General features: G+C 72.2%; 58 protein-coding genes, 1 tRNA gene and 1 pseudogene (2 of these 60 running past the window's edge). 28 read left to right on the forward strand and 32 right to left on the reverse strand.

Annotated elements, in window-relative coordinates; genetic code table 11:
* Positions 1–1,428, forward strand: the 3' portion of a protein-coding gene (locus LX83_RS07075) for a Xaa-Pro dipeptidyl-peptidase (RefSeq protein ID WP_253768335.1). It extends 456 nt beyond the left edge of the window; only the last 1,428 of its 1,884 coding nucleotides appear in the window; its start codon lies beyond the left edge, outside the window; its stop codon occupies positions 1,426–1,428.
* A gap of 72 nt (positions 1,429–1,500) precedes the next feature.
* On the opposite strand, the gene LX83_RS07080 is transcribed toward LX83_RS07075, so the two are convergent.
* From LX83_RS07080 to LX83_RS07090, 3 genes are read right to left on the reverse strand one after another with little or no spacing between them, the layout of a single operon-like run.
* Positions 1,501–1,971 (reverse strand): Imm1 family immunity protein, encoded by a 471-nt coding sequence (locus tag LX83_RS07080; RefSeq protein ID WP_253768337.1) that lies wholly within the window; start codon positions 1,969–1,971, stop codon positions 1,501–1,503.
* 43 nt (positions 1,972–2,014) lie between these two features.
* Positions 2,015–2,266, reverse strand: a complete 252-nt coding sequence (locus tag LX83_RS07085) for a DUF397 domain-containing protein (protein WP_308203927.1) — start codon at positions 2,264–2,266, stop codon at positions 2,015–2,017.
* Positions 2,244–3,089 carry a helix-turn-helix domain-containing protein gene (locus tag LX83_RS07090; protein ID WP_253768341.1) on the reverse strand — a complete coding sequence of 282 codons (846 nt, stop codon included), beginning with the start codon at positions 3,087–3,089 and terminating at the stop codon, positions 2,244–2,246. Before LX83_RS07090 ends, LX83_RS07085 begins: the two co-directional genes overlap by 23 nt.
* 532 nt (positions 3,090–3,621) lie before the next feature.
* On the opposite strand from LX83_RS07090, the gene LX83_RS07095 reads away from it, so the two are divergent.
* The 3 genes from LX83_RS07095 (at position 3,622) to LX83_RS07105 (ending at position 4,651) form a co-directional block, all read left to right on the forward strand.
* Entirely contained in the window at positions 3,622–3,927 is a 306-nt protein-coding gene (locus tag LX83_RS07095) for a hypothetical protein (RefSeq protein ID WP_253768343.1), read from the forward strand.
* A gap of 184 nt (positions 3,928–4,111) precedes the next feature.
* Complete coding sequence (locus tag LX83_RS07100; protein ID WP_253768345.1) at positions 4,112–4,345, forward strand: zinc finger protein; 234 nt, start codon at positions 4,112–4,114, stop codon at positions 4,343–4,345.
* A gap of 33 nt (positions 4,346–4,378) precedes the next feature.
* Complete coding sequence (locus LX83_RS07105; RefSeq protein WP_253768347.1) at positions 4,379–4,651, forward strand: hypothetical protein; 273 nt, start codon at positions 4,379–4,381, stop codon at positions 4,649–4,651.
* A 1-nt stretch (position 4,652) separates the two neighbouring features.
* Here LX83_RS07105 and LX83_RS07110 read toward each other — a convergent pair whose 3' ends face one another.
* The gene (locus LX83_RS07110; protein WP_253768349.1) at positions 4,653–5,510 is read right to left on the reverse strand and encodes an alpha/beta fold hydrolase; all 858 of its coding nucleotides are present in this window, start codon (positions 5,508–5,510) and stop codon (positions 4,653–4,655) included.
* A complete protein-coding gene (locus LX83_RS07115; RefSeq protein WP_253768351.1) occupies positions 5,507–6,712 on the reverse strand; it encodes an MFS transporter in 1,206 nt (401 codons plus the stop codon). The genes LX83_RS07110 and LX83_RS07115 overlap by 4 nt, the downstream gene beginning before the upstream one ends.
* 109 nt (positions 6,713–6,821) lie before the next feature.
* Here LX83_RS07115 and LX83_RS07120 point away from each other — a divergent pair, with 109 nt between their 5' ends.
* Positions 6,822–7,304, forward strand: coding sequence for a Fur family transcriptional regulator (locus tag LX83_RS07120; RefSeq protein ID WP_253768353.1), 483 nt, complete (start codon positions 6,822–6,824; stop codon positions 7,302–7,304).
* The gene (locus LX83_RS07125) at positions 7,301–8,749 is read left to right on the forward strand and encodes a catalase (protein WP_253768355.1); all 1,449 of its coding nucleotides are present in this window, start codon (positions 7,301–7,303) and stop codon (positions 8,747–8,749) included. The genes LX83_RS07120 and LX83_RS07125 overlap by 4 nt, the downstream gene beginning before the upstream one ends.
* Before the next feature lie 136 nt (positions 8,750–8,885).
* Here the strand turns inward: LX83_RS07125 and LX83_RS07130 are convergent, their stop codons facing one another.
* On the reverse strand, positions 8,886–9,269 hold the full coding sequence (locus LX83_RS07130) for a hypothetical protein (protein ID WP_253768357.1): 384 nt from the start codon (positions 9,267–9,269) through the stop codon (positions 8,886–8,888).
* A 6-nt stretch (positions 9,270–9,275) separates the two neighbouring features.
* A complete protein-coding gene (locus LX83_RS07135; RefSeq protein ID WP_253768359.1) occupies positions 9,276–9,707 on the reverse strand; it encodes a hypothetical protein in 432 nt (143 codons plus the stop codon).
* A 189-nt stretch (positions 9,708–9,896) separates the two neighbouring features.
* Between LX83_RS07135 and LX83_RS07140 the strand changes: the two genes are divergently transcribed.
* Genes LX83_RS07140 through LX83_RS07150 form a run of 3 tightly spaced genes read left to right on the forward strand, consistent with a single transcriptional unit; the run spans position 9,897 to position 13,188 of the window.
* The gene (locus tag LX83_RS07140; RefSeq protein WP_253768361.1) at positions 9,897–10,571 is read left to right on the forward strand and encodes an ATP-binding cassette domain-containing protein; all 675 of its coding nucleotides are present in this window, start codon (positions 9,897–9,899) and stop codon (positions 10,569–10,571) included.
* A complete protein-coding gene (locus LX83_RS07145) occupies positions 10,568–12,547 on the forward strand; it encodes a YhgE/Pip family protein (protein WP_253768363.1) in 1,980 nt (659 codons plus the stop codon). The genes LX83_RS07140 and LX83_RS07145 overlap by 4 nt, the downstream gene beginning before the upstream one ends.
* The gene (locus LX83_RS07150) at positions 12,547–13,188 is read left to right on the forward strand and encodes a TetR/AcrR family transcriptional regulator (protein WP_407649499.1); all 642 of its coding nucleotides are present in this window, start codon (positions 12,547–12,549) and stop codon (positions 13,186–13,188) included. The genes LX83_RS07145 and LX83_RS07150 overlap by 1 nt, the downstream gene beginning before the upstream one ends.
* Here the strand turns inward: LX83_RS07150 and LX83_RS07155 are convergent.
* Positions 13,185–14,555 (reverse strand): FAD-dependent monooxygenase, encoded by a 1,371-nt coding sequence (locus tag LX83_RS07155; RefSeq protein WP_253768368.1) that lies wholly within the window; start codon positions 14,553–14,555, stop codon positions 13,185–13,187. The genes LX83_RS07150 and LX83_RS07155 overlap by 4 nt on opposite strands.
* Positions 14,556–14,640: 85 nt before the next feature.
* Between LX83_RS07155 and LX83_RS07160 the strand changes: the two genes are divergently transcribed.
* Entirely contained in the window at positions 14,641–15,219 is a 579-nt protein-coding gene (locus LX83_RS07160; protein ID WP_253768370.1) for a TetR/AcrR family transcriptional regulator, read from the forward strand.
* Here the strand turns inward: LX83_RS07160 and LX83_RS07165 are convergent.
* Positions 15,213–16,334, reverse strand: a complete 1,122-nt coding sequence (locus LX83_RS07165) for an alpha/beta hydrolase (protein ID WP_253768372.1) — start codon at positions 16,332–16,334, stop codon at positions 15,213–15,215. The genes LX83_RS07160 and LX83_RS07165 overlap by 7 nt on opposite strands.
* A 273-nt stretch (positions 16,335–16,607) precedes the next feature.
* Between LX83_RS07165 and LX83_RS07170 the strand changes: the two genes are divergently transcribed.
* From LX83_RS07170 to dps, 4 genes are all read left to right on the forward strand, one after another.
* Positions 16,608–17,186, forward strand: coding sequence for an NADPH-dependent FMN reductase (locus LX83_RS07170; RefSeq protein WP_253768374.1), 579 nt, complete (start codon positions 16,608–16,610; stop codon positions 17,184–17,186).
* A gap of 21 nt (positions 17,187–17,207) precedes the next feature.
* On the forward strand, positions 17,208–17,738 hold the full coding sequence (locus LX83_RS07175) for a DUF1707 SHOCT-like domain-containing protein (RefSeq protein WP_253768376.1): 531 nt from the start codon (positions 17,208–17,210) through the stop codon (positions 17,736–17,738).
* Between the two features lie 197 nt (positions 17,739–17,935).
* A complete protein-coding gene (locus LX83_RS07180) occupies positions 17,936–18,361 on the forward strand; it encodes an organic hydroperoxide resistance protein (protein WP_253768378.1) in 426 nt (141 codons plus the stop codon).
* Between the two features lie 71 nt (positions 18,362–18,432).
* Positions 18,433–18,909: a DNA starvation/stationary phase protection protein Dps gene (gene dps / locus LX83_RS07185; RefSeq protein WP_253768380.1), complete on the forward strand. Its 477-nt coding sequence runs from the start codon at positions 18,433–18,435 to the stop codon at positions 18,907–18,909.
* Between the two features lie 82 nt (positions 18,910–18,991).
* Here the strand turns inward: dps and LX83_RS07190 are convergent, their stop codons facing one another.
* The 5 genes from LX83_RS07190 to LX83_RS07210 form a co-directional block, all read right to left on the reverse strand.
* On the reverse strand, positions 18,992–20,833 hold the full coding sequence (locus LX83_RS07190) for a S9 family peptidase (protein ID WP_253768383.1): 1,842 nt from the start codon (positions 20,831–20,833) through the stop codon (positions 18,992–18,994).
* On the reverse strand, positions 20,830–21,660 hold the full coding sequence (locus tag LX83_RS07195; RefSeq protein ID WP_253768385.1) for a class I SAM-dependent methyltransferase: 831 nt from the start codon (positions 21,658–21,660) through the stop codon (positions 20,830–20,832). The genes LX83_RS07190 and LX83_RS07195 overlap by 4 nt, the downstream gene beginning before the upstream one ends.
* Before the next feature lie 55 nt (positions 21,661–21,715).
* Positions 21,716–22,534, reverse strand: a complete 819-nt coding sequence (locus LX83_RS07200; protein ID WP_253768388.1) for a hypothetical protein — start codon at positions 22,532–22,534, stop codon at positions 21,716–21,718.
* A 32-nt stretch (positions 22,535–22,566) separates the two neighbouring features.
* Positions 22,567–22,863 (reverse strand): hypothetical protein, encoded by a 297-nt coding sequence (locus tag LX83_RS07205; RefSeq protein ID WP_253768390.1) that lies wholly within the window; start codon positions 22,861–22,863, stop codon positions 22,567–22,569.
* 154 nt (positions 22,864–23,017) lie between these two features.
* Positions 23,018–23,878 carry a hypothetical protein gene (locus LX83_RS07210; RefSeq protein WP_253768392.1) on the reverse strand — a complete coding sequence of 287 codons (861 nt, stop codon included), beginning with the start codon at positions 23,876–23,878 and terminating at the stop codon, positions 23,018–23,020.
* A 409-nt stretch (positions 23,879–24,287) separates the two neighbouring features.
* Here LX83_RS07210 and LX83_RS07215 point away from each other — a divergent pair, with 409 nt between their 5' ends.
* Entirely contained in the window at positions 24,288–24,509 is a 222-nt protein-coding gene (locus tag LX83_RS07215) for a hypothetical protein (protein WP_253768394.1), read from the forward strand.
* Positions 24,510–24,646: 137 nt separating this feature from the next.
* Here the strand turns inward: LX83_RS07215 and LX83_RS07220 are convergent.
* Positions 24,647–24,720 (reverse strand) — tRNA-Pro (locus tag LX83_RS07220).
* Positions 24,721–24,736: 16 nt separating this feature from the next.
* Positions 24,737–25,702: a metallophosphoesterase gene (locus LX83_RS07225; protein WP_253768396.1), complete on the reverse strand. Its 966-nt coding sequence runs from the start codon at positions 25,700–25,702 to the stop codon at positions 24,737–24,739.
* 81 nt (positions 25,703–25,783) lie between these two features.
* Between LX83_RS07225 and LX83_RS07230 the strand changes: the two genes are divergently transcribed.
* A complete protein-coding gene (locus LX83_RS07230) occupies positions 25,784–26,254 on the forward strand; it encodes a GatB/YqeY domain-containing protein (protein ID WP_253768399.1) in 471 nt (156 codons plus the stop codon).
* Positions 26,255–26,299: 45 nt separating this feature from the next.
* Here LX83_RS07230 and LX83_RS07235 read toward each other — a convergent pair whose 3' ends face one another.
* Positions 26,300–27,724, reverse strand: a complete 1,425-nt coding sequence (locus tag LX83_RS07235) for a hypothetical protein (protein ID WP_253768400.1) — start codon at positions 27,722–27,724, stop codon at positions 26,300–26,302.
* A gap of 60 nt (positions 27,725–27,784) precedes the next feature.
* Complete coding sequence (locus LX83_RS07240; protein WP_253768402.1) at positions 27,785–30,238, reverse strand: penicillin-binding protein; 2,454 nt, start codon at positions 30,236–30,238, stop codon at positions 27,785–27,787.
* A 257-nt stretch (positions 30,239–30,495) separates the two neighbouring features.
* On the opposite strand from LX83_RS07240, the gene LX83_RS07245 reads away from it, so the two are divergent.
* The gene (locus LX83_RS07245) at positions 30,496–30,792 is read left to right on the forward strand and encodes a WhiB family transcriptional regulator (protein WP_253768405.1); all 297 of its coding nucleotides are present in this window, start codon (positions 30,496–30,498) and stop codon (positions 30,790–30,792) included.
* A 54-nt stretch (positions 30,793–30,846) separates the two neighbouring features.
* Here LX83_RS07245 and LX83_RS07250 read toward each other — a convergent pair whose 3' ends face one another.
* From LX83_RS07250 to LX83_RS07260, 3 genes are all read right to left on the reverse strand, one after another.
* Entirely contained in the window at positions 30,847–31,983 is a 1,137-nt protein-coding gene (locus LX83_RS07250; RefSeq protein ID WP_253768408.1) for an ArsA family ATPase, read from the reverse strand.
* Positions 31,980–32,993 (reverse strand): ArsA-related P-loop ATPase, encoded by a 1,014-nt coding sequence (locus tag LX83_RS07255; RefSeq protein WP_308203928.1) that lies wholly within the window; start codon positions 32,991–32,993, stop codon positions 31,980–31,982. The genes LX83_RS07250 and LX83_RS07255 overlap by 4 nt, the downstream gene beginning before the upstream one ends.
* Positions 32,994–33,406: 413 nt before the next feature.
* Complete coding sequence (locus LX83_RS07260; RefSeq protein WP_253768410.1) at positions 33,407–34,372, reverse strand: NADP-dependent oxidoreductase; 966 nt, start codon at positions 34,370–34,372, stop codon at positions 33,407–33,409.
* A 68-nt stretch (positions 34,373–34,440) separates the two neighbouring features.
* Between LX83_RS07260 and LX83_RS07265 the strand changes: the two genes are divergently transcribed.
* The gene (locus tag LX83_RS07265) at positions 34,441–35,082 is read left to right on the forward strand and encodes a TetR/AcrR family transcriptional regulator (RefSeq protein ID WP_253768411.1); all 642 of its coding nucleotides are present in this window, start codon (positions 34,441–34,443) and stop codon (positions 35,080–35,082) included.
* On the opposite strand, the gene LX83_RS07270 is transcribed toward LX83_RS07265, so the two are convergent.
* Complete coding sequence (locus tag LX83_RS07270) at positions 35,079–35,330, reverse strand: hypothetical protein (RefSeq protein ID WP_253768413.1); 252 nt, start codon at positions 35,328–35,330, stop codon at positions 35,079–35,081. The two genes, LX83_RS07265 and LX83_RS07270, sit on opposite strands and share 4 nt — an antisense overlap.
* Before the next feature lie 148 nt (positions 35,331–35,478).
* On the opposite strand from LX83_RS07270, the gene LX83_RS07275 reads away from it, so the two are divergent.
* From LX83_RS07275 to LX83_RS07290, 4 genes are read left to right on the forward strand one after another with little or no spacing between them, the layout of a single operon-like run.
* Positions 35,479–35,643 carry a DUF4177 domain-containing protein gene (locus LX83_RS07275; protein ID WP_253768415.1) on the forward strand — a complete coding sequence of 55 codons (165 nt, stop codon included), beginning with the start codon at positions 35,479–35,481 and terminating at the stop codon, positions 35,641–35,643.
* A 3-nt stretch (positions 35,644–35,646) separates the two neighbouring features.
* Entirely contained in the window at positions 35,647–36,105 is a 459-nt protein-coding gene (locus LX83_RS07280; protein ID WP_253768417.1) for a RidA family protein, read from the forward strand.
* Between the two features lie 18 nt (positions 36,106–36,123).
* On the forward strand, positions 36,124–36,747 hold the full coding sequence (locus tag LX83_RS07285; protein ID WP_253768419.1) for a hypothetical protein: 624 nt from the start codon (positions 36,124–36,126) through the stop codon (positions 36,745–36,747).
* A 40-nt stretch (positions 36,748–36,787) separates the two neighbouring features.
* Complete coding sequence (locus tag LX83_RS07290) at positions 36,788–38,596, forward strand: hypothetical protein (RefSeq protein WP_253768421.1); 1,809 nt, start codon at positions 36,788–36,790, stop codon at positions 38,594–38,596.
* Between the two features lie 507 nt (positions 38,597–39,103).
* On the opposite strand, the gene LX83_RS07295 is transcribed toward LX83_RS07290, so the two are convergent.
* Entirely contained in the window at positions 39,104–40,000 is an 897-nt protein-coding gene (locus tag LX83_RS07295) for a Gfo/Idh/MocA family protein (protein ID WP_253768424.1), read from the reverse strand.
* Between the two features lie 82 nt (positions 40,001–40,082).
* On the opposite strand from LX83_RS07295, the gene LX83_RS07300 reads away from it, so the two are divergent.
* Positions 40,083–40,931 (forward strand): NUDIX hydrolase, encoded by an 849-nt coding sequence (locus LX83_RS07300; protein ID WP_253768427.1) that lies wholly within the window; start codon positions 40,083–40,085, stop codon positions 40,929–40,931.
* A 17-nt stretch (positions 40,932–40,948) separates the two neighbouring features.
* Positions 40,949–41,881 (forward strand): MBL fold metallo-hydrolase, encoded by a 933-nt coding sequence (locus LX83_RS07305; protein WP_407649500.1) that lies wholly within the window; start codon positions 40,949–40,951, stop codon positions 41,879–41,881.
* Positions 41,882–41,883: 2 nt separating this feature from the next.
* Here LX83_RS07305 and dnaN read toward each other — a convergent pair whose 3' ends face one another.
* The 4 genes from dnaN to LX83_RS07325 all read right to left on the reverse strand — a co-directional run bounded on the left by dnaN (position 41,884) and on the right by LX83_RS07325 (position 46,352).
* A complete protein-coding gene (gene dnaN, locus LX83_RS07310) occupies positions 41,884–42,999 on the reverse strand; it encodes a DNA polymerase III subunit beta (protein ID WP_253768429.1) in 1,116 nt (371 codons plus the stop codon).
* 134 nt (positions 43,000–43,133) lie between these two features.
* Positions 43,134–44,393 carry an MFS transporter gene (locus LX83_RS07315; protein WP_253768431.1) on the reverse strand — a complete coding sequence of 420 codons (1,260 nt, stop codon included), beginning with the start codon at positions 44,391–44,393 and terminating at the stop codon, positions 43,134–43,136.
* A 779-nt stretch (positions 44,394–45,172) separates the two neighbouring features.
* On the reverse strand, positions 45,173–45,847 hold the full coding sequence (locus LX83_RS07320) for a Crp/Fnr family transcriptional regulator (protein WP_253768433.1): 675 nt from the start codon (positions 45,845–45,847) through the stop codon (positions 45,173–45,175).
* Between the two features lie 229 nt (positions 45,848–46,076).
* Positions 46,077–46,352, reverse strand: coding sequence for a hypothetical protein (locus LX83_RS07325; RefSeq protein ID WP_253768435.1), 276 nt, complete (start codon positions 46,350–46,352; stop codon positions 46,077–46,079).
* 214 nt (positions 46,353–46,566) lie between these two features.
* On the opposite strand from LX83_RS07325, the gene nth reads away from it, so the two are divergent.
* From nth to LX83_RS07345, 4 genes are all read left to right on the forward strand, one after another.
* Positions 46,567–47,298, forward strand: a complete 732-nt coding sequence (gene nth / locus LX83_RS07330) for an endonuclease III (protein WP_253768437.1) — start codon at positions 46,567–46,569, stop codon at positions 47,296–47,298.
* Positions 47,295–48,023, forward strand: a complete 729-nt coding sequence (locus LX83_RS07335) for a TlpA family protein disulfide reductase (RefSeq protein ID WP_253768440.1) — start codon at positions 47,295–47,297, stop codon at positions 48,021–48,023. Before nth ends, LX83_RS07335 begins: the two co-directional genes overlap by 4 nt.
* On the forward strand, positions 48,020–48,718 hold the full coding sequence (locus tag LX83_RS07340) for an NUDIX hydrolase (protein WP_253768442.1): 699 nt from the start codon (positions 48,020–48,022) through the stop codon (positions 48,716–48,718). Before LX83_RS07335 ends, LX83_RS07340 begins: the two co-directional genes overlap by 4 nt.
* A 129-nt stretch (positions 48,719–48,847) precedes the next feature.
* A complete protein-coding gene (locus LX83_RS07345; protein ID WP_253768444.1) occupies positions 48,848–50,032 on the forward strand; it encodes a MarP family serine protease in 1,185 nt (394 codons plus the stop codon).
* Between the two features lie 18 nt (positions 50,033–50,050).
* On the opposite strand, the gene LX83_RS07350 is transcribed toward LX83_RS07345, so the two are convergent.
* The 5 genes and pseudogenes from LX83_RS07350 to LX83_RS07370 form a co-directional block, all read right to left on the reverse strand.
* On the reverse strand, positions 50,051–50,983 hold the full coding sequence (locus LX83_RS07350) for an alpha/beta fold hydrolase (protein ID WP_253768446.1): 933 nt from the start codon (positions 50,981–50,983) through the stop codon (positions 50,051–50,053).
* A 31-nt stretch (positions 50,984–51,014) separates the two neighbouring features.
* The gene (locus LX83_RS07355; protein ID WP_253768448.1) at positions 51,015–51,560 is read right to left on the reverse strand and encodes a phage holin family protein; all 546 of its coding nucleotides are present in this window, start codon (positions 51,558–51,560) and stop codon (positions 51,015–51,017) included.
* Positions 51,561–51,671: 111 nt separating this feature from the next.
* Positions 51,672–52,940: a Na+/H+ antiporter NhaA gene (nhaA, locus tag LX83_RS07360; RefSeq protein WP_253768449.1), complete on the reverse strand. Its 1,269-nt coding sequence runs from the start codon at positions 52,938–52,940 to the stop codon at positions 51,672–51,674.
* 245 nt (positions 52,941–53,185) lie between these two features.
* Complete coding sequence (gene acs / locus LX83_RS07365; RefSeq protein WP_253768450.1) at positions 53,186–55,168, reverse strand: acetate--CoA ligase; 1,983 nt, start codon at positions 55,166–55,168, stop codon at positions 53,186–53,188.
* 241 nt (positions 55,169–55,409) lie between these two features.
* Positions 55,410–55,903, reverse strand: a pseudogene (locus LX83_RS07370) (GNAT family N-acetyltransferase); its annotated part runs 82 nt beyond the window's last position; the annotation flags it as partial.

The following is a 55,903-nucleotide window of genomic DNA, read 5'->3' on the forward strand; positions in this document are numbered from 1 at the left end:
GGCTGTCCGGACGGCGGCGGCCGCGCCACCGTGGCCTCCGGGCGGGCCGTGATCGACTGGCTGAACGGCAGGGCGCGGGCCTACCGCACGGTGGACGGCACCGAGCGGGTGTCGGCCACCTGGGCCACCGGAGCGGTCGGCATGATCGGCAAGTCCGCCGACGGCACGATCGCCAACGGGGTGGCCGCGACCGGCGTTGCCGGCCTGCGCACGATCGTCCCGGTGGCCGCGGTCAGCTCCTACTACGACGTGTTCAACGCCGACGGCGCCTGGTTCGGCTACCCGCAGTCCAGTGGGCCGCCCGGGCTGCTCAACCCGAGGCAGGAGGAACTGTGCGCGCCGTTCCTCGACCGGCTGGAGGAACTCGGCGGGAACAACGGCGACTGGAACGCGTTCTGGCGGCAGCGCGACTACACGCTCAGCGCGGACAAGGTGCGCGCCAGCGTGTTCGCGGTGCAGGGATTCGGTGACGTGGCGGTGCGCCCGCTGCAGTTCGGCCGGTGGTGGGACGCGTTGGCCGCCAACAACGTGCCGCGCAAGCTCTGGCTCAGCCAGGCCGGCCATGTCGACCCGTTCGACCTGAGCCGCGCCGACTACGTCGACACGCTGCACCGCTGGTTCGACCGCTGGCTGCTGGACGTGCCCAACGGCATCGACACCGAGGCGCCGGTGCGCATCGAACACAGCCCGGGCCAGTGGGTGGACGAACAGCGGTGGCCACCGGCCGGCACCCGGCGCGAAACCCTGTGGCCGGGCCCGGGCGGCGTCCCCGGCCTGGGCACGCTGGGCCCGGTGGCGCCGGCCGGCCCGGCGACCGAGTCCTTCACCGACGACCCGGCACTGGGCATGTACCAGTGGGCGAGCGAGCCCACCACCGCGTCCACCACGCGCACGCTGTTCACCAGTGCGCCGCTGACCAGCGACGTCCGCATGGCCGGCACGGGCTCGGCCACCGTGACGGTCGCCAGCACCACGCCCCGGGCTCGGATCGGGGTGGCCGTGGTCGACTACGGCCCGGCCACCATCCGCGATCATCGAGGGCCCGGGCAGGGCATCACCACCCTGGAGACCAGGTCGTGCTGGGGCGAGAGCACTCAGGCGGACAGCGCCTGCTACCTCGACACCGACACCGCGACCACCCAGGTGGACTACGAGATCGTGTCCGAGGGGTGGGCGGACATCGGCCACCACGCCTCGCTGGAGCACCAGCTCCCGCTGCGGCCAGGGAAGTTCTACTCGGTCACCGTGCAACTGTCCACACAGGACCACGTGGTGCCGGCCGGACACCGGATCGGCCTGGTGATCGGGGGAACCGACGCGGACTGGTTCGTCGCGCCCAGCCAGCGGCCCACGCTCACCGTGGACCTGACCGGCACTTCGGTGTCCCTGCCCGTGGCCGCGGGAACGCTGACCGGCCAGCGCGGCTGACCGGACCGGGCGACGAGACCGGGGCCGCCCGCCCAGCAGGCCCACCCACGGGTGGCGCGGCCCCGCACCCCGTCACGGTTCGGCCGGCCCGTCCTCGCTGATCCAGTGAATCCACGTCGGCAGTTCCGCGCTGACCAGGAAGTCGGTGAGCAGTCTGGTGAACACTGGAATGGACAGCCCACTGCCGGCCGAGTACTCGCCGTAGGAGCCATGCGTGCCTGGCGAACGCGGGTCGCCCTGTGGGTGGCCGGTGAAGCCAGCTGGCCATCCGGCGGCGTCCCCGGCATAGGTGAAATAGCCCCAGCCATCACGAACCGCCAGGTGGACGACGTGATCTGGCACCTCTTCCTCGCTCACGAGCGGCGTCACCACGCTTGGTCGGGCCAGGTGCGTGACGTAGGCGTCGTCAGCGTCGGGTTGGGCGAGGGCGGCCACCAGGCGCTCGACGTCCTCGGGCGTGCTGACAACCGCCTCTTCGATCGAGCCCGAAGCACGTCCCGGCGGATGCACATGCCACCAGGCATGCAGTCCTTTTTTAGCCATTACGATGAATGTGTCGCGTGCCGGGTCTCCTGACCTTGACGGGTTAGCTGGATAAGCGGTCTGTCTTGAGTGCGCTGATCAGTCTGATTAGTTCGGTCTGGGCGAAGGTCAGCATCGGGCCGGTGGGGTTCTTGCTGTCCCGGACCGCGATCTGGGTGGTGTTGTGCGCCAACTCAACGCACTGTCCAGCTCCTCCGCTGAAGCTCGACTTTCTCCAGTTTCTGAACCTGACTGCGCTCATGTCCATGATTATGTCACCCAACTGGGTTGGTTCATGAAAAGGTGGAGGTGTCATTCGCGATCTGGTGCAGCAGAGCGCGTGCCTCGGCGTCCTCCACGGCGACTGTCCACAGCTGGTCTGTCAGCTTGTTGTACGCCTCGACCTCGCTCGGCTCGGTGCTCTTGATTTCCGCGACTATCGTCTCGGTCAGCACCAGGTCGTCCACGACCCAGTAGCCGTGCATGGGCATGATGGGTAGGCGTCGGTTCAGGGGAATTATGCCGAGGCGGATGGAGCGAATACCGATGATTGAGATGAGTCTGTCAATCTGTGCCAGCATTACACTGGCTGAGGCTACCGGATACCGCAGCGCTGACTCGGCCACCAAGATCTCGATCTGCTTTCCTGGTTCGTAGAGAACCTGTTGTCGAGCCATTCGAACCGAGACTGCTTCGTCCAGATCGCGATCGAGACCCAGTAGGTCCGAGTGGATGGCGAACACCTCGCGAGCGTATTCTGGGATCTGGACGAGTCCAGGTACCACGCCGAATTCGACTGCGCGTATCTTTGTGGCAGTCTTCTCGATATCCGCACTCTGCTGTTGACGCGATCGGAAGCCGCCGTCCCGCAACTGGCTGCGCCAGGTCTCGTAGGAGACCTTCAGGTCCCGCAGGGCGTCCCGGAGTTCTTCCCGGACCGACTCTGGCGCGCCCGTAGCGCGGCACCACTCGATCACGTCAGAGTCGGTGGCGAGTTGTTTGCCTGTTTCCAGCTTGCTGATCTTTGACGGTGCCCAGCCAAGGGCCTCCGCAAGGCGTCGGCCGGACATGCCTGCCTGGTCACGCAGGTGTCGGAGGCGGTCACCGAACTCGACGCGACGCTTGTCAAGGCTGGCCACGGTCTCCTCGTTACGTGTCTGTTCGCGCTGTGCGGAAGCGGTGCCACTTGCTCGCCGTAGCTACTCCGCTGCGCGGGTACCGAGCAACGGTGTCGGCATCGGAGACTATCCCGGCGCTAGCGGGGCGTCCCTCGCGAGATGACGAACCGCGAGAGGCGCGTTGTCGAGCAGGTAGACGTCCTCGCTGGGTGGCCAAGCAGGTTCGATCCCAGCTAGGGCCGAGCATCAGCGTCCTGAGAACCACTGGCCTCGGGTACCAGAGCTGCTGGCGGCGATTCTCAAATTTCTCCGCGCGGTCCTCCCTAGTCCTCCTGGGTATATGTCACCCGATCGACTGATGTTTCTCGTATGTTTCTAGATTTTCTTGCCTTGGTTCGCTGTTGGAGATCAAGCTGGGGTCTGCCTCCGAAGCGTTCAGGTCGGGGCAAGTGGGTTGGCGGGGAGAACCGCCAACTAGCCGGAGTGGCAGGCCGGCATGTGCCGTCATCTGTCCGGCGGTTCCGTCCTGCTGCTTCCCGTCGCCTTCAGGGAGATGAACGTGTCAACCGTGCTGTTCGTGGTCGGCTACACGGTGATGCACTTCGTGTTCGCCGTGCTGCTCTACACCGGGTTCACCGCGTTTCTGGACTGGCTCGGGACACGGGCGCGCGGTGTGAGCGGCCAGCGGAATGTCGAGCGCCCGACCGTGCAGAGGCAGCCGCGACGGCTGATCGCGCCTGGTCAGACCCACTCATCCTGCCCGTGGTGCGGTCGGCACGCGGGGTGGAGTGGGCCGCTGCACCCCGCGCCCGCCCATCCCTTCACCGCGATGCTGCGTTGCCTGGAGCAGGCGGCGTGATGCGGTGGCGACGCGGGTATCGGTGCTACGACGACGCCTACAAGGCGCAGCTCCGCTGGTTGGGTTCGTGGCGCGGCCAGTTGGCGGAGCGCTTCGGTTGGGTTCGGGAACCGCGCTGGTGTTGGTGCGGCCACTGGCACCTGGACCTGCTGCGGCTGCTGGTCCGGCGTGGACGGAGCCGGTGATGACCGTGCCGGCCGAGGTGAGGACGTTCCGGTGGATGCCGCTGGACCACCAGCGGCACGCGATTCCTGGCGACACGCTCGCCCGCGACACCCCCGTCACCACGTTGTGCGGTCACGTCACCGTCATGCCCGACCACGAGCCGACCAAGGGGGAATGGCTGTGGTGGACCTGCGCCGCATGCTACGAGAAGGCCAAGGGCTACCAACACGTCGCGCTGACGTCGCCGAGGTGAGCAGCCGAACCACGCCGGGCAAAGGACTGCCAGATGAACCAACCGTCCACATCGGACGAGGGGCACGTGTGGTTCCTGGACGCACGTGGGGGCAGGGCGCACGCGGTGCCCGCCGCTCAGGCCGGCGGTGACAGCCAGGGCTATCTCGACGCGGTCTGCACCAGGGTGCTCACCACCGCCAACTCGACCAGGCTCGACAGCACCGAGGGTGTTACCCGCTGTCCGCTCTGTCTGTCCAGTGTGGACGAGAAAGTGGGTGAACGGGCCAGCTGGGCGTGGTGGCCGGCCGGCCCGTCCTCCGGGTGACTCAGTTACCGGCGGGGGCCAGGCCGGCCAGGATGGCGGCGGTCTCGGCCGGGTGGAGCTGGAACCGGACGTGGCTGCTGTCCACGGAGTGCACGTCGAACGGGTTGTCCGGGGTCAGCGCGTCGGCCTCCTTGATGAACCGGTCCTGCAGCGCGAGCGGGATGGAGGTGTCGCCGGTGAGCCGGATGTAGCTGCGCGGAATCCGGCCCCAGGTGTCGGCCCGGCCCTGGTGGTCCTCGCCCGCGCTGAGGATCTCGTCGGGCTCCAGCAGGTTCAGGTAGGTGCGGAACTCGGTGTCGGTGCCGTCGGCCAGCATCGCGGTCTTCAACGCGGCGAGCAGTTCCGGGTCGGCGGTGCGCCAGTTCATCCGGAGCGCGCCCAGTTCGGCGGGGTTGCCGACGAGCACGCCGGCGGTGTGGGCCAGCGCGCTGGTCGCGTACTCCGGGGTCTGCATGTACTCGCCGACCGTCAGGTCCACGCAGCACCACGCCGAGATGTAGACCAGCCGGTCGACCAACTCCGGCGCGGTGTTGGCGACCTGGGTGATGACCAGGCCACCCCGGCTGTGCCCGACCAGCACGACCGGGCCGTGCTCGCGGACCCGGCGCAGGGTGTCGATGACGTGCTCGACCCCGGCCTCCAGGGTGAGCCCGGCCAGCGGCGACGGGGTGGTGGCCAGCTCGGCCGGGTCCTGCGGCGCCTGGTAGGCGGCGGGGAAGTGGGCGCCGGCGCCGTGGCCGGGCAGGTCCACGGCCAGGGAGCGGTGGCCGAGCAGAGCCAACTCCCGCTGCAACGGCGCCCAGCCGAACGAGTTGGCGTTGGAGCCGTGCACGAGGACGAAGGTCGGGGTGGTGCTCATGCGGGCATCCTCACATCCGCCGAGGTCCTGGCCTGCCAGCGGGTGAGCAGCAGGGCCACGGCGGCCAGGGCCACCCCGCACGTCCCGGCCACGGCGAAGCCCGCGGCCGGCCCGGTGTGGTCGACGATCGCGCCGATGAGCGGCGAGCCGATGGCCGTGCCCAGGGTCAGCGCCGAGGACTGCAGGCCCATGGCCATGCCGCGCACGGCGACCGGGGCGTACCGGGTCACCGCCTCGGAGGTGGCCGCGATCGCCGGGGCGCACATCAGGTTGGTGGGCATCAGCGCCAGGGCGTAGACCCACCAGTGGCCGCTGACCAGGGCGACCGGCACGAGCAGCAGGCCGAGCAGGCCCACCAGCACGGCGGGCGGCACGGCCCTGGGCTGGGCGCCGTAGAGGAACCCGCCGACCAGCGAGGCCAGGCACATGCAGATGACCACCAGGCCGGTCCAGTCCACGTCGCCGGCCTCACGCAGCGCGGCCACGGTGGCCACCTCGGTGCCGGTCAGCACGAAGGTCGCGCCGACCGCGCTGACCAGGACGGCGATCATGCCGCCGGACAGCCAGCCCAGCCGGCCGGTGGGCGTGTCGGCGGCCGGTGCCGGGTCGCCGAGTTCGTGCTCGCCCCGCAGTGGCGGGTTGACCACGAAGAGCACCAGGCCGACCAGGGCCAGCGACCCGCCGATGCCCAGCAGTGCGGCCGTGCTGGACAGCTGGGTCACCACCAGCACGCCCAGGGCGGGACCGGCCATGTAGGACACCTCAACGCCCATGGAGTCCATGGAGAACGCGGTGCGCCGGTCGGTGGCGGGCACCAGGCCGGCCAGGCCCTGCCGGCCGATGGAGTTGACGGGCAGGGTGACCAGGCCCCCGAAGAAGGCGACGGCCAGCAGGACCGGGTACGGCAGCAGCGGGCCGGCCAGCCAGAACGCGGTCTCGCCGACCAGGGTGATCAGCAGCAGCCGGCGCAGCCCGTGCCGGTCGGCGAGTCGGCCGAGCAGCGGCGCGCCCACGGCGATGCCCAGCGTGGACAGCGCTCCCACCAGGCCGGCCTCGGCGTACCCGCGGTCCAGCGTGAGCACCACGTGCAGGGTGAGGGTGATGCCGGACGCGGCCATGGGTATCCGCGCGAACAGCATGAGCAGGGTGAACGACCGGACACCGGGCAGCGCGAGAACCCGGAGGTAGGGGGCGAGGGTCACGGTCGAATGTCACCTGACCGGGTGGACTGGCGCAAGGAGTTTTCCTGGTTAAAACTTAACTTCTCGTTTTCTTGACTAACTCCAGAAAACACCATAGGTTGGTGGAGCCATGACCCACAGGACAGGCCTCGACTCCGAGGGAGCACGCCAGCGGCTGAAGCGGGCCGGGTTGCGGGTGACCGCACCTCGGTTGGCCGTGCTGGAGTGGCTCTCCGCCCATCCGCACGCCACCGCCGAACAGGTGTCGGCCGGCGTGCGGACGCGGTTGGGCACGGTGTCCACCCAGGCCGTCTATGACGTGCTCAACGCGTGTACCAGGGTCCACTTAGTCCGGCGGATCGAGCCGGCCGGTCATCCGGCCCGGTACGAGACCCGGACCGGGGACAACCACCACCACCTGGTGTGCCGGACGTGCGGCCGGACCGAGGACGTCGACTGCGTGCGCGGTGCCCCACCGTGCCTGGAGCCGTCCCACACCGCGGGGTTCGCCATCGACGAGGCAGAGGTGCTGTTCTGGGGGCTGTGCGCGGACTGCCTGGCCGCCATCGAAGCAGGTGTCGGCACAGACCACGAAGAGGAGAAGCAAGCGTGACCGAACCGCGGCACACCACGAACAACGTGGGCACCCCGGTCGCCAGCGACGACCACTCGCTGACGCTGGGTCCGAATGGTCCGATCCTGCTGCAGGACCACTACCTGATCGAGAAGAACGCTCACTTCAACCGCGAGCGGGTGCCCGAGCGTGTGGTGCACGCCAAGGGCGGTGGCGCGTTCGGTTTCCTGGAGATCACCGAGGACATCAGCCAGTTCACCAAGGCCGCGCTGTTCCAGCCCGGCACGAAGACCGAGGCGCTGGTGCGCTTCTCCACGGTCGCCGGTGAGCTGGGTTCTCCGGACACCTGGCGCGACCCGCGTGGCTTCGCCCTGAAGTTCTACACCACCGAGGGCAACTACGACATCGTCGGCAACAACACGCCGGTGTTCTTCATCCGGGACCCCATCAAGTTCCCGGACTTCATCCACTCGCAGAAGCGCCGCGCCGACAACCACCTGCGCGACCACAACATGCAGTGGGACTTCTGGACCCTGCAGCCGGAGTCCGCGCACCAGGTGACCTGGGTGATGGGTGACCGGGGGCTGCCCCGCACCTGGCGGCACCAGGACGGCTTCGGCTCGCACACCTTCCTGTGGGAGAACGCGGGCGGCGAGAAGTTCTGGATCAAGTACCACTTCAAGACCGACCAGGGCATCGAGTTCCTGACCCAGGCCGACGCCGACGTGCTGGCCGGCCAGGACTCGGACTACCACATCCGCGACCTGTTCAACGCGATCAAGTCCGGTGACGCCCCGAGCTGGACGCTCTACGTCCAGGTCATGCCCTACGAGGACGCGGCCGACTACCGGTTCAACCCGTTCGACCTGACCAAGGTGTGGCCGCACGCCGACTACCCGCGGATCAAGGTCGGCCGGCTGGTGCTGAACCGCAACCCGGAGAACTACTTCGCGCAGATCGAGCAGGCCTCGTTCGAGCCGTCGAACTTCGTGCCGGGCATCGGTCCGTCGCCGGACAAGATGCTGCTCGGCCGGATGTTCTCCTACCCGGACGCGCACCGCTACCGCATCGGCGCCAACTACGCGCAGCTGCCGGTGAACGCGCCCAAGATCCCGGTGAACAGCTACTCCCGGGACGGCCAGATGCGCTTCAACAACCCGGGCGACCCGGTGTACGCGCCCAACTCCTACGGCGGCCCGCACGCCAACCCGGCCCTGGCCGGCGAGACGCACGCCGCCTACGGCGCGACCGACGAGATCGTGCGCTCGGCCTACCGGCTGCACGCCGAGGACGACGACTTCGGTCAGCCGGGCACCCTGGTGCGCAAGGTCATGGACGACGCGGCGCGCGACCGCCTGGTCAGCAACGTCGTCGGCCACCTGCGCAACGGTGTGACCCAGCCGGTGCTGGAGCGCGCCTTCGAGTACTGGCGCAACATCGACAAGCAGGTCGGCGACCGGATCGCGGACGCCTTCAAGAAGTGAGTCCGTGCCCGATCCGGACAGTCCCTAGTGGACAGTCCAGGTAGGACACTACGTCGTCGAGTGCGACAACGCCGAGGCCCGGCGAGGTGAACTCCTCGCCGGGCCTCGGTCTGTTCGACGGTGGGGTGGGGGGGCCTCAGTCCCGCTTCGGCTGGTCACGCTCGACGAGCGTGGTCAGCAGCGCGGTGATCTGTGTCATGCCGGCGCCGAGTGTGGCGAATCCGTTGTCGACCTTGGTTTCCAGGGCGTCCAGCTTGGTCTCCAAGCTGGTGAGCCGCTTGCCGTGTTCAGCCAGTGTCTGGCCGTGCTCGACCTGTGTCTCGCGGAGCGCGTTCAGTGTCTTGGTGTGTGCGATCAGGCGGTCGCGCACGTCCGCGACGTCTTCGTGGGCGCCGGAGGCCAGTGTTCGGGCGGCTGCCACGTCGCTCTTGGTGACCACCGCTTCCCGGAGGTCGTGCCTGACCTGCCGCATCTGCTCCTCGAGGAGGGTGACTCGCCGCGCGAGGTCGTCGTGCTCCATTGAGCCTCAGTCCTGTGCCTGGTCGCGCTCGATGATGGTGGTCAGTAGCGCGGTTATGTGTGCCACGCCGGTCTTGATCTCGCCCAGCACCTTGCCGTGTTCAGTCAGCATCCTGCCGTGCTCGGTCAGCATCCTGCTGTGCTCGGTCAGCATCCTGCTGTGCTCGGCCAGCACCTTGCCGTGTTCGGCCAGTGTCTGGCCGTGCTCGACCTGTGTCTCGCGGAGCGCGTTCAGTGTCTTGGTGTGCGCGATCAGGCGGTCGCGCACGTCCGCGACGTCTTCGTGGGCGCCGGCCGCCAGGACCCGGGCGTTCCAGGCGTCGGCCTTGGCCGTGGCCACGTCGCTCTGGGCGACGACCACTTCCCGGAGGTCGTGTCTGATCTGCTTCACCTGCTCCTCCAGGAGGGTGACTCGCTGCGCGAGGTCCCCGTTCTCCATGGAGTGAAGGCTACCCACGTGCGGTGGGTGCATCACCCCGCACGATCGGGTGGACCTGTCGCCACCCGCCGCACACCCGGGGGCGTCCCCGGTGGCAGGCGTGGGGTGGAGATCACATGCTCTCGGTTTGCGTGCCGTGCACGCGCGACGCAGTATTTGTACTGACTGGTCAGTTCAAAAGGAGGCACGGTGGACATCCACGCCAAAGGCGTCGGCGTGACCGGTTCCCACGGTCCGCTGCTGCAGCCGACCTCGCTGCGCGTGCGTTCCGGGCAGTTGGCCGTGGTCGCGGGGGAGCCGGGCACCGGGCACACCCCACTGGCCCTGGTGCTCGCCGGCCGGTTGCGGCCCAACACCGGGACGGTGTGGCTGGACGGCCGGGTGGACGCGGCGGCGCTGCGGCGTGGGGTGGCCCTGGTGGACGCGCCCGAGGTGAACGCGCCCGAGGAGGGCCTGAGCCTGGCCGACGTGGTGGCCGAGGAGCTGACCGTGGCCGGTGCCAGGGCCGGCCGGCGCGCGGTGCGCCAGTGGCTGGACGAGCACGACGTGGACCAGCCCGGCTCGATCCGGTTCGCCGACGTGCCCGCGCGGACGCGCACCCGGCTGCTGGTGGAACTGGCCGCGGCCCGGCCCGGCGTGGGCGCGCTGCTGATCGACTCGCCCGACCGGCACGGGGACGACCCGCACCAGTGGTGGTCGCTGGCCGAGAGCTGGGCCGAACGCGGGTTCGCCGTGGTGGTGCTGTGCACGACCAGCTCCGCCCGGCTGCTCGGGGTGACCGCGGCCCGCCTCGGCGAGACCGACCAGCCCGACCCGCTGTCGCTGACCCTGCCCACCACCGCAGAGCTTGAGGAGTCCCGGTGAGCATCCTCCGGATCGCCGCCAACGAACTGCGCCGCATCACCGCCGGCCGGCTGCCCAAACTGGCGGTCGCCGCGCTCGTGCTGGTTCCCCTGCTGTACGGGTCGCTGTACGTGTACGCCAACTGGGACCCCTACGGCAGCCTGTCCAGCGTGCCCGCGGCCGTGGTCAACGAGGACGCCGGCGCGCAGGCCGAGGACGGTCAGCGGCTGGACGCGGGCAAGGACGTGGTGGCTGAGCTGCGCTCGTCCGACACGTTCGACTGGCACGAGGTGTCCGCGCAGGAGGCGGAGAGCGGGGTCCGCGACGGCCGGTTCACCTTCGCGATGACCATCCCGTCGGACTTCTCCTCGGCGCTGCTGTCCGCCAACGACTTCCAGCCCCGCCAGGGCACCCTGGTGCTGACCACCAACGACGCCAACAACTACCTCGGCAGCACCATCGCCGACCAGGCCGTCAAACAGGTGCGCAGCGCGCTGGCCAGCAGGGTCGGCGCGCAGGCCGCGGACAAGCTGCTGGTCGGCTTCTCCACCATCCACCAGAAGACCGCGGACGCCGCCCAGGGCGCCACCCAGCTCGCCGACGGCGCGGCCAAGGCCAAGGACGGCACGGTCAGCCTGGCCGAGGGGCAGCAGCGCCTGCTCGACGGGGCGCAGCAGCTGGTCGACGGCACCGCGCAGGCGGCGAGCGGCGCCGGCCAGCTGTCCACCGGCCTGGCCACGCTGCGCGACAAGACCGCGAGCCTGCCCGACCAGGCCAGCCAGCTGGCCAAGGGCGCCAGCCAGGTCGCGGCCGGCAACGCCCAGCTCGCGCAGACCGGTGAGCAGGTCGCCGGCGCCAGCCAGCAGCTGGTGAACAACCTGGACAAGGTCAACGGCGAACTGGCCGGCCGACTCCGGCAGGCCGGGCTGAGCGAGGACGACATCACCAAGGTGCTCCAGTCGCTGGGCCAGCTGCGCCAGCCCATCGACGACGCCAACGGCAAGGTGCAGTCCGTGGCCGGCCAGCTGCGCACCCTGGCCAACGGCGCCGGGCAGGTCTCCGACGGCGCGGCCAAGCTGGCCGCTGCCGCGCCGCAGCTGTCCAGCGCGGTCGACCAGGCCGCCGACGCCGCCGGCAAGCTCGCCTCGGGCACCGGCAAGCTGCACGACGGGGCGGTGACCCTGCGCGACGGGGAACGCACCGCGGTCGGCGGCGCCACCGAGCTGCGCGACGGCGCGGCCAAGCTGGCCGACGGCAGCAGCAAGCTGGCCGAGGGCCTCAACCAGGGCGTGCAGGACATCCCCAACCCGGACGACGCCACCAGGAAGGCCACGGCCGACACGATCGGCGACCCGGTGGCGGTCAAGGAGGTCGGCGAGGCCGACGCCGGACCGTACGGCGCCGGGCTGGCCCCGTTCTTCCTCGGCCTGGCCACCTGGATCGGCGCGTTCGTGCTGTTCCTGCTGGTGCGGCCGCTGTCGCGGCGGGCGCTGACCAACGGCGCGGCCGGCTGGCGGGTGGCCCTGGGCGGCTGGCTGCCCCCGGCACTGCTGGGCGTGGCCCAGGTGGTGGTGATGTACGCGGTGATCACGCTGGTGGTGGGCATCCACCCGGTCCACCCGCTGGGCACGCTCGGCCTGCTGCTGCTCACCTCGTTGACGTTCGTGGCGATCCTGCACGCGCTCAACGCGGCACTGGGCGCGGTCGGCAAGTTCCTCGGCCTGGTGATCCTGATCCTGCAGCTGATCAGCGCCGGCGGCACGTTCCCGTGGCAGACGCTGCCCGAGCCGCTGCACCCGCTGCACCAGGTGCTGCCCATGGGGTACGTGGTCGACGGGCTGCGGCACCTGATCTACGGTGGGGCGCTGACCAGCCTCGGCCAGGACGCGCTGGTGCTGGTCGCCTACCTGGTGGGCGCGCTGGCGCTGTCCACCGCCGCCGCCTACCGGCAGCGGGTGTGGACGCCGTCCCGGCTCAAGCCGGAGCTGGTGCTGTGATGATCGGACCTGGTGCTGTTGTGACGACGAAACCGCCGGCCGGCCGGCCGGGGCGGACCGCGGTGACCAAGCAGAAGCTGTTCGACGCCGCGCTCAAACTGGTCGGCGAGCGCGGCGCGGCCAGCGTCACCGTGGACGAGATCGCGGCCGAGGCCGGGGTGGCCAAGGGCACCGTCTACTACAACTTCCGCAGCAAGGACGCGCTGGTCGACGCGCTGCTGCGGCACGGGGTGGACCTGCTGGCCGCGCGGCTGGCCGAGGCCGGGCGGGAGCCGGACGCGCCCTCGGCGGTGCACCGGCTGGTGGACAACACCCTGGGCTTCTTCGCCGAGTACCCGGCGTTCGCCCAGCTGCTGGTCGGCGAGCTGTGGCGGACGCCGGGCCAGTGGCACGACACGCTGAGCATGCTGCGCAACGACATCGTGTCGATCATGCGCGAGCAGTTGCAGCGGGCCGCCGACGCCGGTCTGCTGCCCGAGGGCGTGCAGGTCCGCACCGCGTCGGCGGCGCTGTTCGGCACCCTGCTGGTGGTGGCGCTGGACTGGCAGACCTTCGAGCCGGAGCGCAGCCGCGAGGAGGTGCGCGACTCGGTGCTGCCGCTGATCCGCCGGGTCGCCGCCGCCCCGGGTGAGGTCAACTAGCCCACGTACCCGTCCGGCCGGATGCGGAACTCGTCGCCGTCGGACGCGCCGTAGGCGGCGAAGGCGTGCCCGTCGGCGTCCACCACGTGTGCTCCCGGCACCCGCTGGCCCGGCCGGAGCACGGCGTAGGAATGCGGCTCGGCCGGGGCGGCGGCGCCGAACACCAGGCGCGTGGCGTGCGGCCCGCGGAACAGGTCGAACAGCCGCACCCGGGTGCCGTCCCCGCTCACCACGGGCGCGTCCGGGGCGCGGTCGCCCGACACCAGGAAGCCCTCGGTGGTGCGGTAGCTGATGTCCAGCTGCTGGGTGTTCTCGTCGCGCCGGTCCGCGTCCGGGTCGCGGTCGACGTACTTGCGCAGCAGTTCGGTGCTCAGGCCCAGCACCCGCGCGGCCACCCCGCGCCGCTCGGTCTCGTAGCTGTCCAGCAGCTCGGGTGAGCCGTCGGCGAGCTTCCAGCCCAGGTTGTAGGCGTCCTGCACGCCCGTGTTCAGGCCCTGGCCCCCGGTGGGCGGGTGGACGTGCGCGGCGTCGCCGGCGAGGAACACCCGGCCGACCCGGAAGCGCTCGGCCAGCCGCACGTTCGGCCGCCACACCGTGGACCACGCCAGCCTGGTCAACCGGACGTCGGCGCCCGTGGCGGCCATCCGGGCGCGCAGCGCGTCCAGTGTCAGGCTGGTGTCGCCGTCGTCGGCCGCCGCGACGAACTGGAACAGGTCGGTGCCGGGCAGCGGGCTCAGCCGCACCCCGGACATGGGGTCGGGGTCGGCCGCGAACCAGTACCCGTGCGCCGGGTCGAGGTCGGCCGCGACATCACCGAGCACCATCCGGATCGACTCGTCGGTGCTGCCCTCGAAGGCGATCCCCAGTTGCTTGCGCACGAAGCTCGCCCCGCCGTCGGCGCCGACCAGGTAGTCCGCCCGCACCACCTCGCCGGTCGCCAGCATGGCGGTGACGCCGTCCGCGTCCTGCTCGAACCCGACCAGGCCGGTGCCCAGTTCGACGGTGACGCCGAACTCGGCCAGGCGGGCGCGCAGGATCGCCTCGGTCTGCGACTGGCCCAGCATGCACCCGTTGGGGTACGGCACGTCCGGGGTGGGCTCGCGCAGCACGAAGCTCTGCCGCTCCATCACGAACTTCCCGGCCAGGTAGACGTGCGTGGACGTGGGGGGCGCGCCCTCGGCCAGCACGGCGTCGACCACGCCCAGGTCGTCGAACACCTCCAGGGTGCGCGGCTGCAGCCCGTCGCCCCGCGAGCCGGCGAAGTACTCGGTGGCCTTGTCGACCACCCGCACCTCGATCCCCCGGCGGGCCAGGTCGATGCCCAGGGTCAGGCCGGTCGGACCGGCGCCCGCGATCAGCACGTTCATCGGTGAATCTCCGATCAGTGAACTCAAATTCAGTGAACTGAGATTCATCTTGGTGCTTGCTACCGTTCGCCGTCAAGGAGGTGCCGTGAACCGCAAGGAGAGGGCGGCCGAGACCGAGGCCGCGCTGAAGGCCGCGGCGAAGCGGTTGTTCGCGACCCGCGGCTACCTGAACACCAAGATCACCGACATCACCCGGGAGGCGGGCCGCGCGGCCGGGTCGTTCTACAACCACTTCGCCAGCAAGGAGGAGCTGCTCGAAGCGCTGCTGGCCGACCTGGGGGCCTCCGGCGACGAGGAGGTGCGGACCGGTGGCGAGCACAACCCGGACTTCTCCGACCCGGCCGCCGTGCGCTTCCACGTCCAGGTGTACTGGAAGGTCTACCGGGAGCACCAGGCCACCATCCGCGCACTGCGCCAGGCCGCCCTGGTCAACGAGGACTTCGCGCGCAAGCGGGACGAGGGCGTGCGGCACGAGATGGCGGAACTGGCCGACCACCTCGACTACGTGGCCGAGTTGCCGGCCACCCGCGAGCTGACCATGACCATGATGTGGGCGCTGATCGACGGCTTCGCCCAGGCCCGCCACGACGACCTCGCCGACGAGGAGGCCATCGAGGCGCTGACCCGGTTCGTCTACAGAGGACTCAACGGCCGGGACTACTGACCGGCCGCGCGCTGGTCGGCCGGTGCACCGGCAGGGGACGCGTCGGCCGGGGACGCGCCCAGGACCAGCCCGGCGCGCAGCGCGCCGGCCGCCTCCACGACGGCGTCGCGGAACGGGCCACCCAGGCCGAACAGGTTGGCGAAGCCGTGGATCAGGTCGGGGTGCCGGCGCAGCACCACGGGCACGCCCTGCTCGGCCAGGCGGGCGGCGAACGCCTCGTCCTCGTCGCGCAGCGGGTCGAACCCGGCCGTGGCCAGGTAGGTCGGGGGCAGCCCGGACAGGTCGTCGGCGAGCAGCACGGACAGCGCCGGGTCGGCGCGCGCGGCCGGGTCGGGCTGGTAGTGGTCCATGAACCAGTCCATGTCCCGGCTGGTCAGCAGGAACCCCTCGGCGAACAGCTCCCGCGAGCGGCGCCGCCTGGTCGCGTCCACGGCCGGGTAGAACAGCAGCAGGAACACCGGGCGCGGGCCCGGCTCGGCCCGGCTGCGCAGCGCGGTGACCACGGCCAGGTTGCCGCCGGCGCTGTCGCCGGCCAGCGCGATCCGCCGCGGGTCGACGCCGAGTGCGCCGGCCTGGCGCACGGCGAACGCGTGGGTGGCCAGCGCGTCGGTCACGGCCGCGGGGAACGGGTGCTCGGGGGCCCGCCGGTAGTGCGGGGCCAGCACGGCCACGCCGGCCTGCCGCGCCAGGAACCGGCACAGGTGGTCGTGGCTGTCCAGGTCGCCGACCACCCAGCCGCCCCCGTGGTAGAAGACCACCAGGGGCGCGGGCCGGGCCAGCCCCGCCGGCCAGTACAGCCGGGCCGGGAGGCTGGCCGACGCGCCGGCCACGGCCAGCGCGCGCACGTGCACGCCGGGCGGGGGCGGGCCGCCGACCACCCGGTTGTCCCGCAGCATGGCGGCCCTGGCCAGCGCCGGCGTGGCCGCGGCGAGCCCGCGCGCGCCACCCAGGTGCCGGGCGCGCAGCACCAGTTGGGCCGGCACGGCCAGGGTCTGCCCGTCCCGGCGGACCGGTGGACCGGCCAGCAGCCGCCGCACCGGGGCGGGCAGGCCGAGCAGGCCGCGCAGCACCGCGCGCTGCACGCCAACGGGGATCGTGTCGAGCGGACCGGACATGGCACCTCCCGCGGTCGGTGCCCCTGAGGCTACCGGCGAGTAGGCACGTGTCACTGGTGCTGATGGCCGCACCGCGCCGGGCCGGCCGCCCTCTGTGAGCGGCATCGCGGCGCGTGGACTGGACCTCCACCTACCTTCAGGTCGTAGCGTTGCCGTGGCGTTCGGCCCGCTGATCCGCCGTGCTGGGGGTGTTGTCGGCCCCGGTTCTGCGGCATGGTCGAGATGTGGTGGGCCGTGCCGCGGCCCCGGACGAGAGGTGGAGGGATCGAGGACATGGCGGTCAGGGTGGTGGGCGTCGGTGGCTCGATCCGCGCCAACTCGCAGTCCGAACTCGCCCTGCGCGCCGCGCTGGCCGGCGCCGCGGCGGCGGGGGCAAGCACCCAGATCATCAGCGGCGCCGACCTGATGCTGCCGTTCTACGACCCGGCCGTGCCGGAGCGGCCCGAGGCGGCCCGCCGGCTGGTCGAGGCGCTGCGCCAGGCCGACGGCGTGGTGCTGGTCTCACCCGGCTACCACGGCACGGTGTCCGGACTGGTGAAGAACGCCCTGGACTACGTGGAGGACCTGCGCGACGAGTCTCGGCCCTACCTGGACGGCCGCGCGGTCGGCTGCGTGGCCACCGCCCAGGGGTGGCAGGCGTCGGTCACCACGCTCACCGCGCTGCGCTCGATCGTGCACGCGCTGCGCGGCTGGCCCACCCCGCTGGGCGTGTCGGTGAACTCGCGCACGGTCACCTTCGACGACCTGGGCGGGTGCTCCGACCAGCGGGTCGCCGACCAGTTGCGGCTGGTCGGCCAGCAGGTGGTGGAGTTCGCCTCGGCGCGGCAGGCTGATTCCGCACCGTTGTGTTAAAAAAACGCTACGCTGCCCGCTGTGTTCGACGCACTCGACCCGACCAAGCGGGACGCGCAGCAGCGGCTGGAGCAGGCCGTTGGCGAGGGCCGGCTGACCCTGGAGGAGTTCACCGACCGGGTGGGCCAGGTGTGGCAGGCCACCGAGCCGGCGAGCATCCGGCGCGCCCTGGCCGACCTGCCGGCGCCCGTGCCGCCGGCGCAGGTCACCACCGGTCGGTTCACCATCGACAAGGTCTTCGACGACATCTCCCGGGGCGGCCGGTTCGCGCTGGCCTCGGGTGCCCGGCTGACCTCGTTCTTCGGTGACGTCCGACTGGACATGCGCCAGGTCGTGCTCAGCGAACCCGTGGTGGACCTGGCGGTGTCCAGCGTGTTCGGGGACGTGCGGGTGACCGTGCCGCCCGGCATCGCCGTTGAGGTCGACGCCAGCACCTGGTTCGGCGACAAGGACATCCAGGTCCTGGGCACCGCCCCGCTGCCGGGCAGCCCCCGCGTCCGGCTGACCGCCCAGACCGTGTTCGGTGACGTGCGGGTCACCACCAGGAGCTGATCGCGCCCGACCCGGACCGGCGGAATCACGCCGGCCCGCCCACCGTTGCACCGGATGATCAGCCGGCGCCCGGAGCCGGGCGTGACGCGGAGCACCGCCAGGTGTGGCCCACCCGCGCTCTGGGTACCACGACAACGACAGGTCCACGGCCGACCGCCAGCGTGCGGGCCCGGTCGTGGCGAGCGTGGAGGAGAACCATGCAGGTGCTGTACACGGCCGAGGCGGTCGCGGCCGGTGACGGGCGCAACGGCGAGGTGCGGTCCTCGGACGGCGTCATCGACGAGGTCCTGCGGGTGCCCACCGAGATGGGCGGGCCCGGCGGCGACGCGACCAACCCGGAGCAGCTGTTCGCGGCCGGGTACGCGGCCTGCTTCCACGGCGCGCTGCGCCTGGTGGCCGGCCAGGCCAAGGTGCGCCTCGGCGCGGACACCACGGTCACCGCGCGGGTCGGGATCGGCCCCAAGGACGGCGGCGGGTTCCAGCTCACCGTCGCGTTGACCGCCAGCCTGCCCGGCCTGGACCAGGCCCAGGCCGACGACCTGGTCGCCAAGGCCCACCAGGTCTGCCCCTACTCCAACGCGACGCGGGGCAACATCGACGTGGCCGTCAACGCCACGGTCTGAGTCCTTCGCCAGCCCGTCAGCCCGTCAGCCCGTCGCCACAACGTGTCACGGTTTCGAGGGAGGCTTCGACGATGACCAATTCCCCGATCACCAGCCCACTGGGTCAGGCCGAGAAGGAGGCGACGGGCGCGGTGCTGCAGAGCACGCTCGTGGACCTCATCGACCTCTCGCTGATCGCCAAGCAGGCGCACTGGAACGTGGTCGGCAAGAACTTCCGCAGCGTGCACCTGCAGCTCGACGAGCTGGTCGCCACCGCCCGCACCTACACCGACCAGGTGGCCGAGCGGAGCGCGGCCCTGGGCGTGCCGCCCAACGGCAAGGCCCGCACGGTCGCGGAGAACTCGGGCCTGCCGGACTTCCCGGCGGACTGGCAGCAGGAGACCGACGTCATCGCCGCCATCGTCGACATCCTGGCCACGCTGATCCAGCGGATGCGGCCGCGCATCGACGAGACCGACAAGACCGACCTGGTCACCCAGGACCTGCTGATCGAGATCACCAAGCAGCTGGAGGAGGCGCACTGGATGTGGCAGGCCCAGCGCGCCTGACCACACTGGCGAGCGGTCGTGAACACCGGGGCCCGGCGGCAGCACACCGCCGGGCCCCGCGCTGTTCTCGTCTTCGCGGACCTCAGGCCAGACCCAGCGCCCGGCGGGTGAACGCCACCTCGGCCGCGGTCTGCCGGATCGTCTCGGCCACCACCAGCGAGCCGTGCCCGGCGTCGTAGCGGTACACCTCGTAGGCGGCCCGGCGCGCGGCCAGCCGGTCCAGGTAGTTCTCGATCTGCTTGATCGGGCAGCGCGGGTCGTTCTCGCCGGCCAGCACCAGCACGGGCGCGCGCACCTGGTCCACGTAGGTGATGGGCGAGCACTCCCGGTACCGGTCGGGCACCTCCTCGGGCGAGCCGCCGAACAGCGCCCGGTCGAACGCGCGCAGCGGCTCCATCTCGTCGGCGTAGGCGGACACGTAGTCGGCCACGGGCACCCCGGCCACCACCGCGGCCCACCGCTCCGGCTGGGTGCCGGCGGCCAGCAGCGCCAGGTAGCCGCCCCAGGACGCGCCGTTGACCACGCACGCCCCGGGCGCGGCCAGCCCGGAGGACACCGCCCAGTCGTGCACCGCGGCCACGTCGGCCAGCTCGGTCAGCCCCGGCCGGCCCTCGATGGCGTCCCGCCACGCCGAGCCGTAGCCGGTGGAGCCCCGGTAGTTGACCTGCACCACGGCGAACCCGGCGTCCAGCCACACCGCGCGGTAGGCGGAGAACCGGTCCTCGTCCGCGGCGTGCGGCCCGCCGTGCAGGCTGAACACCGTGGGCACCGGCCCGTCGCCGACGTTGGCCGGCCTGGCGACCAGCGCGTGCACCCGGCCGCCCTCGCCGGGCACGAACACGTCCACCACCGGCAGCGACGCGGGCGCGCGCTGGCCGTGCGGCTCCAACAGCACCCCGCCGCTGCCGTCGGGGTAGCGGGCCCGCACCACCGTCGGCTCGGCCGCCGACGACCAGGTGTACTCCACGGTGCCGTCCGGCCGCGCGCCCGCCGCGCCGATCGTCCCGGGTGGAGTGTCCACAGTGGTCAGTTCACCGGTGGCGATGTCGTAGCGGTGCATGGTGTTGCGGGCCTCGTGGGTGTGCACCACGAGCAGCGCGGTGCCGTCCTGGAACCAGTCGGCCACCAGTTCGCCGGGCAGGTCGATGGCCAGCTCGGTCTCGGTGTCCGCCTCGACGTCCCAGATCAGCAGCTCCTCCCGGCCGCGCCGCTCGTGCAGCACCAGCAGCCGGGAGTCCCCGGCCACCGGGCTGAACGCGATCGCGTCCAGGCCCTTGCCCGGGCCGTCCCACTTCTCCGCCACGGTGCCGCCGTCGGCCACCGACAGCACGCGCAGCGCCGGGTGCCGGTTGTCGCCGTGCTCGGAGTGGGAGATGGCCAGGAACCGCTCGTCGCGGGACAGCGCGGCCACGCCGCCGTCGTGCTCGTTGGCGTAGACCACGGTGGCCGGCCCGCCGTCCCGGGACAACCAGATCGTGGTGCCGTCGTCGGTGGCCGCGCCCACGGCCGTCACCGACCGGCCGATCTCCAGCCCGGCCGGGTAGCCGGCGTGCGTGCCCGGCGCCGCCGCCGTGGCCGGCTCCCGCTTGGGGTGGCCGGCGAACGGCTCCCGCACCCACTCGCCGAACTCGTCGCCGTCGTTGTCGGCGAACCACCAGATCCACTCGCCGTCCGGGCTGACCGTGCCGTGCGAGGTGCCGTTGGGCCGGTCGGTGACCTGGCGGTGCGTGTCGGTGGCCCGGTCCCAGGCGTAGACCTCCCACACGCCGCTGGAGTTGGACAGGTACAGACAACGGTCCGGAGCGTCCTGCGCCCAGGTGGGCAGGGTGACCCGGGGCGCGGTGAACCGGGCGCGCCAGCGCTCCTCGGCCTGGGGGTCGTCGAACAGCGAATCGGGTACCGCGGCTTCGGGATGCGTTGTCACGGGTTCGATAGTGCCTCACCTGGCTTGTGCGCGGAGACCAGGTAGTAGTCCAGCAGGCCCCGCCGGTAGGCGGCCAGCCAGTTGCTCGCCCACACGTCGTCGGCGGTCTGGCTGAGCCAGCGGTCCCAGCCCGGCCACACCGCCTCGCCGATGCTGTGCGCGCTCACGTCGGTGAACCCGGCGCCGCGCAACAGGTCCAGCAGCGCCCGGATGTCGGTGGCCAGGTCGATGCCGTCGGCGAAGGTCTGCAGCATCGCGGCCAGCGGGTCGGCGTGGGTGGGGCCGGTGGCGAAGAAGGTGCTCACCACCAGCCGGCCGCCCGGCCGCAGCACCCGGAAGCTCTCCGCGGTGAACCCGGGCAGGTCCTCGAAGTGCTGCGCGGCCTCCACCGACAGCAGCGCGGTGAAGCTGGCCTCGGGGAACGGGATGGCCGACGCCGACCCCTGGCGGAAGCGCAGCCGCTCCGGATCGGCCGCGATCACCTCGGCGTTGCGCTGTCTGGCCCGGTCGATCTGCTGGGACAGCACGTCGACGCCGCGCACCAGGGCGGCGTGGTAGTCGGTGACGGCGAGGGCGCTGCCCACCCCCTGGCCGCAGCCGACCTCGATCACGTGGTCGGTCGGGCCGACCGCCAGGGTGTCCAGCACCAGCCGGTACAGGGCCCGCTGGCTGGCCACCCGCTGCTCCACGGACAGCGGCGCGTCCAACGGGATCCCGCGCCAGTAACCGAAGTTGATGAACCCGCCGGCGAACAGCGGCACAGCGGCCAGGTCATCGGGGCCGTAGAGCCGGAACCGCCGCGCGGCTCGGGACTGCTGATCGGGCATCTTCCGATAGTGCACCCTGTTAGCCCGGTCACACTACCGACCGACCGTGTCATGATCACCCACGATAGGGCGACACGCCGCTCAACCGGCCCAGCACGTCGCCCCGGCCGGTGCCGGCTGTCCCACCCGGGGCGTCCCCCGGCGCCGCTGTCCACCCCTGCCACGCGTCGAGCACCGCGTTGTTGAGCACCCGCAGCCGCCGCAGGTCCAGTTCGGGATCGGCCACCGCCCCGTACGGGCCGGGCAGCTCCGCCAGCCAGACCAGGTCGGGCTGGCCGGCCGGCTGCTCCGGCACGCGTTCCACCGGCGCGATCCGCTCGACCACCGGCTGGGGGCGTGGCCGGGGCAGCGCTGGTTCGTCAGGCGGACCGAGCGCCACCAGCGCCTGGCCGGCGGGCGGCTCCGCGACGGGTGGCGTGACCACCGCCTCGGGCACGACCCGGCGGATCTCGGCCAGTTCCTCGCCGGCCACCCGGATCGCCCGCGCGGCCACCTCGGCCGCCGTGGCCAGCTGCCGCCGCCACCGGTCCAGGGACAGCCGGGCGGCCTCCCGCCGGATCGGGTCGGCGCTGGCGCGCGCCTCCGCGATCACCGAGTCCGCCAGTCGGCGCAGCTCCTCGCCGGCACCGACGTACCCGGCCAGTGCCTCGGCCGCGGCCTGGTGGGCGTCGGCGGCCCGGCGCAGGTTCGCGACCAGCGCGTGCCGCACCAGCTCGAACCGGTCGCCGGCCGCGCCGGTCCAGTTGTCCACCCGGAGGCTCGCCACGTCCGCGCCGGCCGCCTCCAACTGCTCGGCCAGGACGCTGACCCGGTGGCACTCCCCGGTCAGAGCGGTGATGTTGAGTTGGATGGGAACCAGGTCGTCGGCTTCCACGCGCACAGCTCCGATCAGCTCGATTCGGCCCGCTACCGCGACCGCAGGGCGCGGAGCAACCGCTCACCCGTCGCGTCGGATCGCTCGTAGGCGGCGGCCGTGTCGGCCAGGCCGGTCACCATCCCCGCCAGGTCGGCGTCCAGCAGATCCGCCGTGTCCCGAGCGGTGTTCTGGAACAGGGCGAGCGCGGCGGCCAACTCGTCATTGCCGGCCTGTTCCGGGTCGGCCCAGTACTTCCGGGCGGGTTGCTCGGCGAATTCCCTGGCCAGTCCGTGCACGATTTTCGCCGCCTGGCGCAATTCAGGCGGCGCGACGTGGAATCCAAACACGTGCGCACCTCACGAGTGGGGTTTTCCCGATCTGGACCGCACCGACGCGAAATCGCCACGAACGGCCGACAGCGGTGCTCGAACACCGGCACCACAGGACAACGGGCACCGGTGGCGGAACAACATCGGATGAAGTTTTTCCACCGCCCGCCGGTCAGTCGCCGACCGCGAGCCGGCTGACCAGTTCGGGCGGCAGGGACAGGGTTTCGGTCAGCTCGGCGGAGCGCTCCGCCGAGGGGTCGACCAGCACCCCGACCCCGGCGTCGCGCGGGATCACCGTGCGCACCAGCTCGGCGCCGCTGAGCACCAGGTGCTCGTCCGCCCACGGCGCGCCCGCGTCCCGCTGGTAGCGCAGCAGCCGCTCCCCGGTGGTGAACGCGCACGCCCAGGACCCCAGGCCGGCGGTGTGCGCCACGGCCAGCCGCCAACCCGGCCAGCACGGCACGTGCAGCCGCGCGGCCAGGAACCGCCGCACCACGTGCTCGGCCAGCACGCGCGGGGACCGCAGGTCGCGGATGGCCCGGCGCAGGCCGTCGGTACCGGGCGACGTGACCGTGCGGGCCAGGCAGGCCCGCTCCTGGCGGATCGCCTCGCGCAGCTTGTCGACCGGGACCGCCGGGGGATTGCGCGCCAGGCTCACCTCCAGCTGCGCCACCACCGTCCGCATCAGCCGGTTCACGTTGGTGGGCGAGTACTTGCGGCCCAACTGGTCGTGCAGCACGGCCAGCCGGCCGCCGAGGTTGAGGTCCCTGGTCCGCGGATCGGTCGAGGTGTTGTAGAAGACCCGCGCCACCCGCGCGAGCGTGTCGTCCAACTGCCTGCCGAACACCCGCTCCAACTGGCAGACGACCTTGGCGCGGGCGCTCTCCAGGTCGTCGGCGTCGCTGACGCCCCACAACCGGGCCAGCTCCGGCCCGAGCTGGGTGAGCAGGTTGTGGCGGCGAACCCCCAGTCCCTTGTGCAGGCTGGCCAGCCGTTTCCTGGCCCGACCCAGGAACTCCTCCCGTGCGTGCACCCCGACATCACCCCCCGGTGCGGGTCCGCGCGGACCGAACCGCGACTGACCACTGCGGATTGTTCCGCAGGTTTTACCACTTCGGCCGGACTATTTCCCACCCCCTGCGCCGGCACCGCCGCCAACTGCGCGAACACCGAAAAAGAACCAGTTTCTCACCAACTTCTGGCCACGTTCTCGAACCACTTCCACCGCGGCGACGCCGACCGGTGCCGCGGCTTTCCGGTGAATCCCGCACTCCCGGTCGAGAAGCCGGCCGCCACCGCGGACTTTTTGGCGACTGTGCCGGTCAACGGCGGACCCGCCATCCGTTTCCGCCTACCGTCGACCTCCCACCGGCACCACCGCCGGGGTTTCCGGAACAACCTGCTGGACCACCGGTCGGGGTCCACCACCCGAGGAGTGAGTCGTGAACGCCATGTTCGTGCTCGTGCTGGCCGTGCTGCTGGGTGCCCACGCCGGCTGCGTGCTGCTGTGGCACCACCTCAGGCGGCAGCGCGACGAGCGCGACGCGCTGCGCGCCCACTACCTGCGCCAGATCGAGCAGCTGGAGCGGGACCTGCGCTGGGAGCGCGGGCAGCGCTACCGGCACGAGGCCGAACTGGACCGCTGGCACCACGCGTACGAATGAGCCGAGGGCGGGCCTGTGATCGACATCACCGCGGAATCGCGCTGTCGAACCGGGCCGCACCCCGGCAACCGAAACACCCGGGAAAAGCACGAGGCCGGTTGGTGGCTTGCGAACCACCAACCGGCCTCGGTGTCACGTCGGGGTGGCGGGATTTGAACCCACGACCTCTTCGACCCGAACGAAGCGCGCTCCCAAGCTGCGCCACACCCCGTTTGACGGTGTTTAGTCTAGCGGATGTTCGTTCCAGCTCCGAATCGGGCCCCCTGTCGCTGGCCAGACCCCTGCTGACCTGCGTCGGAACCCGAGCGGGGGACCAGGGTGAGCAGGCTGGCCTCGGGCGGGCAGGCGAACCGCACCGGCGCGTACGGCGAGGTGCCCAGCCCGGCGGAGACGTTCAGCCACATCCGCTCGCCCCACCGGGACACGCCCCGGGCCCGGGACCGGTCCAGCTGGCAGTTGGTCACCAGTGCGCCGTAACCGGGAATCCGCAACTGGCCGCCGTGCGTGTGCCCGGCCAGCACCAGGTCGTAGCCGTCCGCGGCGAACGGGTCCAGCACCCGCGGCTCGGGCGAGTGGGTCACGCCCAGCCGCAGCGCGGCGGCCTGGTCGGGCGCGCCGGCGATGTCGTCGTAGCGGTCCCGACGCAGGTGCGGGTCGTCCAGCCCGGCGGCGAACACGGTCTGACCGGCGACCTTGATGCTGCGCCGCACGTGCGTCAGGTCCAGCCAGCCCCGCTCGATCATGGCCGCGCGCAGGTCCCGCCACGGCAGCGGCACCCCGTGGATGCGCTTGGTCTTGGCCGACGGCAGCAGGTAGCGGACCGGGTTCTTGGGCTTGGGCGCGAAGTAGTCGTTGCTGCCGAACACGAACACGCCCGGCCGGTTGAGCAGCGGACCCAGCGCGCGCAGCACCGCGGGCACGGCCTGCTTGTGCGCCAGGTTGTCGCCGGTGTTGACCACCAGGTCCGGGTCGAGGCTGTCCAGTTCGGCCACCCAGCGCTGCTTGGACTTCTGGTTGGGCAGCATGTGCAGGTCGGAGATGTGCAACACGCGGATCGGCCGGGCGTTCTCGGCCAACACGGGCAGGGTTGCCTGGCGCAAAGTCCAGTGGGTCCGTTCGATGCCGGCCGCGTAGGCGACCGTGGCCGTGCCGAGCGCGGTGGTGGCGAGCAGAGTCCGACCAAGCGTGTTCACGCCTGGAGAGCCTACGGCGGATCGCTCGATCGAGATAATCCACGGTGCCCCCACCCGGACGGGTGGGTACCTTCTGGCCTCATGGCTGAGCTGAAAGCGCGGTTGAAGGCTGACCTGACCGCCGCGATGAAGAACCGGGACACCACGACCGTCGCCACCCTGCGGATGGCGCTGGCCGCGGTGACCAACGAGGAGGTCGCCGGCAAGACCGCCCGCGAGCTGTCCGACGACGAGGTGCTGCGGGTGCTGGTGCGCGAGGTGAAGAAGCGCAAGGAGGCCGCGGAGGCGTTCGCCGGCGCCGGCCGCGCCGAGCAGGCCGAGCAGGAACTCGCCGAGGCGGCGGTGCTGGAGAACTACCTGCCCAAGCAGCTGGACGACGCCGAACTGGCCGAACTGGTCGAGCAGGCCGTGGCCGAGGTCACCGAGCAGCTCGGCGAGCGCCCCGGCCAGCGCCAGATGGGCCAGGTCATGAAGGCCGCCAACGCCAAGGTCGCCGGCCGCGCCGAGGGCGCCCGCGTGGCCGCCGCGGTCAAGGTCGCCCTGGCCGGCTGAGCCCTCGCTGGCTGATCAGCCCACTCAGTCCACGCGGTTGGCTGGTCACTGCCGTTTCAACGTCCGGGCGGCCCCGGCCGCGAACGCGGTGACCAGAACCCAACCGGCGACCGTGAGCGTCATCGTGACGACCAGGTCCGCCCCCACCGGGTCCCAGGCCTTCTCGTGCCCCAGGTCGAGCACGGGCACGAGCAGGTCGAGGGCGTACAGGAACGGGTTCCAGGTGGGGTGCTCGTCAGCCTTGATCGGGTTCAGCGGCCCGGCGAGCCAGAAGTAGGCGCTGCCCGCGCCCAGGACCCCGAGGACCCAGAACAGCGCCCGCGCCGGGGCGTACCCGTAGCCGACCGTGGCGAGTTGGACGATTCCCCACAGCGTGCCCAACCGCCCCAACGCGCGGTGGTGGAGGTGCTCCCGGTGCCGGGCGACCGTCCGGGCCTGCCGCTCCTGCCCGTCCCGCCGCAGCGCCGCGGCGAGCTGCTCGTAGGGCGTCGGCGAGAACTCCCCACGTCCTTTGCTGGTGGTGCTCGGCCGCTGGGTGGTGGTGCTGTAGGCACGCATCCACGCCAGCCGCTCCTCAACCGAGCACACCGGATCGGAGTCTCCGGACAGCCGCGAAAGCCTGTCGTAGCTGAACCCGTCCAGATCGACCCGACAACCCTCCGGCCACTGGCGCGGGTCGTCAATGAACCGACCCACCCGCGCGTCCCGCAGGTTGATCAGGCCCCGCGACTCCCTGTGCGGACGCAGGATCAACCGGGCGATCTGGGCATCGACCAGGGTCAGGGCAACACCGTCGGGATGGGTGAGGGTGGCACCGACCAGGACGAGATCGCCGCCGATGTGAGCGCTGGGCAGGCGGACTTGGCCGGTGGCGGTGAAGCCTTTGTCGGCGAACAGGTCGCCGTTGATGGTGGCTCGGTCCAGGGCCAGGGCGGTGCGGTCGCCGTGCGGGTTGATGAGGGTGGCTCCAGTAAGGTCGAGATCGCCGCTGATGTGAGCGCCACGCAGGCGAATCTCTCCGGTGCAGGTGGCCTGCCTCATGTTCAGGCTGCGGGCGAGGTGGGCATGGTCGGCATTCAGCCCAGGTAGGTGGGAGTAGGCGAGGATGGCGCTGTGCAGTTCGCTGTCGGTCAGGTTCAGCGGCTGCTCGAACGAGCAGCCGGCGAGGATGATCGACGTGTCCACTCGGCAGTCGCTCAGGTCGACCTCGCCGGTGATGCGGGCGCCGGCCAGGCGGAGGCGGGCGGTGTGACCGGGGTGGGCCTCGGGGCCGTGCAGCAGTAATCGCTCGATGACGACGTCGCGGATGATGCGCGACTCGTCCCACTCGTGCCCCTGGGCGGGGTCGTCGTGCTTCTCCCGCAGGTCGAGCCAGCCGCCACGGCGGTAGACGGCCCACAGCAGGCGTTCCGGCTCGCTCCAGTCCGCTGGCGCGTCCGTCGGCGTCCCCGGTGGCTCAGGCTGCTCCACGGTGGTGATCGTGCCAGCGGCGCGGTCCGCCGGGGGTGGGTTTCCGCGTTGGTCGCCCGATCAGCCGCCGGGGCGGTTGGGCGGGCTCGGGTTGATCGGTGCCGGGGACCGGGACGGGGTGGTCGGTTTCGACGGGTTCGGCGTGCTCGTCGGCGGCGTGCTCGGGCTGCCGCTGACGTGGCCGCCCTCCGGGTCGGACTGCGGTGGCGGGACGTAGCCGGTGCTCACGTACAGGGTGATGGTCTCGCCGGGCAGCGCGCTGCCCCGGGGGCTCTGGCTGACCACGATCCCCTTGGCCTTCTCCGAGTTCTGGTTGCGGGTGGCCACCTGGTAGCCGGCCTTTTCCAGGTCCTGCCTGGCGGCGTCGACCGGCTTGCCGATCACGTTCGGGATGCGGATCTCCGAGCCGCCCTTGACGTAGCGCTCGGTGGGCGACGGCAGTGTCGCGACCGGCAGGCTGCCGTGGATCTTGGTCATCGCGTCGAACCAGGTGCGCGCCGGCACCTTGCCGCCGTAGATGTCGCCCTTGGCGCACAGCTTGGGCGGGTCCGAGTCGCAGATCGGCCGGGGCGCGGTGCCGTCGTTGAAGGTCTGCACCGCCCCGGCGAACTGCGGGGTGGCACCGACGAACGCGGCGGACTTGGCGTCCTGGGTGGTGCCGGTCTTGCCCATCATCGGCCGCTTCCACTCGTACTTCTTGGCCGCCGCCGCCGAGGTGCCGCTACCCTGGTCGTCCTTGCTCAACCCGATGACCAGGGTGTCGGCCAGCTCCTTGGGCACCACCTGCTCGCACGGCGGCTCGTTGATCTTCACCGGCTGGCCCTGCCGGTCGGTGATCTGCAGGACCGGCGTGGGCGGGCACCACCGGCCGCCGCTCATCAGCGTCGCCGCCACGTTGGCCAGCTCCAGCGTGCTCACCGCGGTCGGCCCCAGGGTGAACGTGCCGTTGCCGGCGTTGCCCCGCTTGGGCTTGAAGAACTCGCTCTGGCTGGTGCGCCGGTCCCGGTCCTCGGCCTTGGGGTTGGGCGTCTCACCGGCCACATTGGACGCCATGGTCTCGCGCAGCCCCAGCCGGCTGGCCATGTCCACCACCGAGTCCATGCCGACCCGCTCCTCCAGGATCACGAACCCGGTGTTCGGCGAGGTGGCCAACGCCTGCTGCAGGGTCATCGACGCCGGGTAGTTGGGCGTGTTGTTGGTCAGCGAGTAGGGCGCGCCGTTGTTCTTGAACACCTTCGAGGTGTAGGAGGCGGGCGTCTGGATCACGTTCTCGATGCCCATGCCCTTCTCCAGGGCACTGGCCGCGGTGAAGATCTTGTACACCGACCCGGCGCCGAACTTGTTCTCCACGCCGCTGGGCAGGTCGTAGGTGGTCTGGCCCTCCTCGGGCTTGAGCCCGTAGTCCCGGTTGGCGGCCAGCGCCACCACGTTGTGCCGGTCGCTGCCCGGGGTGACGATCGCGATGGTGTTGGCGATGCCGTTGGTGCTCTTGGGCACCTGCGCCTCGGCGGCCTGCTTGGCCTGCTCGGTGGCGGTGCGGTCGAGCGTGGTGCGGATGGTGTAGCCGCCGGTCTCCAACTGCTCCGCGCTGAACCCGACCTTCTGCAGGTAGTTGAGCACGTACGAGCAGAAGAACCCGTTCTCCGGACCGGCGCCGACACAACCGTTGGGCGGGGTGCGCACCGGGTCGGCCAGGCCGAGCGGCTCCTTCTTCGCGGCCTCGCCGGCCTCCGGGGACAATCGCTGGTTCTCCACCATCTTGTCGATCACCCGGTTGCGCCGGTCCAGCGCCTTCTCCGGGTAGCGCTCCGGGTCCAGCGCGGACGGGCTGTTCACCATGCCGGCGAGCATCGCCGCCTGCGGCACGGTCAGCTGGTCGGGCGTGGTGTTGAAGTACGCCTGGGACGCGGCGGCGATGCCGTAGATGGTGGAGCCGAACGGCACCGTGTTCAGGTACCGGGCGAGGATGTCCTCCTTGCTGAGCTTGCTCTCCAGCTGCATGGCGATGCGCGCCTCGCGCAGCTTGCGCGCGATGGTCTGTTCCTGGGCGCGCTGCTGCTCCACCTTGTTGTTCCTGGCCACCACGTGCACCAGGTAGTTCTTCACGTACTGCTGGGTCAGCGTGGACGCGCCCTGCGAGACCGAGCCGTTCACCTGGTTGGTGACCAGCGCGCGCAGCGTGCCCGGCCAGTCGACCCCGTGGTGCTCGTAGAAGCGGCGGTCCTCCACCGAGATCAGCGCGGCCTTCATGGCCGGGGCGATCTTGTCCGGCGGGGTGAGCACCCGGTACTGGTCGTAGACGTAGGCGATGGGCGCGCCGTCCTTGTCGGTCACCGTGGTGACCAGCGGCAGATCAGTGGTGACCAGATCGGCCGAGACGCTGTCGACGGTGTCGCTGGCCTGGTTGGACACCACCCCGAAGGCCCCGACGGCCGGGAACAGCAGGCCGGCCACCAGCACGCCGGCCAGCAGGCACAGACCGAGCAGTTTCAGCAGGTCGTTGCGGACGCGCACGTTGCTAAGGGTACGCGCGCCGTCACGGTCTGAACGTGATCAACGGGATGGTTACTCAATACGAGTAACAGTACTCAAGACAGGTAACAGGTAGACAACCCACTGTTGGAGGGGGAACCAAATGGCTCTACAGTCCGTCCACGTCCAAGGACAAGCGGCCATCCGGCGGGACCACTCAGTGGGCAGCCTACGGCATCCGCCACGTGGGGTGTGGCGGATTGGAAAGTCTCGGACAACTCTTAGGAGCTGTGGGGGATATGGATCAGGGGGATTGGCGAATCAGCGCTTCCTGCCGGGACGAAGAGCCTGACCAGCTCTTCGTCAGGGGTGCGGAGCAGCGCAAGGCGAAGCTGGTGTGCCTGGGGTGCCCGGTGCGCACCGAGTGCCTCGCCGAAGCGCTGGACAACCGCATCGAGTTCGGCGTGTGGGGCGGCATGACCGAACGGGAACGGCGGGCCCTGCTGCGGCGCCGGCCAGGCGTGATGTCCTGGCGGGAGCTGCTGGAGGCGGCCAAGCGCGACCACGAGAGCATCGCGGACGTCCGGGTGAGCTGACACCCGGGCGAACCAACACCGGCCAGCCCACCACCGCCCGGTGGTGGCGGCCGGTCACACCCCGGCGAGACGCAGACCGATCTCGTGCAGCCCGGCGAGGTCGTGCACGTCCGCGGGCAGCGCCGGCACCCCGACCAGCGGCACGGTCGGGTGCGCCCGGGTGAACCGGGCGATCAGGCGCTTCTCGCGCTCGGCAACGGCCACCCGGTCGGCGTGCAGCCGGAGCACCGCGGCGGCCAGCGAGTCCGGGTCGTCGCGGCACAGCGCCTCGGCCGCGGTCACCGCCGCGGCCGAGGGCACCGCCGCCAGCACCGGGTGGGTCCGGTTGGCGACCAGGCCGGTCAGCGGCATGCGCTCGGTCACCAGCCGGTCCACGAAGTAGCCGGCCTCCCGCATGGCGTCCGGCTCCGGCGTGGCGATCACCAGGAACGCGGTGCCCGCTGAGCGCAGCAGGTCGTAGGTCTGCTGCGCCCGCTCGCGGAAACCGCCGAACATGCTGTCGAACGCCTGCACGAACGCGGACGCGTCGGCGATCAGCTGTCCGCCCACCACGGTGGACACGGTCCTGGCGAACAGGCCGAACCCGGCGCCGACCACCTTGCGCAGGCCCCGGCCGCCGGCCCTGGCCGGCGCGGACAGCAACCGGATCAGCCGGCCGTCCAGCACGGTGGACAGCCGCTGCGGCGCGTCCAGGAAGTCCAGCGCGGACCGGCTCGGCGGGGTGTCCACCACGATCAGGTCCCACTCGCCGGTGGCCGCCAGCTGGCCCAGCTTCTCCATGGCCATGTACTCCTGCGTGCCCGAGAAGGACGTGGAGATGGTCTGGTAGAAGGGGTTGGCCAGGATCTGCTCGGCCCGTTCCCGCCCGGCGTGCGCCAGCACCATGTCGTCGAAGGTGCGGCGCATGTCCAGCATCATCGCGTGGAGTTCACCGCGCGGCGTGAACCCGTCCGGCCGCACCAGCCGCGGCTGGTTGTCCAACTGCCGCAGGCCCAGCGACTGGGCCAGCCGGCGGGCCGGGTCGATGGTGAGCACCACGGTGCGCCGGCCCCGCTCGGCCGCGCGCACGGCCAGCGCCGCCGCCGTGGTGGTCTTGCCGACCCCACCGGAACCACAGCACACCAGCACCCTGGTCGCCGGGTTGTCGATCAGCTGGTCGATGTCCAGGCGCACCGGCCGGCTCGCGTTCACCGCACCCCCTGGTCCCGCAGTCGCGCGGCGAGTTCGTAGAGCACGCCCACGTCCACCCCGTCGGTGCGTTCGGGCAGTTCCAGCGCGGGCAGGTCGGCCTCGTCGAGCTGGTCGCGGGCGCGCTGCTCGGCCCGCACCCGCACGGCGTGCTCCACGGTCTCGTCCACCAACCCGTCCAGCGCGTCGCCGGCCAGGTCGAGTCCGCTGGCCAGCAGGTCGGCCCGGAGCCGTGCGGTGTCCACCGCGCCGGTGGCGGCCTGCCGGAGCACCGGCTCGGGCAGCCGCGCCGGCCGCACCCGGTTCACCACCACCGCGCCGGGCCGCAGGTCGGCGCCGTCCAGTTCGGCCACCGCGTCCAGGGTCTCCCGCACCGGCATCTCCTCCAGCAGGGCCACCAGGTGCACGGCGGTGTCGCCGGAGTGCAGCAGCCGGACCACGCCCTCGCTCTGGTCCTTGATCGGCCCCATCTTGGCCAGGTCGGCCATGGCCCTGGTCACGTCGAGGAACCGGACCACCCGACCGGTCGGCGGCGCGTCGACCACCACCGCGTCGTAGGCGTAGCGGCCGTGCCGGTCCTGGGTGCCGGTGCGCCGCACGCACTCCTTGATCTTCCCGGTGAGCAGCACGTCCCGCAGGCCGGGCGCGAGCGTGGTGGCGAACTCGATCGCCCCCATCCGGCGCAGCGTCCGCCCGGCGAAGCCCAGGTTGTAGAACATCGACAGGTACTCCAGCAGCGCGGCCTCCGGGTCGATGGCCAGCGCGCGCACCTCCCCGCCGCCGGGCGCGGACGCGATGTGCTCCTCGGCGTAGGGCAGCGGGGCGAGGTCGAACAGCTGGGCGATGCCCTGCCTGCCCTCCACCTCGACCAGCAGCACCCGGCGGCCACCGGTGGCCAGGGCCAGGGCCAGGGCGGCGGCCACCGTGGTCTTGCCGGTGCCACCCTTGCCGGTGACCACGTGCAGACGCGCCCTGGCGAGTTCCTGGGTCCAGCCGGTGGCACGGGTCGTCACCGGATCAGACTAAGCGCAGTCAGCCCCGGGCCGCCGCGTGGTCGTGCCAGTTCGCCACACTTCCACCTCGGGCCGGGACCACGACCGGTCCAGCGACCGAGCGGAGCAGATAGCGCAGCGCCCGGTCGGCGCGGTCGGGATCCGGCGGCTCACCGGTGATCGCGTCGGTGGACGAACGACTCGCCGACCCGGACGCACAGGTAGGCGAGGTCGTGCGGGTCGATGCCCCCGGCGCGCACCCGTCGGTCCCGGCGACGCCACTTCCACCGACGAGGGCGAGCAGGGCCGCGACCGCGACGGTGACCAAGTACCGCAAGGGGAACGCATCCGGAACCGTTCCCAACGGGCGTCGCTCCGTCGCGACGCGCGACCAGAATGCGAAGTGTTGCGTCCCGGCAAGGCGGCCACCCGATTCACATCGTCACGACGACCTTCCCCAGGTTGTGCTCGCGGGCGTAGGCGACGGTGGCCCGCACGGCGTCCTCGAACCGGAAGCGGCGGGCGATCCGGACCGACAGCGCGCCGCGTTCCGCCGCCTCGGCGACCTCGCGCATCCCGCCGAGTTCGCCGTCCGCGTCCAGGAAGTAGTGCAGGTCGACGTCGTCCCGGCCGAGCAGTTCCTTCGGCGGTTCGGGGTAGATGATCGTCACCAGCCGTCCGCCGGGCCGCAGTGCGGCCGCCGCCGCGGACAGGCGGTCGTGCGGCAGCGCCAGGTCGAAGACGGCGTCGACCCCAGAGGGGTAGTTCGCCGCGTCGTACCCGATGACCTCGTCGGCTCCGAGTTCCCGCAGGACCGCGTGGTCGGTGGCGGCCCCGGTCGCGACGATCCGGGCCCCGGCGGCGGCCAGGAGCGGGAGCAGTGCGGTGCCCACCCCGCCGCTGGCACCGATGACGAGGGCGGTTTCCCCGGGCCGGATCGCGGCGAGGGTCATCACTCCCAGCGCGGTCATGCCGGCGATCGGCAGCGCGGCGGCCTGCTCGACGGGGACGGTGGCCGGGCGGTGCGCCAGCAGCGGGGTGTCGGCTTCGAAAACCGCGTACTCGGCCAGTGCGCCCGTGCTCGCCGACGGGCGGCGGGCGGGCAGGAGGCGCAGCTGCCGGGGCAGTGCCTGCCCGAAGACCTCGTCGCCCACTCGGTAGGCCGTCACCCCGGCCCCGACTTCGGTGACGGTCCCGGCGAACTCGTTGCCGGGGACGTAGGGGAACTCCAGCTCGACGGCCTCGCGGTAGTCGCCCGCGACCACCCTGATGTCGGTGGGGTTGATCGCGGACGCGGCGATCTTCACCTGGATCTGGCCCGGGCCGGGGCGGGGCAGATCCAGGTCGGCGATCGAGAGCTGCTCGGGCTCGCCGTACGCGGTCGCGACAAGGGCTTTCACCGGGTTCCTCCAGTAAGCGGACCGATGGGTCAGGTTAACTGCCGCGACGGTACCCAGAAACGGACCGCTTGGTCAACTTGCTGGGTTCGCCGCATGAGCCCGCCCGGACCTCGCGTGCCGACGCCGCCCGCGACCGCGAACTGCTGCTGGCCGCGGCCGAGGCCGAGTTCGCCGAGCGGGGCCTCGATGCCTCGGTCGCCGACATCGCCCGCCGGGCCGGAGTCGGCGAGGGCACCGTGTTCCGCCACTTCGCCACCAAGGACGACCTGATCGCCGCGATCGTGCGCACCCACGTCGGCGCGCCCGACGAGGTCGGGCAACGACTGCTCACAGCCGAGGACCCCGCCGCGGCGCCGCTGGAGTTCCGCGCCGTGGCCGGCGGGCAGCGGGAGCAGCGTGACGTGTCGTTCCTGTTGAACGCCGACGACGCGAGCCCGGAGGTGGTCGCGCTCCGCGAGCGGCTGTACCGCACGGTGTGCCTGCTGGTCGACCACGCACGTGCGGCCGGTGCGGTCCGGGCCGACGTCGCGGTCCAGGCCGACGTCACTGGCAACGACGCCGTGCTCCTGATGTGCACGCCGAACCACGTCGTCAGCTTCGTGAAGGACCCGCCACCCGACCTGTGGCGGCGCTACCTGGCGATCATCTTCGGCGGGCTGCGTCGTCCCGAAGGAGCGCACCCGCTGACGCCGGCGGCACCGGCGCTCTAGTCGACCACGGTCAGCGTGAGCACGGCGATGGCCAGCGCCGCCACCAACGCCCAGGCCAGGGTGGACGGGAACACCGTCGCCTGCAGCAGCGCCAGCACCGCGATCACACCGAGGCCGATCAGCCCGGTGCGCACCACGTCGGCGTGCCGGCTGCCCTTGCGGTCGCGCGCCTGGGCCATGGCGACCAGGACCATCACCAGCCCGCCCACGACGAACAGGCTGGTGGCCACGATCCGCCAAGTCTCCACGAGATCACGGTAGCCGCGTCGAGCTGATCGGTCAGCCCGATCGCCCCGCCATTCACCGGTGCCGCCGGGTGAGGAGGTCGACCACACCGTGCGGGCGAAACTGTTTGGCGGGGTTGTCCCCTGAACGGACTCGTGCCTACTACGCTTCTTGAACATGACGAAGTGGGAGTACGCGACCGTCCCGCTGCTGATCCACGCGACCAAGCAGATCCTCGACCAGTGGGGCGAGGACGGCTGGGAGCTGGTCACGGTGCTGCCCGGCCCCACCGGCGAACAGCTGGTGGCCTACCTCAAGCGACCAAAGGGGCAGTGATCCATGACAACCTGGACCGAGCGGCTGGCCGAACTGGGCATCGAACTGCCTGAGGTGGCCGCACCCCTGGCGGCGTACGTGCCGGCCGTGCGCAGCGGGTCGCACGTGTACGTCTCGGGGCAGCTGCCGTTCGTGGCCGGGACACTCGCCGCCACCGGCAAGGTCGGCGCCGAGGTCAGTCCCGAGGACGCCAAGCGGTACGCCCGGATCTCCGGGCTCAACGCGCTGGCCGCGGTGCACGCGCTGGTCGGCATCGACTCGGTGGTGCGCGTGGTCAAGGCGGTGGGTTTCGTCGCCTCGGCCGAGGGCTTCACCGGCCAGCCGGCCGTGGTCAACGGCGCGTCCGAGCTGTTCGGCGAGGTGTTCGGCGATGCCGGCGTGCACGCGCGCTCGGCGGTCGGGGTGAGCGAACTCCCGCTGGGCGCCCCGGTCGAGGTCGAGTTGATCGTGGAAGTCAACTGATCGGTCTGCTGGGTGGACATGGAAGAGACCGAGGCCGCCTGCCACGAGCTGCTGTTCCGACTCGCCGGACGCCTCAGCGACGTGCAGCTGTGGCGGTTCCGCGACTGGCTGTCGGTGGGGTCGTTCGTGATGCTCGCCCGGGTGCTGCCCAGGGCGCTGCTGCACGACCGGGTCGCGCTGACCGAGCGGGAGCACGCGCTGCTGGAGCACGCCCTGCTCCCGCACGGCGCTGACCAGGGACTGGTGAGTTCCGTCGTAGGGGTGGACGAACTGCCGGACACCGACTACACCTTTTCCTCGGAGTCGCCCGACCGGGTGTCGATGGGCGACTCCGCGTCGGTGGTGCTCGGCGCGGCGCTGCGCGGCCGGCCGGAGGTGGGCGAGGTGCGCGTGTGCTGGCGGTTCGGCCGCACCCGAGACGCGTCGGCCAGACGCGTCGTGCTGGTCAACGCCTACTCCGGGATCGCCCGGCTGACCGGTGAACTCCAGGGCATGCTGCGCGCGCTCGGTGAGCACGAGCCCTGTGCCGAGGTGATCCCACCCGGCATCGAGCTGCCGCCCTACCACCGCGCGGCACTGGCAGCCTCCGAGCTGGTCTGTGTCGGTGCCGCCAACACCGAGGGCCACCCGGTCCCCGGCTGATACCCGCCATGGCCACCCGGTCAGGCCGGAAGGAGATGACGTGTCCGACGTAGGCGACGGGGCCGGACTGCCCGTTCGATTACACGATCTCCTGCTCGGTTTCGCCGGCAGACTCGACGACGACGCGTTGTCGCAGATCCGCGAGCTGATCGCGGTCGCCGAGTGCGATCGCGCGGTCGAGTTGATGGTCGGCTGCCTGGTCGCTGGCAACGTCGAGGTCAGCGAGGACGAGCGGGACGAGGTCGACTGGCTGCTCGACGAGGTGCGCTCCGAGCGCGCCCTGGCCGGGCTGCTGCGGGTGGTCGACACGGTGCCCGAGCCGCGGCACCGGTTCACCGTGGAAGCCGAACCCGAACAGGGGCTGGCCGACGCGCTCGGCCGGGTGGTCGACGCACTGCCGGACATCCGCTCGGTGCAGTGCGTGTGGCGCACCACCCCGGCCGGCCGCACACCGGGGCCGCTGCCGCAGCGGGTGGTGCTGGTGGACATCGGGGCGGCCGGCCACGCCCCGGCCACCGCGTACCGGATCGAGGAAGTGCTGCGCAAGGCCAACATCCACGCGGCCGTGGAGGTGTTGCGCACCGGCCTGCAACTGGGTGAGTACCACGCCGCCGCGCTGGCCGAGGCCGTGCCGGTGCCGTTGCACTCCGGCGGCTACTCCGGTGGCACCGGGTTCGCCGACGACGGCGGTGGCGGCAGGTACGGCGAGTCGGGTGGCCGCCCGGTGCCGGCCAGCCACGTGCGGTCGGTGGGGCGGCGGTCGGCCAAGCGGGAGAGCCCGGCTGACTCGCGCGGCAGCGCGTCCAGGGGTGACCCCCGGGCGGAGAACCGGGTGGAGACCAGGGTGGAGCCGGTCGCCGAGGTGGGTCAGGACTCCCGGGCGGAGCACCGGACCGGCGCACGGGCCGGCACCCGGACCGATCCGCGCGCCGAGATCAGGGCGGAGCCGCCGGCCCCGGCCAGTGACGAGGCCACCCAGTACCAGCAGACCGACTACACGTCCGACTACCAGCAGAACGACTACCAGCAGTCGGACTACCAGCAGTCGGACTACCAGTCCGAGGACTACCAACAGGGCGACTACCAGCAGGGCGAACACCAGTTGGTCGAACACCAACTGGTCGAGCAGCCGGGAATCACCGAGGCGCCGGCCGTGGCCCAGCAGGCGGTGCGGGAGACCCACGCGCACACCAGCCAGCAGCAGTCCGGCCGCGAGGCACACGCCCTGGTGGAGCAGCACTCGCTGGTGGACTCCCGGGGTGTGGAGCACACCTACTCGCGTCCGGGCCAGGGCGCTGACCTGGCGGCACCGCAGGCGCCCCGCACCGGCCAGCCCGGGCCGACCACGGTGCAGCCCATGCCGGTGCTGCCGCCCCCGGTGTACCAGGCGCCCAGCGGCGGTGACGCCCTGCCGGTGCTGCCGCCGCCGGTCTACCAGCCCAGCGCCAGCGAATCGGTGACCGCCGAGATGAGCCCGGCCGAGCTGGCCGAACTCCGCGCCGCCCTGGCCGATCCGGCCGCACCGCCACCAGCGGGAGTCCGGCGCGGCGGTGCCGAGGAGGTGCCGGCCCCGTCGTCCATGCAGCTGCCCGCGTCAGTGGACGCCAAGCTCAACGACCGGGAGCGGGACCTGCTCCGCCAACTGCACGAGGAACTGGCCCAGCGGGAGAAGAAGTCGGCGTCGGAGAGCACCGGCGGGTGGCAGGTGAACCGCAACCAGCCGAACGGCTACGGCCAGCGCGGCGTGCCCGGCGCGTGGGGGAGCAGCGGACCCGCACCGGAGACCGGCAACGCCCCACCACCACCGAACCAGAACCGGGGCGGCAACCCCTACTCCTCGGCCGGCTGACCAACTCCGGCCGTGTTGCCGGCCTGGCCGTGTTGCCGGCCCGGCCAGGGTCGGGGCGCAGGCCAAGGTGGCGGCCCGACGGGGTGTTGGTTCAGCCGGATGTTGGCCCGATGCGGGGATAGCGCCCAGTCGGGGTACCGGCCCAGTCGGGGTACTGGCCCAGTCGGGGTACTGGCCCAGCCGGGATGCTGACCCTGCCGGGTTTCGGGAGCCGTTCCGGCCGGCCGGGCACCGTCCGGTGGGCCACAGCGACGGCCGCCAACCGCTGCCACTGCGGCGCCCCAACCCCCTGCGGCAGCGGCCCCGCGTGCCGGCGCCGGGGTGTGGTCGTCAGGCCGCGCGCGCAGCCCCCGCCCTCCCAGGGGGGCGACCCCGGCACCAGCCTATCGGCGGTGGTGGGGTGGGGACAGGGCAGCGGGCTGGCCTGTGGACAACTCGGGGGGTTGTGGACAACTTCTGCTCGATCGGGTGATGGGTGCTCGGCGGACAGCGCCCATCTGGGCTGGTTCAGTGGTGTTTGTCCAGCTCAGCGCGGATAGCGGCGAGCACGCGTTGCAGGTGCAGCCCTCGCCGAACATCACACTCATGGGTGACAGTGCCGCTGTGCACCATGGCCACCAGGTCGTCGAGCAGCGCGGCGAAGCAGTCCGCGGCCGTGCTGGTCCGCGCACCCAGCGCGCGGTACCCGTGCGCGCCGAACACGGTCAGCTCGTTGACGGTCGGCCGCACGGGCAGGGACAGCGACATGGTGACCGTGCTGGTCGCGCCGCCGCGGTGGGCCAGCAGCACCTGCCACAGGCCGTCCTCGGACCGGTGCGCGGCGAGCACCTCGGTGATCTCGCCGAGCGCCGCGTCCATCAGGTCCAGCACGTGCGGCCCGACATCGGCCAGCGCCCCCTGCTCGTGCCGCCACCGCGAGTTGGCGTTGCGCTCCGCGAGCAGCGCGTCCGCCAGCCACACCGCGCTGCCGCCCCGCCAGCCGCCCAGCCGGTGCAACTCGGTGAGCAGTTCCCTCGTCTCCGGGGCGTACCGCCGGGTCAGCATCATCAGCGCGGCAACGCCGCTCGTGGCCACCGCCCCGGCCACCCGCTCCGCCTCGTCCACTGTGGACGCCAGCGGCTTCTCCAGGATCAGGTGCTTGCCCGCCAGTGCGGCCCGTTCGGCCACCTCCGCCTGCACCGAGGGGGGCACGGCGAACGCCACAACGTCTACTGTGGACAGTAGATCGTCTGGTGTGGACGACACCTCGGCACCGTACGGCTCGGCCACCGCCCTGGCCGCCTCGGCGCGCCTGGCCCAGACCGCGGCCAGTCGCGTTCCGGGGTGGTCGGCGATCCCGGGCGCGTGCACGTCCCGTGCCCACGGACCGGCTCCGACAAGTCCGACGCGCAGCACATCGTCCATTCGCCCATCCTGCCGGACCCGCGACCGGCACGGGTGGATCACGACGGGGCCGGCCCGGGGCAGCGCGGCCTACCCTCGTGGGATGCCCGAACTGCCAGAGGAACTCACCCTGCCCGAGGGGTCGGTCCCGGAGCTGTCGCCGGCCGTCCCGGCCACTCCCCGGGACGCGGCAACGGTGGTGCTGGTCCGCGACGGGATCGCCGGTCTGGAGGTGTTCCTGCTGCGCCGGGTCGCCGGCATGGCCTTCGCCGCCGGCATGACCGTGTTTCCCGGCGGTGGCGTGGACGCCAGGGACGCCGACACGTCGGTGGCCTGGGCCGGGCCGGAGCCGGCCTGGTGGGGCCGGGCGTTCCACTGCGCGCCGCCGCTGGCCAGGGCACTGGTGTGTGCGGCGGTGCGGGAGACCTTCGAGGAGTCCGGGGTGCTGCTCGCCGGCCCGAGCCCGACCACCGTGGTCGGCGACGCCAGCGCGTACGCCGAAGCCCGCCAGCGGCTGGTCAGCAGGGAGTTGTCGCTGGCCCAGTTCCTGGCCGAGGCCGGCCTGGTGCTCCGCGCGGACCTGCTGCGTCCCTGGGCGAACTGGGTGACGCCGGCAGCGGAGCCCCGCCGCTACGACACCCGGTTCTTCCTGGCCTGCCTGCCCGAGGGGCAGCACGCCGACGGCATGACCACCGAGGCCGAGGACGCCCAGTGGCAGCGGCCGGCGGACGCGTTGGCCGACTGGCGGGCCGGGCACCGCAAGCTGCTGCCACCCACCTGGGTCACCCTGACCGAACTGGCCGAGTGTGATTCCGTCGCCAATGCGTTGGCCACACCGAGAAGTGTTGCCAGGATCGAGCCGAAGGTGGTGCGCACCGCCGGCGCCCTGCGCGTCGTGCTCCCCGGCGACCCCGGCTACGACGCCGACGCCGACCAGGGCGCGCCCGGGTGATGGGAGGAGTGCGGAGCATGACTGGTGTGTCCGCCGACAGCGCCGCGTTGGCGCACCCGGCCTACGGCGTGCTGCGGCCGGTGACCCCGACGGCCTCGGTGCTGCTGGCTGAGAACCCCTCGGTGATGACCCTGGAGGGCACCAACAGCTGGGTGCTGCGCGCACCCGGCGCCGCCGAGTGCGTGGTGGTCGACCCGGGGCCCGACGACGAGGCACACCTGCGCCGGCTGGCCGAGTGCGGACCGGTCGCCGTCGTGCTGCTCACCCACTGGCACGCCGACCACACCGAGGGCGCCCGCCGCTTCGCCGAGCTGGTTGACGCGCCGGTCCGCGCGGCCAACCCGGAACTGCTGGTGGGTGGCGGAACCGCGCTGGTCGACGGGGAGGTGCTGACTGCGGCGGGCCTGACCATCCGGGTGCTCGGCACGCCCGGCCACACCGCCGACTCGCTGTGCTTCCTGGTGGACACCGGAGACGAGGCCGACGGCGACCGCGGTGCCGATCGCGGCGCGGACCCCGACGGCGGTGACCGGCACGGCGACCGCGGCGTGAACCGCGACGGTGGTGCGTCCGACCGTGCCGGGCAGGTCGGCCTGGTGCTCACCGGGGACACCGTGCTCGGCCGGGGCACGACGGTGATCGGCGCACCCGACGGCGACCTGGCCGCGTACCTGGCCTCGTTGCGTCGGCTGGCCGCGCTGCCACCGGGTACCCCGGCCCTGCCCGGGCACGGGCCGGAGCTGGCGGACGCGGCCGAGGCGGCCCGGGGCTACCTGGCGCACCGCGAGCAGCGGCTGGCCCAGGTGCGCGCGGCCGTGGACCAGCTCGGCGGCCAGCCAACGGCCCGTCAGGTGGTCGAGCTGGTGTACGCCGACGTGGACCCGGCGGCCTGGCCGGCGGCCGAGTGGTCGGTCCAGGCGCAACTGACCTACCTGCGCGAACACGGGTAGCGCTAGTGGGCCGGCGGGCGCATGGGCACGACCAGGTAGGTCAGCTCCACCTCCGTCTCGTCCGGCTCGGCGGTGAACACGGTCGGGCGCAGGCCGTCCTGCAGCCGCATGCGGACTGTTCGGCCGGTGAACGCGCGCAGCGCGTCGGCGAGGTAGCGCGCCTGGTAGACCTTGGTGCCGTGGTGGCCGGACACCACGGCCTTGACCGCCTCCTCGGACTCGCCGGCCTGCGGGTCGCTGCCCTGCACGCGCAGTTCACCGTCGGCCGGCACCAGGGTGACCGTGCCGTGCGGCCCGGCGTAGGGGGACGCCCGCCGCACCGCGGCGGCCAGCGCGTCGGCGTCGACCTCCACCGTGCCGGACACGGTGGCCGCCAGCAGCTTGCGGGCCCGCTCGTCCGGGAACGGCGCGGCCAGCAGCGCTGTGCTCACCGAGTCGCTGCCCCAGGTCAGGCCGATCCGGTCGGCGTCGGCGTGCAGCGCGACGCTGTCGGCCCTGCCCACCTGCTTGACGACGTCCACCAGCACCGCGGCCGGCGCGAGCAGGTCGAGCGGGGCGCCGTCGGGAGCCGGCTGCCACGGCAGGGTGACCATGGCCATCCGGTAGCGGTCGCTGGCCATCATGGCCAGCCGGCCGTTCTCGACCCACATCCGCAGGCCGGTGAAGATGGGCAGGGCGTCGTCGCGGGACGCGGCACTGGCCGCGGCGACCACGGCCGCCTGCAACAGCGCACCCCGGACCGTGCCGGTGAGGGGTGGCGGCTCCGGCACGCCCGGGTGGACGTCGACGTCCAGCAGCGGCAGCGCGAACCGGGCACCCGGGGTGCGGATGGCCAGCCGGCTGCCCTCGACCACCAGCCGGACCTGCTCGGTGTCCAGCGCCCGCAGTGTCTCGGCCAGCGGCTTGGCCGGCACCAGGGCACGCCCCTCCGCGTGCACGAGGGCGGTGCGCGCCAGCCGGACGGCGTGCTCCCGGTCGCTGCCGGCGAGCACGACGCCGTGGGCGTCGGCGCTGATCAGGACACCGGCGAGCACCGGGTCGAACACCCGACTGGGCAGCAGCCGGGCCACTTCGGCGGCGGCACCGGCCAGGGTCGTGGTCGTGGCGGTGAGATCCATGCCCCGCACGCTAGCCCCGACCCCTGACAGAACCGGGTCGCGCGCCCGGGCACCTCGGCCGGCGGGAAACGCGTGTCCGGACCGGTGCTGCGCGGGCGCACCAGGGCCGTGCTGATCGGCGTGGTGTCGCGGCCCTAGTGGGCGGCCAGGTCGACCTCGTCGCGGGCCGGCGTGGGCGCGTCGCCGTCGGGGCGGGCGTCCCGCACGCTGCGGCGGAACAGCCACACCAGGGCGGCGAGCACCAGTCCGGCCGCGGCGGCGGCGAGGAACGCCGAGGACGGGCCGACGTGCTCCACCAGCTGGCCGCTGATCGACTGGCCGGCCGCGATGCCCAGGGTGACGGCGGTGACCACCCAGCCGAACGCCTCGGCCACCGTGCCCTGCGGGGCGACCTGCTCGATCGCGGCCGAGTGCGTTGTCGACTGCGGGGTGATCAGGGTGCCGACCACCAGCAGCGCGCCGGCCAGGCCGAGCAGGGTGCTGGGCAGTGCCGGCAGCACCAGCAGCACGGAGAAGCCGCCGAGCAGCGCGGGCAGCCGCAGGTGCATGGGCCGGGGCCAGGGCCGCATCCCGTACAGCACGCCGAAGATCACCGAGCTGATCGAGAACAGGCTGAGCAGCAGGCCGCCCAGGGTGGGGCTGCCGGCCTTGGTGGCCGCGGCCGGCACGGCCACCTCGACGAAGCCGATCGTCACGCCGAAGCCGAGCGCGGCCAGGGCCACGGTGCGCATGCCGGCGCCGGCCAGCGGCCCGAGCAGGTTGGTCTGGTGGGCCGGCCCGTCCGGTCGCCAGGACCGGACCGTGGGGGTCAGGGCGAACCACAGCGTGCCGCCGACCATGGCCGCCGCGCCGACCACCACACCGGTGCCGCCCCACGGCGCACTGGTCAGCAGCCCGGCGATGCCCGGCCCGAGGATGAAGAAGACCTCCATGCTGATGGCCTCGTAGGAGTAGCCGGCCAGCCGGCGCGGGCCGGGCGGCAGCAGCCGGGCCCACAGCGCCCGTGAGGCCGAGCCGACCATGGGCTCGCTGATGCCGATGAGGAAGGCGAGCACCGCGAGCACCGCGATCGGGGCGTCCAGTTCCACCGCGGCGATCCCGGCCGTCACGAACAGGCTGAACAGGGCCACCGTGACCAGCAGCGGCCTGGTCGGGCCCAACCGGTCCACCAGCCGGCCCTGCACCACCGAACCGGTGGCCACGCCGATCAGCGCGCCGGCCGACACCAGGCCGGCTGAGGCGAACGACCCGGTTGACCGCTGCACGTAGAGCAGCAGGGAGAGCCCGATCATGGCGATCGGGATGCGGGCCAACAGCGAGGCCACCACGGGGCCTCGCGCGGCCGGGTGGGTCAGGGCAGCGCGGTAGTCGGCGAGGCTGGCGGACTGGGACATGGGTACCAGTATGCCTCAGGTGTGGTACGACCGTACCAGTCGATGTTCGGCCAGGGTGGCGACCGGCGTTCACACCGGGTGATCGAGTCCGAGCGGTTGATAACGACTTGATAACCTGTGTGGGAAAACGGGTGAACCACGGCAACGACCACCCTCGCCGGGGAGTCCTTGAGGGTGAAAGGACTTGAGCGCGGCTGGTGGGCACGTGCGATGGTTGACGGGACAACCCGCTCGGCGGCTTGTCAGCACAGCCGAAGTTCTGGTCAGCGGTCTTTGCCGGGGACCAGACCGACGGGGACAATCAACAGCAGACCATCCTCCGGTGGTAAGGGTCGGGGCCTGACAACCGGAGGCGCGAAAAGCGTGGTTCGTCGGGGGATGGGCCACGCGCGGGAGAGGACCGGTGCGCCGCGTCGGGGGCGGCGCGCTCGGTCCTCTCCTGTTGTCCGTTCTGGGTGTTCCCGTGTTCCCGCGGGTGCCCGGGCACGGCTGTGCGTCCAGCCACAGCCCTTCGGCCGGGCACGGCCGCACCACCCGGCCCGCAGTCCACAGCGGCCCGGAGTCCACAGCGGACCGGGTCCACAGCGGACCGCCGGCCGCCGCGCCCGCCCAGCGGACACCGCGGGGACGGACACCGCGCGGGTGGATTCGGGCGGCAGCGCGCCCACGGACACGGGGCCGACCGGCGCCAGGGTGGTCCCCGGCGCTGACGCACCCCGTTTCGGTCACCGTCCACCCAGGACGGTGACCCAGGTGGTGACCTGGGGTGGTGGCCCGGCTCAGCGGGCCCGGCGGGCCAGTCGCTCCGGGTCGAGGATCAGCACGCTCTTGCCCTCCAGGCGCAGCCAGCCGCGGTGCGCGAAGTCGGCCAGCGCCTTGTTCACGGTCTCCCGGGACGCGCCCACGAACTGGGCGATCTCCTCCTGGGTGAGGTCGTGGGTGACCCGCAGCAGGCCGGCCTCCTGGCTGCCGAACCGCTGCGCCAGCTGCAGCAGCGCCTTGGCCACCCGGCCGGGCACGTCCGTGAAGATCAGGTCGGCGACCATGCTGTTGGTCCGGCGCAGCCTCCTGGCCAGCACGCGGAGCAGCTGCTCGGCGATCTCCGGCCGGGTGCTGATCCACTGCCGCAGCGCCGGGCGGTCCATGCTCACCGCGCGCACCTCGGTCACCGTGGTCGCCGTGGACGTGCGCGGACCCGGGTCGAAGATCGACAGCTCGCCGAACATGTCGGCCGGTCCCGCGATGTTGAGCAGGTTCTCCCGACCGTCCGGCGACTTCCGGCCGATCTTCACCTTGCCCGACTGGATGATGTAGAGCCGGTCGCCCGGCTCACCCTCCGCGAAGATCACGTGACCGCGCGGGAACTCGACCGGCTCCAACGTCTGGGCCAACGCCTCAGCCGCCGTCGGTTCTACGCCCTGGAAAATGCCCGCGCGGGCCAGGGTCTCGTCCACCTCGTCCCTCCTGTCGAGACGCGGCGGCAGTCCGAGGCGCCCAGTCACCCTGGTGGCAACCACCGCGCCGTGCCGCCGATCACTCTGTGCAGTCTATGTCGTGGCTCGTGGATCGCCTCTCGGCTCGCCGAGTGCTCCCGAAGTGCTCCCGAAGTCGACACTGTCCACGCGCAGCGGAACAGGCCCACGCAGAAGGTCCTCCGTGGGCCTGTCCATGAGTCGGTCTACGTTAACCGAACTGGGAGGGTGACCGGTCACCGCGGGGGCGACGCGGACGGGTCCTCGTGGCCCGGCCACCAAGCCTGCGCAGCCGGAACAGCTCCAACGCGCGGCCGATGCCGTGCCCGTACAGCGCCCTGACCTCGTCCGGGCGGGCCTGTTCGAGGAACTGTTCGACCTCGTCCTCCCGCACCGCCACGTGCCGGAGACGTGCTTCGACGCGCTCCATGAAGAGTGCGAAGAGCATGATCACGAGCGGTACCGCGATGACGAACCAAGCAGTCATGATTGCTGAATCCTCGCGCATAGTGTGTTTGACCGCACGCTCGGGGGTCACTCGTGCGGGTCCGGGGGGTCAACCGGCACTTTCCGTGCGCCCGTAGGCTGGCATGGTGCCTGCTCCCTCGCGTCGCCGCACCAGCGACCCCAGCACGGGCGGAGGCGGGGTCACATCCGGCAGGACGGAAACCGGCCTCGGGTTGGTTCGTCGTGTCCGGCGGATGGTCCGCGCACTGGCCGAGGCCTATCCCGACGCCCATTGTGAACTGGACTTCACCACACCGCTGGAGTTGCTCGTCGCGGTGATCCTGTCCGCCCAGTGCACGGACAAGCGGGTGAACGAGGTCACCCCGGCGCTGTTCGCCAAGTACCGGACGGCCGAGGACTACGCCGGCGCCGACCGGGCCGAGCTGGAGGAGTTCATCCGGCCGACCGGGTTCTTCCGCAACAAGGCCACCGCGCTGATGGGGCTGGGCGCCGCGCTGGTGGAGCGGCACGACGGCGAGGTGCCCGGACGACTGTCCGATCTGGTCGCGCTGCCCGGGGTGGGCCGCAAGACCGCGAACGTCGTGCTCGGCGAGGCGTTCGACGTGCCGGGGATCACGGTCGACACCCATTTCGGACGCCTGGTCCGCCGCTGGGGCTGGACCGAGGAGACCGATCCGGTCAAGGCCGAGCACGCGGTCGGCGCGCTGGTGCCGCGCAAGGAGTGGACCAAGCTGTCCCACCGGGTCATCTTCCACGGCCGCCGGGTGTGCCACGCGCGCCGGCCCGCCTGTGGCGCCTGCCTGCTGGCCAGGGACTGCCCGTCCTACGGCGTCGGTGAGGTCGACCCGCAGCGGGCGGCCGGCCTGGTCAAGGGGCCGGAGACCGAGCACCTGCTGGCCATGGCCGAACGGCTGCGCGCGGGCGAGCGGCCCGGACGGGCCGGCGGTGGGGGTGCCCGGCGGTGACGGCGCGGCTGCGGTGGACGCTGGTGGGGGTGGTGCTGGTGCTCGCCGCCGCCGTGGCGCTGTGGCCCCTGTTCACCGCTGAGAACGCCACCAGCGGCCCGACCGGCGCCCCCGCGGGTGGCGGGCCGGCCCCGGCCGCCCCGGCCGATCCGGAGGCGTTGGCCCAGGCGCGCGCCGCCGCGGCGCTGCGGCCCTGTCCCACCTCGGACAACGCCGGTTCGGGCAGCACCGGCTCGGACAGCACCGGTTCGGACAGCACCGGTTCGGCGGGGACGGCGGGCGGCGGTGCCCCGGCCGGCCTGGCCGGGGTGCGGGTGAGCTGCCTGGGTGACGGGTCCACCGTGGACCTGGGCGCGGTGCTGGCCGGTCGGCCGGCCCTGATCAACGTGTGGGCCACCTGGTGCCCGCCCTGCCGGGAGGAGCTGCCGCTGCTGGACGAGTACGCCGGCCAACCCGGCGCGGTGACCGTGCTGGGCGTGCAGATCCAGGAGCGGAGCAGCCCGGAGGACGGCCTGGCCACCCTGACCGACCTGGGCGTGCGCTTACCCTCCGTGGTGGACCAGGACCGTGCGGTCAGCTCGGCCCTGGGCACCCCCAACTACCTGCCGGTCAGCTACGTGGTCGACGCGGACGGCGCGGTGCACCAGGTCGACCCGCCCACGCCGTTCCGCTCGGTGGACCAGATCCGCGAGACCGTGGCCCGCTACACCGGGACCACCCGGTGACCGGCGGGCACTGGCGGGACCGCCCCGCCCAGGTCGGCCCGCTGGCCCCGCCCGAGGACGTGCCCGAGTGGCTGCGCGACCTGGTCGCGGCCACCGCCTCACTGGACGCGACCGCGTTCACCCGGGTGACCCCACCCCCGGTGGGGGTGCCCCGGCCGGCCGCCGTGCTGATCCTGTTCGGTGACCGGCCCGACGGCCCTGACGTGCTGTTACTCCGCAGGGCCGAGACGCTGCCCGCCCACCCCGGCCAGGTCGCCTTCCCCGGCGGCGCGGCCGAGGCGGCCGACACCGGACCGGTGGACACGGCGTTGCGCGAGGCCGCCGAGGAGACCGGGGTGGTGCCGGAGAGCGTGCTGCCGCTGGCCCTGCTGCCTGAGGTGTACGTGCCGGTGTCCCGGTTCGTGGTCAGCCCGGTGCTGGGCTACTGGCACACCCCCGGCCCGGTCGCGCCGGTGGATCCGGGCGAGACCGCGGCGGTGGCCAGGGTGCCCATCGCGCACCTGGCCGACCCGGCGAACCGGTTCCGGGTGCGGCACTCCTCCGGCTACGTCGGTCCGGCCTTCGCCGCCCCCGGCATGTTGGTCTGGGGTTTCACCGCCGGCCTGCTCAGCGGGGTGCTCACCCTGGGTGGCTGGGAACGTCCGTGGGACGAAACCGACGTCCGCGACCTTCACGTAGCGTTGCGAATGACCTAGCCGGCGGCCACACACCGTGTGCCCCGGCGGGATGGTCCCGAGAACCGGCCCGAGCACGCGCCCCGCGGCGCGGTGCCCGTGGTCGAGCAGGTGTCGTGGTGCGGCGAGCACTGGCCGGGAGGTGCAGGAGTGAACTGGGTTGACCTGCTGGTGGTCGCGCTCGCGTTGCTGGCCGCGGTGTCCGGGGCGCGGCAGGGCATGGTCACCGCGCTGCCCGCGTTCGCGGGTGTGCTCGCCGGCGCGGTGCTGGGCATCCGGCTGGCGCCGCTGGTCGTGGAGCAGTTCACCGACGTGGCCGCCAGGGTCGCGTTCGCGGTCGGCATCGTGGTGCTGTTCGTCGCACTGGGCGAGACGCTGGGCGTGTACGTGGGGCGGGCGATCAAGCAGCGGGTGGACGCCACCCCGCTGCGCGGCGTGGACAACGCGCTGGGCGCGCTGGTGCAGGGCGCCGTGGTGTTCGTGGTCGCCTGGCTGATCGCGCTGCCGCTGACCGACGCGGCCGGGCTGCCCACGCTGGCCTCGGCCATCAAGAGTTCCCGGGTGCTGGGCACGGTGGACTCGGCCATGCCGCAGGCCGCCAAGAACCTGTCGGACGACCTGCAGAACCTGCTGGACGAGTCCGGTTTCCCGGCCGCGGTCGACCGGTTCGACCAGACCCCGATCACCGGGGTGGACCCGCCCGACGCGCGGCTGAGCGGCAGCGAGGTGGTGGACCGGGTGCGGCCGAGCGTGCTCAAGGTCCGGGGCACGGCGCCGTCCTGCTCGCGCTCGCTGGAGGGCACCGGGTTCGTGATCGCCAACCAGCGGGTGATCACCAACGCGCACGTGGTGGCCGGCACCGAGGACGTGGCCGTCGAGGTCGGCCAGGGCCGGCTGGAGGCGACCGTCGTGTACTACGACTCCGAGACCGACGTGGCCGTGCTGGCCGTGCCCGACCTGACCGCGCAGCCGCTGCAGTTCAGCCAGCGGCGGGCCGCGGCCGGCCAGGACGCGATCGTGCTCGGCTACCCGCTGGACGGCCCGTACACGGCCTCCCCGGCCCGCATCCGCGAGCAGCTGCCGCTGCGCGGCCCGGACATCTACGACGACAAGACCGTGACCAGGGAGGTCTACACGATCCGGGCGACCGTGCGCAGCGGCAACTCGGGCGGCCCGCTGATCGACGCGGACGGCACCGTGCTGGGCGTGGTGTTCGGCGCGGCCGTGGACGACCAGGAGACCGGGTTCGTGCTCACCGCCCGCGAGGTGGCCGACGAGGTGGCCGCCGCGCCCGGCGAGTACCGCAAGGTGGCCACCGGCAGCTGCACCTCCTGACCGGGACCCTGGCCCGGCTCAGGCGTGCCGGGCCAGGAAGTTCACCAGGATCCGGTTGACCTGGTCCGGTGCCTCCTGGTGCGGCAGGTGGCCGACGTCGGGCAGCACCTGGTAGCTGGCCGGGCGGGCCAGCCAGCGGCTGGACACCGCGGCCGCGGTGGTGGGCAGCACGACCGGGTCCAGTTCGCCCTGCACCTGCAGCACGGGCATGGGCAGCCGGCGGCGCAGTGCCTCGGCGAACCGGCGGCCCTCGCCGCGCAGCTGGGAGCGCACCGCCCAGCGGTGGTACTCCAGCGCGCTGTGCGCGACCCCGGCCACCAGCATGGCCTCCCGGTCGCGCCGGGCCACCTCGTCGAACTCGGGGTCGACCAGCCACTTCGGCCCGGACCACGCGCGCAGCATGGCCTCCACCGCGGCGGCGTCGTCGCGGGTCAGCCAGCGCTCCGGCCAGATCGGCAGCTGGAAGCGGAACAGGTGGCGGCTGGCCCGGCCCTGGCCGCGCGGGTCGCGGGCGATGGCCCGGCGCAGCGCGAGCGGGTGCGGCGCGGACAGCACCGACAGCGAGCGCACCAGCCGCGGGTGCAGGGCGGCCACGGTCCACGCCAGCAGCCCGCCCCAGGCGTGGCCGACCAGGTGGGCGCGGCCCTCGCCGAGCGCCTTGGTCAGCCCGGCCACGTCGCCGGCCAGGGTCCAGCCGTCGTAGCCGCGCGGGGGCTTGTCCGAGTCGCCGTATCCCCGCAGGTCCACGGCGACCGCCCGGTAGCCGGCCGCGGCCAGGGCGACCAGCTGGTGCCGCCAGGTCCACCAGAACTCGGGGAAGCCGTGCAGCAGCAGCACCAGCGGCCCGTCACCGAGTTCGGCGACGTGCAGCCGGATGCCGTTGGCGGACACGTCCCGGTGGGTCCACGGCCCTGGCAGGCGCACCGAGGACGGGTCGGGTGGCAGTCGCACGGCCGTGCGGATGCTGACTCGCCCGCCTGGCCTAGCGCCCGGTCCGGGCGGCACCGTCGGCGCGGCCGACACCGGCGGCGCGGTCGACCTGGTCGGTGTGCTCGCCCGGGTGCCGCAGCGCCGCCGCCGTGTCGCGCATGGTGCTGATGGTGCGCTCGGGCGCGCGGATGCGCCGCACCTTGCGCACGCCGAGGAAGGCGAACAGGCCCGCGGTCAGCAGCATCAGCGCGAAGACGATGCCGAACGCCGCCGACCGGTACAGGCCGAGGTCGGCGAGCAGTTCGGCCAGGGCGAAGAAGAAGAAGAACGAGCTGAACAGCAGCACCGTCAGCGCCAGGATGAAGAAGACGCTGCCCCGCACGCCCTTGCGGATCTCGGCGGCCACCTCCATGCGGGCCAGCTCGACTTCCGCCCTGATCAGGGTGGACATGTGGGCGGTCGCGTCGCGGACCAGCCCTCCGATCGAGGTCTCCGCCGCGGTGGCACCGGGCGAGTCCGCGGACAGGGGGATGGACGGGAGTGGCGGTAGCCCGGCACCCCCACTGTTGCCGTTTCGGTTCTGGTGGGCGCTGGTCACCGGATCATCGTGCCATGCACGCCCGCCCAGGGCTGGGCGACCGGCCGGACCAGGGAAGTTGATCATGTTCCGGGCCGGTGTCGGCGCTGCTCGCGCCGGTCGCCGCCAGCCTCAGCCTCGGCCGGCCTGCTCGCCGGTGTCGCCACCGGTGGCGCCGTTGTCCTCGTCGGCGGTGTCCTCCTCGGCGGTGTCCTCCTCGGCGAGGGCGAGCAGGTGGCGGCGCCGGCGGTGGTGGCGACTGCGGCGCACCAGCAGCGCGGCGGCCAGCAGCGCGGCCGTGGCCGAGGCCAGCAGCACCCCGGCCTTGGCCTGTTCGGCGCCGTGCGGGTCCAGCGACAGCTCGGCGATGAGCAGGCTCACCGTGAAGCCCACCCCGCCGAGCATGGCCACGGCGAACAGGTCGCGCACGTGCATGCCCCTGGGCAGCACGGCCACCCGCAGCGCCCTGGCCAGCAGGGCCGCCCCGGCGATGCCGACCAGCTTGCCGACCACCAGCCCCACCACCACCGCGATCACCAGCGGGTTGCGCACCAGCCCGCCCAGCGCGTCGGCGCCCACCGGGACGCCGGCCGCGAACAGGGCGAACACCGGCACGGCCAGGCCGGCCGACCACGGCTGCAACCGGTGCTCCAGCCGCAGCGCCGGGGCGGCCGGCTCGTAGGGGTCCTTGCGCACCCTGGTCAGCAGGCCCAGCGCGACCCCGGCGAGGGTGGCGTGCACCCCGGTGGCGTGCACGGCCAGCCACACCGCCACGGCCAGTGGCACGTACAGCAGGGGCGTGGTCACCCTGCGGTGCTGGAGGTAGGCGTACAGGGCGAGCAGCAGCAGGCTCACCGCGCCGGCCAGCAGGTTGAGCTGGCTGGTGAACAGCACCGCGATCAGCGCGATCGCGCCGAGGTCGTCCACCACGGCCAGGCTGAGCAGGAACACTCGGGCGCTGCTCGGCATGCCCGAGCCGGTCAGCGCGAGCACGCCGAGGGCGAAGGCGATGTCGGTGGCGACCGGGATGGCCCAGGCCCGGTCGATGCCCGGGGTGCCCCAGCCGACGGCCAGCGCGAGCAGCGCGGGCACCACCATGCCGCCGATCGCGGCGATCACCGGCAGCAGTGCGGCGCGCAGCCGGGACAGCTCGCCGGTGACCAGTTCCCGCTTGAGTTCCAGGCCGGCCACGAAGAAGAACAGGGCGAGCAGCCCGTCCTTGGCCCAGTCGCCCACGGTCAGGTCCAGGTGCAGGGCGGCCGGGCCGAGGCGCAGGTCGCGTAAGGCGGTGTAGGAGTCGCGCAGTGGCGAGTTGGCCCAGAGCAGGGCGACGGCGGTGGCGCCGAGCAGCACCAGCCCGCCCACGGTCTCGGTGCGCAGGAAGCGGGCGAACTCCGCCACTGGGTTGGCTCGACGGTTGCGCGGCACACACCCTCCCGGGGGTCGGTCGACTACACGGACACCTGCCTGCCGACCAGACTTCCCGGCTCACCTTGACGCGATTTTAACGGACCAGCCCGCGTGGAAAAAGTTGAACAGGCTAACTAACTGATGAGTCCGCAGGTCACCGCGCCCGGACACGACAGGGCCCGGGCGGACGGTCGTGCTGTCCACCCGGGCCCGTGGTCGCCCCGCTGTCGTGGCGGTCAGTCCTCCGAGGACGAACCGCTCTTCAGGCCGGCCGAGATCAGGTCCATCACCGAGGAGTCGGCCAGCGTGGTCACGTCGCCGATCTGGCGGTTCTCGGCCACGTCGCGCAGCAGCCGCCGCATGATCTTGCCGGACCGGGTCTTGGGCAGCTCCGGCACGACCATGATCTGGCGCGGCTTGGCGATCGGGCCGATCTCCTTGGACACGTGGTCGCGCAGCGCCTTGATGACCTGCTCGCCCTGGTCCTTGGCGTCACCGCGGAGGATCACGAACGCCACGATGCCCTGGCCGGTGGTCGGGTCGGTGGCGCCGACCACGGCCGCCTCGGCCACGCTCGGGTGGGACACCAGCGCCGACTCCACCTCGGTGGTGGAGATGCGGTGGCCGGACACGTTCATCACGTCGTCGACCCGGCCGAGCAGCCAGATGGCGCCGTCGTCGTCGTACTTGGCGCCGTCGCCGGCGAAGTAGTAGCCCTGCTCGGCGAACCGGGACCAGTAGGTGTCGCGGTAGCGCTGGTCATCACCCCAGATGCCGCGCAGCATGGACGGCCACGGCTGGTCAAGCACCAGGTAGCCGCCGCCGCCCTTGCCCACCTCCGCACCGGTGTCGTCGACCACCTTGGCGGCGATGCCCGGCAGCGGGGCCATCGCCGAACCCGGCTTGGTGGCGGTCACCCCGGGCAGCGGCGAGATCATGATCGCCCCGGTCTCGGTCTGCCACCAGGTGTCCACGATGGGCGCCCGGTTGCCGCCGATGTGCTCCCGGTACCACATCCACGCCTCGGGGTTGATCGGCTCGCCCACGCTGCCGAGCACCCGCAGCGAGGACAGGTCGTAGCGGGCCGGGATGTCCGCGCCCCACTTCATGAAGGTGCGGATCGTGGTCGGCGCGGTGTACAGGATGGACACCTTGTACCGCTGCACGATCTCCCACCAGCGGCCCTCGTGCGGGGTGTTGGGCGTGCCCTCGTACATCACCGAGGTGGCCCGGTTGGCCAGCGGGCCGTACACGATGTAGCTGTGCCCGGTGACCCAGCCGACGTCGGCCGCGCACCAGTACACGTCGGTGTCCGGCTTGAGGTCGAACACGTTGTGGTGGGTGTAGGCCACCTGGGTCAGGTAGCCGCCGGAGGTGTGCAGGATGCCCTTGGGCTTACCCGTGGTGCCCGAGGTGTACAGGATGTACAGCGGGTGCTCGGCGTCGAACGCCTCGGGCGTGTGCTCCTCGGACTGGCCGTCCACCAGCTCGTGCCACCACAGGTCGCGGTCGGGCGTGAAGTCCACGTCGGTGCCGGTGCGCCGGACCACCAGGACGTTGCGCACGCTGGGCGTCCTGGCCACGGCCTCGTCCACGGCGGGCTTGAGCGGCAGGGCCTGGCCGCGCCGGTACTGACCGTCCACGGTGATGACCAGCTTGGCCTCGGCGTCCTCGATGCGGGTGCGCAGCGCCTCCGAGGAGAACCCGCCGAACACTACGCTGTGGGTGAGCCCGAGGCGGGCGCTGGCCAGCATGGCGAACACGGTCTCGGGGATCATCGGCATGTAGATGGCCACCCGGTCGCCGGCCCGCAGGCCCAGCGAGGCCAGGGCGTTGGCGGCCTTGCTCACCTCGCGCTTGAGGTCGGCGTAGGTGATGGTGCGCCGGTCACCCGGCTCGCCCTCCCAGTGGATGGCCACCTGGTCGCCGTGGCCGGACTCGACGTGCCGGTCCACGCAGTTGTAGGCGACGTTGAGCTTGCCGCCGACGAACCACTTGGCGAACGGCGCGTCGTCCCAGTCGAGGACCTTCGTCCACGGCGTGTCCCAGTGCAGCCGTTCGGCCTGCTTCGCCCAGAACGCCTCGCGGTCGGCGTCCGCCTCCGCGTACAGCGCGGAGGTCGCGTTGGCCTGCGCGGCGAACTCCTCGCTCGGAGGAAACGCCCTGCTCTCGTTGAGCAGGTTGTCCAGAGCCGCGCTCTGGTCCGAGGGCTGGGTCATGGTGCGGGACCTCCTGATCGTGATGTCCGACCCGGACCGGTGGGAACGTTTGCCCTGACGGTAGTGCGACAAGCGGCCGTCCGACAGGCCGAAATCAGTAGAGGTTTAGACCATTGTCACCCGCGGGGCGCTGGTCGGCGCGCTGCCCGTCCGCTGATGAGGCGAAAGTCCGGTTCGCGACGGTGCGTTGTGGATATCCCGTTTGGGATGATTCCCCCTCTGGGTGATGCTGGGCCGGACGCAGTCGCGCTTCCAGGCGCTCCCGCACGCTGGGCCACTCCGCGGCGATCACCGAGTACACCACCGTGTCGCGCAGGCTGCCGTCGCGTCGGATGCGGTGCGCGCGCAGCACGCCCTCCCGGCGCGCGCCCAGCCGCTCGATCGCGCGCTGCGAGCGCAGGTTGTTGATGTCGGTGTGCCAGCCCACCCGGTTGGCCCCGAGCGTGTCGAACGCGTGCCGCAGCAGCATCAGCTTGGCCTCGGTGTTCACGCCCGTGCGCCGCCAGGGCGCGCCGATCCAGGTGTGGCCGATGTAGAGCCCGCGCTCGGTCGGGTCGATCTCGTAGTACGAGGTGGTGCCGGCGACCCGGCCGGCGGGATCGATCTGGACGAACGCCAGCCGGTCCGGGTCGGCCAGGATGCGGTCGATCCTGCGCCGCATGTCGTCGAGGTCGGTCGGCCGGGCGTCCCGCAGCCACGTCCAGATGTCCGGGTCGGCGCCGGCCGCGAACAGGT

It is taken from the genome of Goodfellowiella coeruleoviolacea (assembly GCF_024171785.1).
Lineage (GTDB): Bacteria > Actinomycetota > Actinomycetes > Mycobacteriales > Pseudonocardiaceae > Goodfellowiella > Goodfellowiella coeruleoviolacea.

What these genes read in the sequence shown, in the direction of transcription:
- LX83_RS07110 (WP_253768349.1), bottom strand. Translation starts at nt 5,510, where the DNA reads ATGAGCACCACCCCGACCTTCGTCCTCGTGCACGGCTCCAACGCCAAC.
- LX83_RS07095 (WP_253768343.1), top strand. Translation starts at nt 3,622, where the DNA reads ATGAACGTGTCAACCGTGCTGTTCGTGGTCGGCTACACGGTGATGCAC.
- LX83_RS07085 (WP_308203927.1), bottom strand. Translation starts at nt 2,266, where the DNA reads ATGACACCTCCACCTTTTCATGAACCAACCCAGTTGGGTGACATAATC.
- LX83_RS07170 (WP_253768374.1), top strand. Translation starts at nt 16,608, where the DNA reads ATGGCGGTCAGGGTGGTGGGCGTCGGTGGCTCGATCCGCGCCAACTCG.
- dps (WP_253768380.1), top strand. Translation starts at nt 18,433, where the DNA reads ATGACCAATTCCCCGATCACCAGCCCACTGGGTCAGGCCGAGAAGGAG.
- LX83_RS07325 (WP_253768435.1), bottom strand. Translation starts at nt 46,352, where the DNA reads ATGACTGCTTGGTTCGTCATCGCGGTACCGCTCGTGATCATGCTCTTC.
- dnaN (WP_253768429.1), bottom strand. Translation starts at nt 42,999, where the DNA reads ATGGATCTCACCGCCACGACCACGACCCTGGCCGGTGCCGCCGCCGAA.
- LX83_RS07305 (WP_407649500.1), top strand. Translation starts at nt 40,949, where the DNA reads ATGACTGGTGTGTCCGCCGACAGCGCCGCGTTGGCGCACCCGGCCTAC.
- acs (WP_253768450.1), bottom strand. Translation starts at nt 55,168, where the DNA reads ATGACCCAGCCCTCGGACCAGAGCGCGGCTCTGGACAACCTGCTCAAC.
- LX83_RS07135 (WP_253768359.1), bottom strand. Translation starts at nt 9,707, where the DNA reads ATGGAGAACGGGGACCTCGCGCAGCGAGTCACCCTCCTGGAGGAGCAG.
- LX83_RS07245 (WP_253768405.1), top strand. Translation starts at nt 30,496, where the DNA reads ATGGATCAGGGGGATTGGCGAATCAGCGCTTCCTGCCGGGACGAAGAG.
- LX83_RS07230 (WP_253768399.1), top strand. Translation starts at nt 25,784, where the DNA reads ATGGCTGAGCTGAAAGCGCGGTTGAAGGCTGACCTGACCGCCGCGATG.
- LX83_RS07150 (WP_407649499.1), top strand. Translation starts at nt 12,547, where the DNA reads ATGATCGGACCTGGTGCTGTTGTGACGACGAAACCGCCGGCCGGCCGG.
- LX83_RS07080 (WP_253768337.1), bottom strand. Translation starts at nt 1,971, where the DNA reads ATGGCTAAAAAAGGACTGCATGCCTGGTGGCATGTGCATCCGCCGGGA.
- LX83_RS07130 (WP_253768357.1), bottom strand. Translation starts at nt 9,269, where the DNA reads ATGGAGCACGACGACCTCGCGCGGCGAGTCACCCTCCTCGAGGAGCAG.
- LX83_RS07120 (WP_253768353.1), top strand. Translation starts at nt 6,822, where the DNA reads ATGACCCACAGGACAGGCCTCGACTCCGAGGGAGCACGCCAGCGGCTG.
- LX83_RS07155 (WP_253768368.1), bottom strand. Translation starts at nt 14,555, where the DNA reads ATGAACGTGCTGATCGCGGGCGCCGGTCCGACCGGCCTGACCCTGGGC.
- LX83_RS07280 (WP_253768417.1), top strand. Translation starts at nt 35,647, where the DNA reads ATGACAACCTGGACCGAGCGGCTGGCCGAACTGGGCATCGAACTGCCT.
- LX83_RS07100 (WP_253768345.1), top strand. Translation starts at nt 4,112, where the DNA reads ATGACCGTGCCGGCCGAGGTGAGGACGTTCCGGTGGATGCCGCTGGAC.
- LX83_RS07165 (WP_253768372.1), bottom strand. Translation starts at nt 16,334, where the DNA reads ATGTCCGGTCCGCTCGACACGATCCCCGTTGGCGTGCAGCGCGCGGTG.
- LX83_RS07285 (WP_253768419.1), top strand. Translation starts at nt 36,124, where the DNA reads ATGGAAGAGACCGAGGCCGCCTGCCACGAGCTGCTGTTCCGACTCGCC.
- LX83_RS07180 (WP_253768378.1), top strand. Translation starts at nt 17,936, where the DNA reads ATGCAGGTGCTGTACACGGCCGAGGCGGTCGCGGCCGGTGACGGGCGC.
- LX83_RS07195 (WP_253768385.1), bottom strand. Translation starts at nt 21,660, where the DNA reads ATGCCCGATCAGCAGTCCCGAGCCGCGCGGCGGTTCCGGCTCTACGGC.
- LX83_RS07105 (WP_253768347.1), top strand. Translation starts at nt 4,379, where the DNA reads ATGAACCAACCGTCCACATCGGACGAGGGGCACGTGTGGTTCCTGGAC.
- nth (WP_253768437.1), top strand. Translation starts at nt 46,567, where the DNA reads ATGGTCCGCGCACTGGCCGAGGCCTATCCCGACGCCCATTGTGAACTG.
- LX83_RS07300 (WP_253768427.1), top strand. Translation starts at nt 40,083, where the DNA reads ATGCCCGAACTGCCAGAGGAACTCACCCTGCCCGAGGGGTCGGTCCCG.
- LX83_RS07315 (WP_253768431.1), bottom strand. Translation starts at nt 44,393, where the DNA reads ATGTCCCAGTCCGCCAGCCTCGCCGACTACCGCGCTGCCCTGACCCAC.
- LX83_RS07295 (WP_253768424.1), bottom strand. Translation starts at nt 40,000, where the DNA reads ATGGACGATGTGCTGCGCGTCGGACTTGTCGGAGCCGGTCCGTGGGCA.